Source organism: Kaistella yananensis (assembly GCF_026107505.2).
GTDB classification, from domain to species: Bacteria; Bacteroidota; Bacteroidia; order Flavobacteriales; family Weeksellaceae; genus Kaistella; species Kaistella yananensis.
Window position 1 is genome coordinate 1 of record NZ_JAPCHZ010000002.1, and the last position, 57671, is coordinate 57671.

At 38.9% G+C, this 57671-nt stretch carries 54 protein-coding genes (1 of these 54 running past the window's edge); 22 read left to right on the forward strand and 32 right to left on the reverse strand.

Annotation, left to right across the window (positions count from 1 at the left end):
• Positions 1-213: 213 nt before the first annotated feature.
• The gene (gene topA, locus OK344_RS04195; protein WP_265143613.1) at positions 214-2772 is read right to left on the reverse strand and encodes a type I DNA topoisomerase; all 2559 of its coding nucleotides are present in this window, start codon (positions 2770-2772) and stop codon (positions 214-216) included.
• A 187-nt stretch (positions 2773-2959) separates the two neighbouring features.
• Here topA and OK344_RS04200 point away from each other — a divergent pair, with 187 nt between their 5' ends.
• The 7 genes from OK344_RS04200 to trpS all read left to right on the forward strand — a co-directional run bounded on the left by OK344_RS04200 (position 2960) and on the right by trpS (position 10712).
• A complete protein-coding gene (locus tag OK344_RS04200; protein ID WP_265143614.1) occupies positions 2960-4456 on the forward strand; it encodes a sensor histidine kinase in 1497 nt (498 codons plus the stop codon).
• Positions 4457-4525: 69 nt separating this feature from the next.
• Complete coding sequence (ileS, locus tag OK344_RS04205; protein ID WP_265143615.1) at positions 4526-7996, forward strand: isoleucine--tRNA ligase; 3471 nt, start codon at positions 4526-4528, stop codon at positions 7994-7996.
• Between the two features lie 75 nt (positions 7997-8071).
• Entirely contained in the window at positions 8072-8452 is a 381-nt protein-coding gene (locus OK344_RS04210; RefSeq protein ID WP_088468685.1) for a TraR/DksA family transcriptional regulator, read from the forward strand.
• Positions 8453-8543: 91 nt separating this feature from the next.
• Positions 8544-8783: a DUF6576 domain-containing protein gene (locus tag OK344_RS04215; protein ID WP_265143616.1), complete on the forward strand. Its 240-nt coding sequence runs from the start codon at positions 8544-8546 to the stop codon at positions 8781-8783.
• Between the two features lie 8 nt (positions 8784-8791).
• Entirely contained in the window at positions 8792-8989 is a 198-nt protein-coding gene (locus tag OK344_RS04220) for a DUF2683 family protein (protein WP_088468191.1), read from the forward strand.
• On the forward strand, positions 8989-9630 hold the full coding sequence (locus OK344_RS04225; RefSeq protein ID WP_265143617.1) for a lipoprotein signal peptidase: 642 nt from the start codon (positions 8989-8991) through the stop codon (positions 9628-9630). The genes OK344_RS04220 and OK344_RS04225 overlap by 1 nt, the downstream gene beginning before the upstream one ends.
• Positions 9631-9743: 113 nt before the next feature.
• Entirely contained in the window at positions 9744-10712 is a 969-nt protein-coding gene (gene trpS, locus OK344_RS04230) for a tryptophan--tRNA ligase (protein ID WP_265143618.1), read from the forward strand.
• A 54-nt stretch (positions 10713-10766) separates the two neighbouring features.
• On the opposite strand, the gene OK344_RS04235 is transcribed toward trpS, so the two are convergent.
• The 5 genes from OK344_RS04235 to OK344_RS04255 form a co-directional block, all read right to left on the reverse strand.
• Positions 10767-11462: a YjjG family noncanonical pyrimidine nucleotidase gene (locus OK344_RS04235; protein WP_265143619.1), complete on the reverse strand. Its 696-nt coding sequence runs from the start codon at positions 11460-11462 to the stop codon at positions 10767-10769.
• A gap of 207 nt (positions 11463-11669) precedes the next feature.
• Positions 11670-12260 (reverse strand): sigma-70 family RNA polymerase sigma factor, encoded by a 591-nt coding sequence (locus OK344_RS04240; RefSeq protein ID WP_088468195.1) that lies wholly within the window; start codon positions 12258-12260, stop codon positions 11670-11672.
• A gap of 172 nt (positions 12261-12432) precedes the next feature.
• Complete coding sequence (locus OK344_RS04245; protein ID WP_265143621.1) at positions 12433-12924, reverse strand: hypothetical protein; 492 nt, start codon at positions 12922-12924, stop codon at positions 12433-12435.
• A gap of 83 nt (positions 12925-13007) precedes the next feature.
• Positions 13008-14288: a methionine adenosyltransferase gene (gene metK / locus OK344_RS04250; protein ID WP_265143622.1), complete on the reverse strand. Its 1281-nt coding sequence runs from the start codon at positions 14286-14288 to the stop codon at positions 13008-13010.
• Between the two features lie 188 nt (positions 14289-14476).
• Entirely contained in the window at positions 14477-15424 is a 948-nt protein-coding gene (locus OK344_RS04255; protein WP_265143623.1) for a LysR substrate-binding domain-containing protein, read from the reverse strand.
• A gap of 109 nt (positions 15425-15533) precedes the next feature.
• Between OK344_RS04255 and OK344_RS04260 the strand changes: the two genes are divergently transcribed.
• The 6 genes from OK344_RS04260 (at position 15534) to OK344_RS04285 (ending at position 20515) form a co-directional block, all read left to right on the forward strand.
• Entirely contained in the window at positions 15534-17030 is a 1497-nt protein-coding gene (locus tag OK344_RS04260; protein ID WP_265143624.1) for a catalase, read from the forward strand.
• Positions 17031-17112: 82 nt separating this feature from the next.
• Positions 17113-17880, forward strand: coding sequence for an enoyl-CoA hydratase-related protein (locus OK344_RS04265; protein WP_265143625.1), 768 nt, complete (start codon positions 17113-17115; stop codon positions 17878-17880).
• Positions 17881-17909: 29 nt separating this feature from the next.
• Positions 17910-18335, forward strand: coding sequence for a deoxycytidylate deaminase (locus OK344_RS04270; RefSeq protein WP_088468201.1), 426 nt, complete (start codon positions 17910-17912; stop codon positions 18333-18335).
• 13 nt (positions 18336-18348) lie between these two features.
• Positions 18349-19254 carry a site-specific tyrosine recombinase XerD gene (xerD, locus tag OK344_RS04275; protein ID WP_265143626.1) on the forward strand — a complete coding sequence of 302 codons (906 nt, stop codon included), beginning with the start codon at positions 18349-18351 and terminating at the stop codon, positions 19252-19254.
• Complete coding sequence (locus tag OK344_RS04280; protein ID WP_265143627.1) at positions 19255-19767, forward strand: NUDIX hydrolase; 513 nt, start codon at positions 19255-19257, stop codon at positions 19765-19767. It abuts the gene before it with no gap.
• Positions 19768-19816: 49 nt separating this feature from the next.
• Complete coding sequence (locus OK344_RS04285; protein ID WP_265143628.1) at positions 19817-20515, forward strand: RluA family pseudouridine synthase; 699 nt, start codon at positions 19817-19819, stop codon at positions 20513-20515.
• Positions 20516-20542: 27 nt separating this feature from the next.
• On the opposite strand, the gene OK344_RS04290 is transcribed toward OK344_RS04285, so the two are convergent.
• Entirely contained in the window at positions 20543-21334 is a 792-nt protein-coding gene (locus OK344_RS04290; RefSeq protein ID WP_265143629.1) for a class I SAM-dependent methyltransferase, read from the reverse strand.
• Between the two features lie 69 nt (positions 21335-21403).
• On the opposite strand from OK344_RS04290, the gene OK344_RS04295 reads away from it, so the two are divergent.
• The 5 genes from OK344_RS04295 to serS all read left to right on the forward strand — a co-directional run bounded on the left by OK344_RS04295 (position 21404) and on the right by serS (position 27299).
• Positions 21404-22534 carry a glycosyltransferase family 4 protein gene (locus OK344_RS04295; protein ID WP_265143630.1) on the forward strand — a complete coding sequence of 377 codons (1131 nt, stop codon included), beginning with the start codon at positions 21404-21406 and terminating at the stop codon, positions 22532-22534.
• A complete protein-coding gene (locus tag OK344_RS04300) occupies positions 22531-24177 on the forward strand; it encodes an asparagine synthase-related protein (RefSeq protein WP_265143631.1) in 1647 nt (548 codons plus the stop codon). The genes OK344_RS04295 and OK344_RS04300 overlap by 4 nt, the downstream gene beginning before the upstream one ends.
• A 2-nt stretch (positions 24178-24179) precedes the next feature.
• Positions 24180-25427: an oligosaccharide flippase family protein gene (locus OK344_RS04305; RefSeq protein WP_265143632.1), complete on the forward strand. Its 1248-nt coding sequence runs from the start codon at positions 24180-24182 to the stop codon at positions 25425-25427.
• Between the two features lie 15 nt (positions 25428-25442).
• The gene (locus OK344_RS04310; protein ID WP_265143633.1) at positions 25443-25940 is read left to right on the forward strand and encodes a hypothetical protein; all 498 of its coding nucleotides are present in this window, start codon (positions 25443-25445) and stop codon (positions 25938-25940) included.
• Positions 25941-26030: 90 nt separating this feature from the next.
• Complete coding sequence (serS, locus tag OK344_RS04315; protein ID WP_265143634.1) at positions 26031-27299, forward strand: serine--tRNA ligase; 1269 nt, start codon at positions 26031-26033, stop codon at positions 27297-27299.
• Between the two features lie 51 nt (positions 27300-27350).
• On the opposite strand, the gene OK344_RS04320 is transcribed toward serS, so the two are convergent.
• From OK344_RS04320 to OK344_RS04365, 10 genes are all read right to left on the reverse strand, one after another.
• Entirely contained in the window at positions 27351-28079 is a 729-nt protein-coding gene (locus tag OK344_RS04320; protein WP_265143635.1) for a hypothetical protein, read from the reverse strand.
• Positions 28080-28247: 168 nt separating this feature from the next.
• A complete protein-coding gene (locus OK344_RS04325) occupies positions 28248-28523 on the reverse strand; it encodes a hypothetical protein (RefSeq protein ID WP_265143636.1) in 276 nt (91 codons plus the stop codon).
• A gap of 385 nt (positions 28524-28908) precedes the next feature.
• Positions 28909-29652 (reverse strand): sulfite exporter TauE/SafE family protein, encoded by a 744-nt coding sequence (locus OK344_RS04330; RefSeq protein ID WP_265143637.1) that lies wholly within the window; start codon positions 29650-29652, stop codon positions 28909-28911.
• Entirely contained in the window at positions 29643-30098 is a 456-nt protein-coding gene (locus tag OK344_RS04335; protein WP_088468213.1) for a FixH family protein, read from the reverse strand. The genes OK344_RS04330 and OK344_RS04335 overlap by 10 nt, the downstream gene beginning before the upstream one ends.
• Positions 30099-30100: 2 nt before the next feature.
• Complete coding sequence (gene ccoG / locus OK344_RS04340; RefSeq protein ID WP_265143638.1) at positions 30101-31549, reverse strand: cytochrome c oxidase accessory protein CcoG; 1449 nt, start codon at positions 31547-31549, stop codon at positions 30101-30103.
• A gap of 100 nt (positions 31550-31649) precedes the next feature.
• Positions 31650-32528: a cbb3-type cytochrome c oxidase N-terminal domain-containing protein gene (locus tag OK344_RS04345; RefSeq protein ID WP_265143639.1), complete on the reverse strand. Its 879-nt coding sequence runs from the start codon at positions 32526-32528 to the stop codon at positions 31650-31652.
• Positions 32529-32546: 18 nt separating this feature from the next.
• A complete protein-coding gene (locus OK344_RS04350; RefSeq protein WP_265143640.1) occupies positions 32547-32738 on the reverse strand; it encodes a CcoQ/FixQ family Cbb3-type cytochrome c oxidase assembly chaperone in 192 nt (63 codons plus the stop codon).
• A 23-nt stretch (positions 32739-32761) separates the two neighbouring features.
• The gene (ccoN, locus tag OK344_RS04355; RefSeq protein WP_088468217.1) at positions 32762-35041 is read right to left on the reverse strand and encodes a cytochrome-c oxidase, cbb3-type subunit I; all 2280 of its coding nucleotides are present in this window, start codon (positions 35039-35041) and stop codon (positions 32762-32764) included.
• Between the two features lie 5 nt (positions 35042-35046).
• A complete protein-coding gene (ccoS, locus tag OK344_RS04360) occupies positions 35047-35265 on the reverse strand; it encodes a cbb3-type cytochrome oxidase assembly protein CcoS (RefSeq protein WP_265143641.1) in 219 nt (72 codons plus the stop codon).
• 171 nt (positions 35266-35436) lie between these two features.
• Complete coding sequence (locus OK344_RS04365) at positions 35437-37824, reverse strand: heavy metal translocating P-type ATPase (protein ID WP_265143642.1); 2388 nt, start codon at positions 37822-37824, stop codon at positions 35437-35439.
• A 91-nt stretch (positions 37825-37915) separates the two neighbouring features.
• On the opposite strand from OK344_RS04365, the gene OK344_RS04370 reads away from it, so the two are divergent.
• From OK344_RS04370 to OK344_RS04380, 3 genes are all read left to right on the forward strand, one after another.
• Positions 37916-38629, forward strand: a complete 714-nt coding sequence (locus tag OK344_RS04370; RefSeq protein ID WP_265143643.1) for a Crp/Fnr family transcriptional regulator — start codon at positions 37916-37918, stop codon at positions 38627-38629.
• Between the two features lie 74 nt (positions 38630-38703).
• Complete coding sequence (panB, locus tag OK344_RS04375; RefSeq protein WP_265143644.1) at positions 38704-39519, forward strand: 3-methyl-2-oxobutanoate hydroxymethyltransferase; 816 nt, start codon at positions 38704-38706, stop codon at positions 39517-39519.
• A complete protein-coding gene (locus OK344_RS04380; protein ID WP_088468222.1) occupies positions 39519-39848 on the forward strand; it encodes a hypothetical protein in 330 nt (109 codons plus the stop codon). Before panB ends, OK344_RS04380 begins: the two co-directional genes overlap by 1 nt.
• Here OK344_RS04380 and OK344_RS04385 read toward each other — a convergent pair whose 3' ends face one another.
• The 10 genes from OK344_RS04385 to OK344_RS04430 all read right to left on the reverse strand — a co-directional run bounded on the left by OK344_RS04385 (position 39849) and on the right by OK344_RS04430 (position 49802).
• Positions 39849-40307, reverse strand: a complete 459-nt coding sequence (locus OK344_RS04385; RefSeq protein WP_265143645.1) for a heme-binding domain-containing protein — start codon at positions 40305-40307, stop codon at positions 39849-39851.
• A complete protein-coding gene (locus OK344_RS04390) occupies positions 40294-41994 on the reverse strand; it encodes an Ig-like domain-containing domain (RefSeq protein WP_265143646.1) in 1701 nt (566 codons plus the stop codon). The genes OK344_RS04385 and OK344_RS04390 overlap by 14 nt, the downstream gene beginning before the upstream one ends.
• 28 nt (positions 41995-42022) lie before the next feature.
• On the reverse strand, positions 42023-43300 hold the full coding sequence (locus OK344_RS04395; RefSeq protein ID WP_265143647.1) for a serine hydrolase domain-containing protein: 1278 nt from the start codon (positions 43298-43300) through the stop codon (positions 42023-42025).
• 81 nt (positions 43301-43381) lie between these two features.
• The gene (locus OK344_RS04400) at positions 43382-44317 is read right to left on the reverse strand and encodes a 2-hydroxyacid dehydrogenase (RefSeq protein ID WP_265143648.1); all 936 of its coding nucleotides are present in this window, start codon (positions 44315-44317) and stop codon (positions 43382-43384) included.
• 3 nt (positions 44318-44320) lie between these two features.
• Positions 44321-44836, reverse strand: coding sequence for an acyl-CoA thioesterase (locus OK344_RS04405; RefSeq protein WP_088468226.1), 516 nt, complete (start codon positions 44834-44836; stop codon positions 44321-44323).
• Positions 44803-45594: an HU domain-containing protein gene (locus tag OK344_RS04410; protein WP_265143649.1), complete on the reverse strand. Its 792-nt coding sequence runs from the start codon at positions 45592-45594 to the stop codon at positions 44803-44805. The genes OK344_RS04405 and OK344_RS04410 overlap by 34 nt, the downstream gene beginning before the upstream one ends.
• A 91-nt stretch (positions 45595-45685) precedes the next feature.
• Positions 45686-46372, reverse strand: a complete 687-nt coding sequence (locus tag OK344_RS04415; protein ID WP_265143650.1) for a T9SS type A sorting domain-containing protein — start codon at positions 46370-46372, stop codon at positions 45686-45688.
• A gap of 102 nt (positions 46373-46474) precedes the next feature.
• Entirely contained in the window at positions 46475-48586 is a 2112-nt protein-coding gene (locus tag OK344_RS04420) for a TonB-dependent receptor (protein ID WP_265143651.1), read from the reverse strand.
• A 170-nt stretch (positions 48587-48756) separates the two neighbouring features.
• Positions 48757-49500, reverse strand: coding sequence for a WG repeat-containing protein (locus OK344_RS04425; protein WP_265143652.1), 744 nt, complete (start codon positions 49498-49500; stop codon positions 48757-48759).
• A gap of 38 nt (positions 49501-49538) precedes the next feature.
• Positions 49539-49802 carry a DUF2752 domain-containing protein gene (locus OK344_RS04430; protein WP_228399595.1) on the reverse strand — a complete coding sequence of 88 codons (264 nt, stop codon included), beginning with the start codon at positions 49800-49802 and terminating at the stop codon, positions 49539-49541.
• 1041 nt (positions 49803-50843) lie between these two features.
• Here OK344_RS04430 and OK344_RS04435 point away from each other — a divergent pair.
• Positions 50844-53120: an aconitate hydratase gene (locus OK344_RS04435; RefSeq protein ID WP_265143653.1), complete on the forward strand. Its 2277-nt coding sequence runs from the start codon at positions 50844-50846 to the stop codon at positions 53118-53120.
• A gap of 69 nt (positions 53121-53189) precedes the next feature.
• Here the strand turns inward: OK344_RS04435 and OK344_RS04440 are convergent, their stop codons facing one another.
• The 5 genes from OK344_RS04440 to OK344_RS04460 all read right to left on the reverse strand — a co-directional run.
• Positions 53190-53681: a hypothetical protein gene (locus OK344_RS04440; protein ID WP_265143654.1), complete on the reverse strand. Its 492-nt coding sequence runs from the start codon at positions 53679-53681 to the stop codon at positions 53190-53192.
• Positions 53682-53757: 76 nt separating this feature from the next.
• Positions 53758-54543, reverse strand: coding sequence for a (Fe-S)-binding protein (locus OK344_RS04445; protein WP_265143655.1), 786 nt, complete (start codon positions 54541-54543; stop codon positions 53758-53760).
• An 81-nt stretch (positions 54544-54624) separates the two neighbouring features.
• Entirely contained in the window at positions 54625-55953 is a 1329-nt protein-coding gene (locus OK344_RS04450; RefSeq protein ID WP_265143656.1) for a 4Fe-4S dicluster domain-containing protein, read from the reverse strand.
• A gap of 14 nt (positions 55954-55967) precedes the next feature.
• Positions 55968-56924: an MlaD family protein gene (locus OK344_RS04455; protein ID WP_265143657.1), complete on the reverse strand. Its 957-nt coding sequence runs from the start codon at positions 56922-56924 to the stop codon at positions 55968-55970.
• Between the two features lie 121 nt (positions 56925-57045).
• Positions 57046-57671, reverse strand: partial view of a peptidylprolyl isomerase gene (locus OK344_RS04460; protein WP_265143658.1) — the 3' end only. 1525 nt of this gene lie beyond the right edge of the window; the window shows 626 of its 2151 coding nt (coding positions 1526-2151); its start codon lies beyond the right edge, outside the window; it ends in the stop codon at positions 57046-57048.

The following is a 57671-nucleotide window of genomic DNA, read 5'->3' on the forward strand; positions in this document are numbered from 1 at the left end:
TGGTCAATAAAATCCACCAACATTGGGCGGAATAATTCTGGCTTCTTTTCTGGATTTTTCCCCAACATATTTGCAAGGTTTTAAAGCTCTAAGATACAAATTCTTGCAATAAAAAACAAGCTATTTTAAACCCAAAATACTAATAATCAGTAAATTATAGGCGGTTTAAGGAGCGACTAATTATCAGGCCTTTTTTATCGTACTATCTAAATACTATTTCTTTTTCGCTACGGCTTTTTTTACTGCTGGCTTTTTTACAGCCGTTTTCTTGGCAGGAGCTTTCTTAGGTTTTTCCTTAAAAGCGTTTTTATCCTGAGCGGTAATCCATTTTTTTACCTCATCCAAAGATACTGCTGCTAATTCTTCAGCGGTATATTTTTCATCTTTCTTGGTTTTCGGAATTTTAAACATATTTTTTCCGAATTTGATGAAAGGGCCCCATCTTCCGTTTTCGATGGAAATTTTTTCTTTTTCCCACTGCTGGATATATCGGTTGGCCTCTTTTTCAAGCTTAGCATCAATAAGTTCATTAATGTCGCTCTGAGAAAGATTTTCGAAGTCGTATCGTTTTGGTACATTAATGAAAAGCGACTGGTATTTAATAAAAGGTCCGAATCTGCCGGTTCCTTTTGTCACTGGTTCACCTTTATAAGTTGCGATGGGCGCATCTGCAATCTTTTTTTCTTTAATAATTTCTTCTGCGCGTTCCTGTGTAACCGAAAGCGGATCCTCACCGCGTGGGATACTGATGAAAGTTTCGCCCCATTTCACATACGGACCGAATCTTCCGACACCAACAGTTACTGTTTTACCTTCAAAATCCTTTAAATCAAAAGGAATTTTAAAAAGTTCCAATGCTTCTTCAAGCGTAATGGTTGCAATATTCTGGTTTGCCATTAAACTTGCGAAAATTGGTTTTTCTTCATCGTCCTGTTCGCCAATTTGAACCATCGGACCGAACCTTCCGATTCTGGTGATTACGTTTTTGCCGGTTTTCGGATCTACTCCTAAAATTCTTTCTCCGTTCGCACGTTCTGCGTTTTCTTCTACATCTGCAATTTTCGGATGAAATTCTTTATAGAATCCCTGAAGAACCTCCTTCCACTTTTCTGATCCGTTTGCGATCTCATCAAAATCCTGTTCTACTTTTGCAGTAAAACCATAATCTAAGATTTCGGCAAAATTCTGGGTTAAAAAGTCGTTTACAACCTCGCCGATATCGGTAGGAACAAATTTATTTTTATCGCCGCCGAATTTTTCGGTAAGAATCTCTTTTTTGAGTTCGGTTTTCGTAAGAGACATCTTCATGATTTCTCTTTCCTGCGGAAGGATCTCTCTTTTATCAACGTATTCGCGATTCTGGATCGTCTGAATAGTTGGCGCATAAGTAGATGGTCTTCCGATACCGAGTTCTTCCAGCTTTTTCACCAAACCTGCCTCGGTGAATCTTGCTGCCGGTTTTGTGAATTTCTCGGTGGCTTCAATTTTTTTATAATCCAGAATTTCGCCTACCGAAACTTTTGGCAATAACTTTTCGTTGTTTTCCTCATCATCTTCATCGGTTTTTGTAATGCCATAAACCTTCAAGAAACCATCGAAAACAACTACTTCGCCTTGTGCTTCAAAATGCTGTGGCAATGCAGGATTGCCAATTTCGATTACTGTTTTTTCTATTTTGGCATTTGCCATTTGGCTTGCCAGTGTTCTTTTATAAATTAACTGGTACAATTTGTTAAGCTGCTCATCACCAATTCGTTTTAGAGAAAAATCGGTTGGGCGTATGGCTTCGTGCGCTTCCTGTGCGGAGGCCGATTTGGTGGTAAAATTTCTTGGATTTGAATATTGCTCACCGAATTCTGAAACAATCTGGGATTTTGCGCAGTTAATGGCTTCCTGAGAAAGATTTACGGAATCGGTTCTCATATAAGTAATATAACCTTCTTCATACAGTCTTTGCGCAACTCTCATCGTGGTCGTCACACCATATCCTAGACGATTACTCGCTTCTTGTTGCAAAGTGGAAGTCGTAAAAGGTGCCGATGCCGAACGGGTTCCGGGCTTGGTTTCTACATTTAGGACTTTGAATTCGGTATTTTGTGACTGCTTCAGAAACTCTTCAGCTTCGGTTTCCTTGGCAAAATCCTTTTTAAGTTTGGCCGCAATTTCCTGCTTGTTTTTGTTCAGGAAAAGTCCGTCAACTTTAAATGCTGATTTAGGTTTAAAATTTCTAATTTCCAGCTCTCTTTCAACAACCAAACGCACAGCTACCGACTGTACACGCCCTGCGGAAAGACCGGTTTTTACTTTCTTCCAGAGCACTGGTGACATTTCAAAACCAACTATTCTGTCTAAAACTCTTCGCGCTTGCTGCGCATTAACGAGATTCTGATCTATTTTGCGCGGGTTTTCAATAGCTTTCAGAATTGCGTTTTTGGTAATTTCGTGAAAAACGATTCGTTTTGTATGGTCTTCTTTTAATTTAAGTTCTTCTGCCAAATGCCAGGCAATAGCCTCACCCTCGCGGTCTTCATCGGAGGCCAGCCAAACTGTATCGGCTTTCTTAACTGCTGCTTTCAGTTCAGCGACTAGCTTCTTCTTATCGGGAGAAACTTCGTAATCGGGAGTGAAAGTTGCCAGATCGATCCCCATTCCCTTTTTGGGTAAATCACGGATGTGACCGAAACTCGATTTCACTTCGAAATCTTTGCCCAGATACTTCTGAATGGTTTTTGCTTTTGCCGGAGACTCTACAATAACTAAATTTTTAGACATCAAGAAAATTTTTGCAAAAGTAGAAGTTTTTTTTTAATGAAAATTTTACCGCTCATTTTTTAGCCCGCAAATTCAAAATGCTTTTCTTTAATATTAATCACTATACGATAATTTGCAACGATAAAAAAGTACTTGTATGTATAAAAAACTGTACTTATTATCCTCATTATGATTTAAATACCTATTTTTGAAAAAAATCATCCGCTCCATGTATGATTCTCTAACTTCCATTGTAGAGCGCGACGCTTACAACAGTATATTGTATGTGGTATTAGGTGGGATATTGCTGCTTTCTGTATTTCATCTCGTCATGTTTTTTCAGAACAGGGATCGCGCCTACCTTTTATACAGCGCTTATACTTTTTTTTCCTTTGTTGCGTATTTGCCTATGGCAGAAAGCGGTTTCGCAAAATCGATTTCGGAAGTACTGAACCTAGACCAATTTACTAAAGATTTCTTTACCATTATTTTCAATTGTTTTTATTTTTTCTTTTTTACAGAATTTCTTAACATCAAGAAGATTAGCATAAAATGGTACCGCATCATTGTTCTGCCGGTTTTTGTGATAATTTTCATAGCGTTTCTTAGTCTTTTCCTACATTATTTCCTAGGTTATGATGGGTTTTTCAATTACTTTAAAATGGTTTTCATCTATTTAGTGACCATCCAAACGGTGATTTCTTTTTACATCCTTTCGAAGGTCGATAACGATTTGAAATATTATATCGTTTTTGGCGGTCTCATTTTATTTGCTTGTTCCGTAATAGGAGACAAAGCGGTGAGGCAGATTCCGGGGATTGACATAAGCAGAAAAATGGGCGATTTTATATTTTTCCTTGGACTTTTAATCGAAAATATGGCTTTCTCTTTCGCATTGGGACACAAACAAAGGATGAATTACCAGGACAAAGTAGCTTTTCAGCAGAATTTTATTGCGCAATTACAAAAAAATGAAATGCTAAAAGATGAAATAAACCGAGATAACGAAAAAAGACTCATCATCGAAAATGAGAAAATAAAGTATCTGCAGGAAATTTCAGACTTGAAACTGTCTGTACTTCAAAGCCAGATGAATCCTCATTTTATTTTCAATGCTTTAAATTCAATAAAATACTATATCCTGGAAAGCGACACGCAAAACGCGGTGGATTACCTGACCAAATTTTCAAAAATTATCAGAACCATTCTTTTAGCATCTAAAGAAAAGGAATTTACCCTTTCCCAAGAGCTTCAAACATTACAGCTCTATGTGGATATCGAAAACTTGCGATTTCACAATCACATTCAGTTTTCCATCAACATCGCGCCCGAAATCGATGTGGACATTGTAAAATTGCCACCAATGGTTCTGCAACCTTTCATCGAAAATGCTATTATACACGGCGTGGCGACCGTGGATGACAAAAAGATTACGATTAATGTGTCGGTAAAAGATCAAGCTGTTGAAATCTCTATTTCCGATAACGGAATTGGAAGAAAGGAGGCCGGAAAAAGAAGATCGATCATTAAAAACAAAACCAAATCGCTAGGCACAGAAATAGCAGCAGAAATGCTTAAAAATTATTTTAACAACGAAGGATATAAGCTTCAATATATTGATTTGTACGAAAACGATATCCCAACTGGAACCAAAATAATAATTTCCATACCCAAGCCCCGATATTCAGGAAATAAATACGCTTAAAATTAACTAAATTTTGCTATATTCGCAAACTTAATGAAACCAAGATCATTCTTATAGAACTGACTGAAAATGAATAAGTTTACCGAATATAAAAATCTAGACCTCACGGCTATTGCTGATGAAGTTTCAAATTTTTGGAACACGCACGAAACCTTTAAGAAATCAGTAGAAACCCGCGCCGGAAAACCGGAATATGTGTTCTACGAAGGTCCGCCTTCCGCAAACGGAATGCCGGGAATTCACCACGTGATGGCAAGAGCACTGAAAGATATTTTCTGCCGATACCAAACCCAAAACGGAAAACAAGTTTTTCGAAAAGCTGGTTGGGATACTCACGGTTTGCCAATAGAATTAGGCGTTGAGAAAGAATTGGGCATCACCAAAGAAGACATCGGAAAAAAAATTTCGGTTGAAGATTATAACCAGGCTTGTAGAAACGCGGTGATGCGCTACACCGATGTTTGGAACGATTTGACTGAAAAAATCGGTTATTGGGTAGATCTCGAAGATCCTTATATTACCTACGAACCGAAATACATGGAAACCGTTTGGTGGCTTTTGAAGCAACTTTACGACAAAAAATTACTGTACAAAGGTTACACCATACAGCCATACTCACCTGCTGCAGGAACAGGTTTGAGCTCCCACGAACTCAACCAACCGGGAACCTATCGTGATGTAAGCGACACAACTGTTGTTGCCCAGTTTAAAGTTAAAAAACTATCAGATGCTTTAAACGAAAGGCTGAACGGCGCAAGCAAAACCATTAATTTAGATAATGAAACCTGCGGTGGTGTTAATCATTGGGCTGAATTTGACAAAGAAAATCAACTGCCAATCCACATTTTAGCATGGACGACAACTCCTTGGACTTTACCTTCCAACACCGCTTTAGCAGTTGGACGGGATATTGAATATGTTTTGGTGAAAACCTATAATCAATATACTTTCGAGCCCATTAACATCATTCTTGCGAAAGTTCTTTTGGAGAAGAATTTTGGAAAAAAATACGCAGTAGGAACCGATGAAGATTTCCAAAATTACATAGCAGAATCCAAAGTTATTCCTTATCAAATCTTAGCCGAATTCACAGGAGAAGATCTTGCCGGAACCGAATATGAGCAATTGATTCCATGGTTTTTGCCGGCAGAAAATCCTGAAAATGCTTTCAGAGTAATCATTGGAGATTTCGTCACGACTGAAGACGGAACCGGAATCGTACATATCGCACCAACTTTTGGTGCAGACGATGCCCGTGTTGCAAAAGAAAACGGAATTTCACCAATGCTTACCAAAGACGAAAACGACAATCTCGTTCCTTTGGTGGATTTGCAAGGAAAATTTATTAAAGGTGGGAACACACCAGAATTATTTGCCGGGAAATATATTAAAAACGAATATTACGACGCAGGAACCGCTCCAGGAAAATCTTGGGATGTGGAACTTGCGATCCTTTTAAAAACGGAGAACAAGGCCTTTAAGGTTGAAAAATATGTTCACAGCTACCCGCATTGCTGGAGAACCGATAAACCTGTTTTGTATTATCCACTGGATTCTTGGTTTGTGAAAATGACCGCGGTGAAAAACCGATTGGTAGAACTCAACGAAACCATCAACTGGAAACCTAAATCCACCGGTGAAGGTAGATTTGCCAACTGGCTCGAAAATGTAAATGATTGGAATCTTTCGCGATCCAGATATTGGGGAATCCCACTGCCAATTTGGCGTAGCGAAGATTTAAAAGAAGAAATCATCATCGGATCGGTGGAGGAATTGATGAACGAAATCCAAAAATCAATCGCGGCAGGTTTCATGGAAAAGAATCCATTCGAAGGTTTTGAGACCGGTAACATGTCGGAGGAAAACTATGCGAAGATCGATTTGCATAAAAACATTGTGGATGAAATTATCTTGGTTTCAGATTCCGGAAAACCGATGAAACGCGAATCCGACTTGATCGATGTTTGGTTCGACTCCGGTTCGATGCCTTACGCACAACTGCATTATCCTTTTGAAAATAAAGAACTTATCGACAACAAAAAAGCATTTCCTGCCGATTTTATTGCGGAAGGAGTTGACCAAACAAGAGGTTGGTTCTACACCCTTCACGCGATTGGAACTTCTGTTTTCGATTCAGTTGCTTACAAAAATGTGATGTCGAATGGTTTGGTGTTGGACAAAAACGGACAGAAAATGTCTAAACGCCTTGGAAACGCGGTAGATCCTTTCGAAACGCTAAAAAAATACGGTCCCGATGCAACGCGTTGGTATATGATTTCGAATGCAAATCCTTGGGAAAATCTGAAATTTGATGTAGAAGGAATTGATGAAGTCCGCAGAAAATTCTTCGGAACCTTGTACAATACCTACTCGTTCTTCGCGCTTTATGCGAATGTTGACGGATTTAATTATTCCGAAAAAGATATTGAAAACCGTCCGGAAATCGACCGATGGATTCTTTCTGAACTCAATCTTTTGGTAAAAGAAGTTACCGAATTTTATAATGATTATGAACCAACAAAAGTTGCAAGAGCGATCAACAATTTCGTGAATGACAATTTAAGCAACTGGTATGTGAGGCTTTGCAGAAGGCGTTTCTGGAAAGGAGATTATACCGAAGACAAAATTTCGGCATACCAAACCTTGTACACTTGTCTGGAAACGATTGCTAAAATTTCGGCACCGATTGCTCCGTTTTTCATGGATCAACTCTTCCAGGATTTGAACAAAATTACAAGAAAAGATGAAGCTGAATCTGTGCATCTAACGAACTTCCCGGTCGCTGATGAAAGTTTAATCGATCAGGATTTGGTAGAAAAAACACATTTGGCGCAACAAATTACTTCGATGGTTTTCTCTTTAAGAAAGAAAGAAAATATCAAAGTTCGTCAACCTTTGCAAAAAGTGATGATTCCTGTTTTGGATTCGAAAACGGAAGCTCAGATTGTAGCAGTTTCGGAACTCATAAAACAGGAAGTAAACGTAAAAGAATTACTGTTAATCAATGCTGATGAAGCTTCGCACTTGATTGTAAAACAAATCAAACCGAATTTCAAAACATTAGGTTCACGACTCGGAAAGGACATGAAAACCGTGGGCGCGGCAATTACTAATTTGACCTCCGCAGAAATCGCTGATTTGGAAAAAGACGGAAAAATGACCATTCAAGGGTACGAAATCACCACAGATGATGTAGAAATCTTCACTAAAGATATTCCGGGATGGACCGTTGCCAACGAAGGAAAAATGACTGTGGCATTAGATTTGACAATAACCGATGACCTAAAAGCGGAAGGAATCGCAAGAGAATTCATCAATAGAATTCAGAACATCAGAAAAGATAAAGATTTTGAGCTAACAGACAGAATTTCAATTCAATTAGAAGCCAACTCGCCTTTCGAAAAAGAACTTATTAACAATCGTGCATATATTTCGGAAGAAGTATTGTCAGATAAAATAGAAATTGTAAATTCACTTTCAAATTTTGATGAAATTGAAATTGACGACGTGAAATTTAAATTATTGGTAAACAAAGTTTGATGTTAACAGAGAATTAATGAAGAATCCGAAATTCTTCATCATCCCAAAAAACACAAACGATTTCAAACAAAAAACATGGCAGAAGAAAGACAACGTTACAGCGATAGTGATCTGAAAGAGTTTAAAGAACTTATTCAGCAAAAAATAGAAAAAGCAGAAAAGGATTTGATGCTGATTAGAGAAAGTTTCATCAATGACCAAAATAATGGAACTGATGATACTTCCCCAACTTTCAAAGCTTTCGAAGAAGGTGCAGAAACCCTGAGCAAGGAGCAAAATGCAATTTTGGCCGGAAGGCAGGAGAAATTTGTGCGCGATTTGAAAAATGCACTCATCCGTATTGAAAACAAAACGTACGGAATCTGCAGAGTAACCGGAAAACTCATCGGTAAAGACCGTTTGAGAGCCGTTCCGCATGCAACTTTAAGTATTGAGGCAAAAAATATGCAGCGCTAATTTACGCTCTTCAACTGTTTACCCATTAGGTTTATAATGCACTGCGAAATCTTGCGTTATAAACCTATTTGAATTTAAAATTTGCTGTCTTTTGGAAGTCCTGCTGATTATTTTGGCCGTTGGTGTAATTATTTATTTTTTCAGAAATTCTGTGAAAAAACCTTTCCTTGCGAAGGAAGAAAAATACCAGAGCATCGACGACAGATACAATGAGGAAAGAAGAAACCGCGAGCTTGAAATCGACAGTCTGTTAAGCAAAATGGGCAAAAACGGCATACAGGATCTTTCGGAAAAAGACCGAAAACGCCTGGAAAAACTTTCAAAAAAATAAATCTAAGAATGGAATCATTAATTGTACATCCCAAAAACCAGATGGAACTCAATGCACTGAAAAGTGTGATGAAAGATATGGGAATCCGATATGAAAAGTTTCACACCAGAAACGCAAAAACTTCCCCAAAATTCGAAACCAAATCCGCTCCGAAAAAAGACACCAAACCGGGCAATTTCAAAAATAAACCAAAGACCGATCTATAATGAAGAAAATAGCATTAATTACCTTCATCATCCTTTTAATCGATCAGGTTTCTAAATTTTACATCAAAACCACCTTTCATCTTGGCGAGAGTGTTGATGTTTTTCCGGGATTCAAGCTCACTTTTGTAGAAAATCCGGGCATGGCGTACGGCTTTCATTTTGGCGGCCTGCTAGGTAAATATGCTTTGGTGATCCTCCGCGTTTTCCTCATTGGCGGCATGGTTTATCTTTTCAGAAAATGGCTGAAAGAAGGAATCCACAGCAATTACCTCCTCATCCCAATGGCGATGATTTTTGCCGGTGCGATTGGAAATTTAATTGACGGAATGTTCTATGGAATGATTTTCGACAGCGGCACAGTGTACGACGAAAGCGTGAACCACTGGATCGATTACGGCGGAATTTCGAAAGTGGTACCGTTTGGTGAAGGTTACTCGAATTTTATGAAAGGCTGTGTAGTCGATATGCTGCATTTCCCGCTCGTAGACTGGTGGGTACCGGAAAGCTGGCCACTTATAGGCGGCAAGCATATTGAGTTTTTCAAATACATCTTTAATGTTGCTGATTCTGCAATTACCGTTGGTGGAATTTTACTGCTGATTTTCAGAAAGAAAGCATTTCCAGACGGACTGGATTTTTAAAAGTATTAAAGAAAAACTTCTGCAATTGTCTCAAGTTTTTTATTTCCCTATTTTTGCAAAACGCTTTTGATAAAGCAGTTTATCACTTATTCTTAACCAGAATTTTACAATATATGTCACGAATACTCACCGGAATACAGGCTACAGGAACACCCCATTTGGGAAACCTTTTGGGCGCAATTATTCCTGCAATCGAATTGTCGAAAAAATCTGAAAACGAATCTTTTCTCTTCATCGCCAACATGCATTCTTTAACCCAGATAAAAAATGCTGCTGAACTGAAAAAAAACACCTATGAAATTGCTGCTGCCTGGCTTGCATGCGGTTTAGATACCGAAAAGACTTTTTTCTACAGACAAAGCGACATTCCGGAAGTATGTGAACTTTCATGGTATCTTTCGTGCTTTTTCCCTTATCAGAGGCTTACTTTGGCGCATTCTTTCAAAGATAAAGCCGACCGTTTGGAAGATGTAAACGCCGGACTTTTTACCTATCCTGTTTTAATGGCTGCAGATATTCTGCTTTATGACGCAGAAGTGGTTCCTGTCGGCAAAGACCAGCTTCAGCATCTTGAAATGGCGCGTGACATGGGCGCGAGATTCAATCACCAAATGGGCGAAGTTTTTGTTTTACCGAATGCGGAACTTCAGGAAGACACCAAATACGTTCCCGGAACCGACGGACAGAAGATGAGCAAATCCCGAGGAAACATCATCAATATTTTTCTTCCGGAAAAAGAACTGAAGAAACAGGTTATGGGAATAGAAACCGACTCTAAAACTCTGGAAGAACCAAAAGATCCTGAGACAGACAAGGTTTTTGCGATTTATAAACTTATTGCAACAGCCGATGAAACTGCAGTTCTGGAGCGAAAATATCTTGCCGGTAATTTCGGTTACGGACATGCTAAAAATGAACTTTTAAACTTAATTCTCACCAAATACGCTAAGGAAAGAGAACTTTTCTCTTATTACATGAACAATTTGCAGGAACTCGACGAGAAACTTCAGCAAGGCGCCGATAAAACCCGAAAAGTAGCTTCAGAAACGCTGAAAAGAGTTCGTGAAAGTTTAGGGATGTAAAGAAACTTCGCAATAAAAATATAAAAACCTTTCAGTGATGAAAGGTTTTTTTTGTTAGAGCAAAGTCTTAATTTCCGACAGTTTTTTAATCACAGTAACGTCCTGCGCTTTATAATTATCGTTGAATACATCGAAGAAAATTACTTTCAGTCCGAAAGATTTACCGCCTTCAACATCGGCAATCCAGTCGTCGCCAATCATCATTGATTCTTCTTTTTCTGCACCGGCTTTGTTCAATGCATATTCGTAAATTTCTGGGTGTGGCTTTCTGATATTGATTTCGTCTGCACTGGTAATGGTTTTAAAATAATTCTTAATTCCGGAAAGTTCGCATTTGCGGTACGTTACCTCCATGAAACCATTGGAAAGAATGTGGAGTTTGTAATTTTTACCGGAAAGATATTCCAACAAATCGAATGCACCTTCCACCAGGTCGTTATAATTTAGAATTTCATCAAGAAAATTGTCTTCAAAAAGTTGAGCGAGCTCGAGATCATCAATTCCGAAAAACAGGAATGAATTATAAAATCGATGTTCTCTAAGGTAATCTTTATCAATTTCACCGTCTCGAATTTGCTCCCACAGTCTTTCATTAATGGTGAAATACTCTCGGTGGAAATCTTCAAAATTTAGGTTGTATTTTTCGCTTACTTTTTCTCTAATAAAAATATCTTTCAGGGTAAGATAAGCGTTGCGGCGGTGATCCCAAAGCGTATTATCGAGATCAAAAAAAATGTGCTGAATTTTCATACAGCACAAATTTAAGGATTAAGATTAGTTCTTGGAAACAATTTGGTTTTTAGTTTTGGATTTCAAAACTGCGATGCTTTTAGAATAACTTAAGAGAAAGTCGATTGTTTGTTTCTTTGGTTTCAAAAGTTTTTCGTTTAAAGTGTCAATTTTTTTCATAGGCGAAAAAGTTGTTTCCCTAAAAACGAAAGTTTTTTTAAAATATTATTATCGGGTTAAAATAATATGGTGTTGATCCATGATTTTTCTCAGGTTGATGAGCGCATAACGCACGCGGCCCAAAGTTGTATTGATGCTGGTTTCGGTTTGATCTGCAATTTCTTTAAAACTTAACCCATCGAAAAACCTCAGCTTGATAACTTCCTGCTGATTCTCCGGCAAAAACACGAGCATCCGCGTTAAATCGTGCTGAATCTGCTCGCTGATGAGTTTTTCTTCAATGTTTTCTTCGTTACCTGAAATCAGATCAAAAATCGAAAATTCGTCGTTATCATAAGAAGTTTCAGAAACTTTAATATGTTTTGATTTTACACGGTAATGATCGATTATGAGGTTGTGGGCGATTCTTTTTGCCCAAAGAATGAATTTCCCTTCTTCGTTGTATCGGCCTTCTTTCAGCGTGACAATGATTTTCATAAAGGTATCCTGAAAGATATCGTTTGCCAAATCTTCATCCATCAACTTATAAAAAATGAAGGAGAAGAGATCTTTTTGATGCCGCTCTATAAGAATTGAAAGGGTTTTTTCGTTACCATTACGGTACTCGGAAATCAACCAGCTATCTGTATGTGTTTTCATAACCTACTTCTGTTTTGTAACCCGTACATCATCCCGATTATTGAATCAGGTTGTGTTTGACAGGCTTATTGTAAGAAGTAAAGTTTAATCGATAGCAATTGATTTATTTGGTGTGTAAAAATAATAAAAAAGTTAATACTCTGTTAAAAATTAAGGAGAATTTAAAGATAATTTATTTTTTTAACAGATCATTTAACATTACAAGAGGAAGATTGAGGGTAAAATTTATATTTAATCCTTTTAATTCTTTTCCGTTAATTCCCGATTTATCGATTGGGAATACGTACCCTCCGGTTAAGTCGATGATTCCGAATAAGGTAGCTCCAATTTTAGGCGCGATATATTTTGTTGTAGCTTCTGCTCCTGCCAGAAAATAGTAGGAATGATATAAATCGACATTTCTTTCAAAATTGATTAAAATATCACCCTGTATTTTCGGTAGTACAGCAAATTTACCATTAGCCGAACCGAGCAATGCGGCAGCTCCGACACGGTAAATTGTATCATCATTTTCTAAAAAAAGCAACCTCCCGCCCAGTTCTGCAAAACTCTGGTTCTGGTAAACATAGCCCACATGAATGAGTTTATGCATGGTAAACTGCGCCTTTGCAGATTGGTTCGCAAGCATTATCAGCAGTGCTGTAAATCCCAGAATTTTCTTCATTGTAAGATTTTAGATGGTGGTAAAGGTAAAAAAAACTGCTTTATCCTTTCGAATAAAGCAGTTTAAAATATTTATCTCTGGAATTAAATGCCGAATTCTTTTTTAATTTCGTCTACTTTGTCTAACTTTTCCCAGGTGAAAAATTCCAGATTATCGATCGTTAATTCATTCTTTTTTCCTTTATTAAAAGTTTTGCTTCCAACATAAGCATCTCTTCCCATATGCCCGTAAGAAGCTGTTTCCTGATAAATTGGGTTTCTCAGTTTCAGATTCTGCTCAATGACATAAGGTCTAAGATCGAAAATCTTCTGAACTTTTTCGGCAATTTCCCCATCGTGGAAGTTTACTTTTGAAGTTCCGTACGTATTGATATACAGTCCACAAGGCTCTGCGACACCAATCGCATAAGAAACCTGAACAAGAACTTCGTCTGCAATACCTGCGGCAACAAGATTTTTTGCAATATGTCTTACCGCATACGCAGCACTTCTGTCAACTTTAGAAGGATCTTTTCCGGAGAATGCACCACCACCGTGGGCACCTTTTCCACCGTAGGTATCAACGATGATTTTTCGTCCTGTTAATCCGGTATCTCCGTGAGGCCCACCGATGACAAATTTACCGGTAGGGTTAATGTGATATTTGATTTTATCATTGAAAAGCGCCTGAATTTCCGGTTTTTGCGCAGATCTAACTTTCGGGATCAGGATTTCGATGATATCTTTTCGGATTTTAGCAAGCATGGCATCATCACTTCCGAACTCATCGTGCTGCGTAGAAACTACGATAGAATCAATTCGGACAGGTTTGTGGTCATCAGAATATTCAATGGTTACCTGTGATTTAGCATCGGGACGAAGATATGGAATCGCATCGCCTTCTCTTCTCAAAGTTGAAAGTTCACGAAGAATGGTGTGTGCCAAATCCAAAGCCAGCGGCATGTAATTTTCGGTTTCGTTGGTAGCATACCCGAACATCATTCCCTGGTCTCCGGCTCCCTGTGCATCTGCTTTTGTCTCGAAATCTGCATTATCATCAGCACGCTCAACTCCCTGATTAATATCTGGCGACTGTTCGTGAATTGCAGAAATCACGCCACAGGAATCTCCGTTGAACATATATTCGCCTTTCGTATAGCCAATTTCGTTGATTACTTTTCGGGCAATATCCTGCACATCAAGGTAAGCCTCAGACTTCACTTCACCGGCCAAAACGACCTGTCCGGTAGTTACCAAAGTTTCGCAGGCCACTTTTGAATTAGGGTCATACGCCAAAAAATTATCGATAAGAGCGTCGGAAATTTGGTCTGCAATTTTATCAGGATGGCCTTCTGAAACAGATTCGGATGTAAATAGATAGGACATATTTCTTTTGTTTTTTTAATTAAAATTTAAGAAAAAAGGTGGAATGATTACAAAAGAAACTAAAATAGAAATTCTGTTTTAGCATTTTTTATCGAGGTTGCAATCAGTTCAAATTTTTCCTCATGAAATTATCGTCTGCAAATTTAAAGATATTTGTTGAAACACAAAACTTATTCACCTAATTAAAATCATTGTGGTTTTATGCTTACATACTCCTCCGGATTTTTATTGTAATTCAGTTTTTCTGCCAGGGAATTCTTAACCGAAAGTGCCATTTCGTCTAAAATTTTCTGCTTATAGGTAGGCTTATAATAAATTAAACTGATTTCGCGGTACGGAAACGGCTTTCTGAAGCGCGCAATTTTTTCTTTCTGTAAATCAGACAACTGCGGAATCGCAAGTTCGGGAAGAATAGTAATTCCCCCAACCTTATCCACCATCTGAATTAATGTGTTGATGTTTGAAGCAAGAAAATCGAGATTTTTAGGCTTTAAAGAGTTTTCTTTCAGAGGACAAATGTTTTCAAACTGTGTACGAAGACAGTTTCCTTCTTCCAGAAGCCAGACTTTATTGCTGTCGAGTTCTTCAGGAACAACGAATGAATCATCTTTGGTTATACTTTCTGAAGAGTAAATCATCAGTTCTTCATTAAATAGAAAATGTTGGTAAAATTCGTTAGCAGTATCATACGGTGTGGAAATAATTCCTGCATCCAGCTCACCAGATTTAAGGGCCTTGATGATACTGTCCGTCGTCATTTCCTTAACATAGAGTTCTATTTTTGGATTTTCATGTAAAAAATCAAAAATCTCGCTTGGAAGTATATAACTGGAAACCGTTGGAATAATCCCCAGATTAAGCTTACCGGCCAAAACATTATTCAGTAGACTTGCCTTGTTGCGCAATTCATTTACCGCATCGATCACCCTTTTGGCTTCTTCAATAATTTGAACTCCAACATCAGTCGTGCGGATGGGATGCGTGGTTCGGTCGAAAATTTTCACATCCAACTCATCCTCAAATTTCTGAATCATGGCGCTAAGTGTGGGCTGCGTAATAAAACACGCCTGCGCCGCTTTACCAAAATGTTTATATTTATCTACCGCGATAAGATATTCTAATTGCTGAATGTTCATTTGATCATGTTTATCTATTACAAAGATACATTGTTTTCTTCATTTTGACTGAAATTAAAGCCAGCTCACGAACTAAAATCCTTAAATTTGTTTCTTTAAAAAGTTAATAATGGACTCAAAAAAACTTACTTCCGGCTCAGGAGCACCCTACTTCGAACATCAGGATTCCCAGACTGTTGGCAGTAGAGGGCCGGTTTTACTGCAGGATTTTATGCTTCAGGAAAATTTAGCTCATTTCGTAAGAGAACGTATTCCTGAAAGAGTTGTTCATGCCAAAGGCAGCGGCGCTTACGGAAAGTTTACCGTAACACACGATATTTCAAAATACACAAAAGCAAAACTCTTCGCTAAAGTTGGAAACCAGTGCAGGATGTTTGCCAGATTCTCCACCGTAGGCGGTGAAAAAGGCAGCGCAGATACAGAACGGGACCCGAGAGGTTTTGCATTGAAATTTTATACTGAAGACGGAAACTGGGATTTGGTGGGCAATAACACGCCTGTTTTTTTCATTAAAGATGCCAAAAAATTTCCCGATTTTATTCATACCCAAAAGAGAGTTCCAAAAACAAATTTGAAGAGCGCTACCATGATGTGGGATTTTTGGAGTCTGAATCCAGAATCACTTCACCAGGTACTGATTTTAATGTCGGATCGCGGGACACCTTATGGCTACCGGCATATGCATGGTTTCGGATCACACACTTTTTCAATGATTAATCACGATAACGAAAGAGTTTGGGTGAAATTTCATTTTAAAACACAACAGGGTATTAAAAATTTCAGTCACGACGACGCGGTGAAAATGAAAGGCGAAAACCCGGATTTTGCGCAGGAAGATCTGGTTACAGCCATCGAAAACGGAAATTTCCCGAAATGGACACTTTATATTCAGGTAATGACTGAGGAACAGGCAAAAGAATTCCGCTGGAATCCGTTTGATGTAACAAAAGTTTGGCTGAAAAACGAATTCCCACTTATCGAAGTCGGTGAAATGGAACTGAACGAGATTCCTGCCAACTTCTTTGCCCATGTAGAACAGGCAACATTTTCGCCAAGCAATTTGATTAACGGAATCAGTTTTTCACCTGATAAAATGTTGCAGGGACGATTATTTTCTTATCCCGATGCACACCGCTACCGTGTGGGCGTTAATGCAAATCAACTTGAGGTAAACCGGTGTCCGTTTGCGGTTAACAATTATCAGAGAGATGGCGCAATGGCAGATTCCAGCAGATATAAAGATATGCCAAATTACTTCCCTAACAGTTTTGATGATATAAAGCCCGATCCGCAGTACAAAAATTTCGAGTACGATTTAGACAGCACCAACGTGGCACATTTCAACCGAAATGAAGACGACGACGACCATTACACCCAACCCGGCTTGCTTTACACCAAAGCAATGAATCAGGAAGACCGCGATCGTCTTATTTACAATATCATCAGTTCCATGCGAGGAATTTCGGGACCGAAGAGAGATGAAATCATTAACCGTCAGCTCTGCCATTTCTTCCGAGCAAACATTGAATTGGGGATGAAAATTGCGATGGGATTACAGATCAATATCGATGCAAATATGATGAATCACTCGAAAACTGAGTTTTAATTTCCTCATTTAAAGCATTAAAGCTTGAACAGCTCGAAAAAAAAAACTAATTTGCGAAAAACCGAATAAAAGCAACATAAAGATGAATTTCGAAAATATTATCCTTGAAAATGAGGGCAAAACCGCTCTCATCACAATCAACCGTCCGGAAAGCCTTAATGCACTGAATTATAAAACCATACAGGAATTAAGCAATGCTTTTGAAAACCTAAATAATGATTCTTCCGTTCGTGTTATAATTTTAACCGGAAGTGGCGAAAGATCTTTCGTTGCGGGTGCAGATATCAAAGAATTTGCAGACTTCGGAACAAATGAAGCAGAAAACTTAGCAAGAAACGGCCAGCAAACACTTTTCAACAAAATTGAAAATCTCGGTAAACCCGTAATTGCGGCTGTAAACGGATTTGCGCTGGGTGGCGGATTAGAACTTGCCATGGCCTGCCACATCCGTTACGCATCAGAAAATGCTAAACTCGGACTTCCGGAAGTGACTTTAGGACTTATTCCAGGTTACGGAGGCACCCAAAGACTACCTCAACTGGTAGGAAAAGGTATTGCAAACGAACTTATTTTTTCCGCAAAAATGATAAGCGCAGAACGAGCGAAAGAAATTGGCCTGGTAAACGAAGTTTTTAGTTCTGAAGAACTTTTACCAAAAACAAAGGAACTTGCTTCATTAATTGCGAGAAATTCACCTATGGGAATCTCGAAAGCAATCGCGGCAGTAAACCTTGCCGGAACCAAAGAAGGTTTCGAAAGAGAGATAAAATCCTTCGGCGAACTCTTCGAAATGGATGATAAAAAAGAAGGAGTTGCCGCATTTTTAGAAAAAAGAAAACCGGCTTTTTAAGGTAAACATTTAAATAAAATATTCTTTTTTTGGAATCTACTAAATTTGACAAAGCCTACCTGAAAATGGCGATGGAATGGGCAAAACTCTCCTACTGCAAAAGAAAACAGGTGGGCGCACTTATCGTAAAAGACCGGATGATTATTTCCGACGGTTATAACGGGACGCCATCAGGATTTGAAAACTGCTGCGAAGATGGTGCAGGAAAAACCCATTGGTATGTGCTTCATGCAGAAGCCAACGCTATTTTAAAATTAGCTGGTTCTACTCAGTCGGCAAAAGATGCCACCCTCTATCTTACTTTATCGCCTTGCAAAGAATGCAGCAAACTGGTTGTACAGGCAGGGATAAAAAAAATAGTTTACATGGATGATTATTCAGATAATGCCGGGGTCGAGTTTCTTCGGAATCATGGAATAGAAATTCTCCAAATTTCGAAAGAAAACCTTTTATAAAAACACAAATACTATGACCTGGGATGAAAAAATTAAAGATTTCGAAAATTTTCTAAGATTCGAAAGGAACTTTTCCGACAATACACTGGATGCCTATCTTCGCGACGTGAGAAAGCTACGGGATTTTGCAGAATTTGATATGAATGATACCGGTCCGCTGGTGATAACTTACGAGAACATTCAGGAATTTCTCTATCACCTTTCCAAGAAAAAATTCAGCGAACGAACCCAAGCAAGATGGATTTCTTCCATAAAAGCTTTTTTTAAATATTTAGTTGAAGACGAAGCGCGTGAGGATAACCCGGCAACCCTACTCGAAGGCCCAAAACTCGGACTCTATCTTCCTGATACATTAAGTTTTGATGATGTAAACAGAATCATTAAGGCCATTAATATTTCCACCGATTTAGGACGCAGAAACCAATGCATGATCGAAGTACTTTACGGATGCGGACTACGGGTTTCGGAACTTATTGATCTGAAGATGTCGAATATCAACTTCAAAGAATCGTACCTAAAAGTCGAAGGAAAAGGAGACAAAGCCCGTTTTGTACCTTTGGCAGCTTATACTGCAGAACTCATCAAACAATATATTAAGGAAATACGTTCGAAATATAAAATCAATAAAAAATGTGAAGACATCCTCTTCCTCAACAGCCGCGGATCTTCGATGTCGAGGGTGATTGTATTTATTATCATTAAAGAATTAACTGAAAAAGCCGGCATCAACAAGAAAATTTCACCGCATACCTTCCGCCATTCCTTTGCAACACATCTGCTGCAAAACGGCGCGGATTTAAGATATATTCAGGAAATGCTGGGACATTCGAGCATCACGACCACCGAAATTTATACCCACTTGAAAAACGAAGAACTTCGGGATGTCATTCTGAATTATCATCCGAGAAATAAAGAATAAATGGATTATCTTAAGTTTTGTCCGAAATGCGGCAATGAAAGCCTAAACTGGGACGGAGAAAAAAAATGGAACTGTAAAGTTTGCGATTTTATACTTTTTCACAATGTTGCAGGAGCGGTTGCTGTAGTGATTAAGTGTGGCGATGAAATTCTGCTGACGCGGCGTAATCAGGAACCTAAAAAAGGTAAACTCGATTTGGCCGGTGGTTTTGTAGATCCAAAAGAAAGTGCTGAAGGAACCTGTGCTCGGGAACTTCTCGAAGAAATGAAGATGAGGATTGATATTACAAAACTGAAATATCTCGCCAGCCTACCCAATATTTACGAGTACAAAAACGTCATTTACAACACTTTAGATATTTTTTACGAATACGAATCAGATGAAAAATTTGAAGTAAATCTGGAAATTTCTGAAATTTCTGAAACAGTTTGGCTGAAAATTCAAGACATTAATCCAGATGATATTGCCTTTGATTCGCAACGCATCTTTCTGGAAAAATATAAAACCCTATAATTTTTAAGCGGAGTTTTATTTGTAATTTTGAAGTCCCGAAATTTCACCCATGCAGGAATCCCCAAATAACATCGAATCACAGATTGTTTTTGAAGACAACCATCTTCTGATCATCAACAAAAAAACCGGTCAACTCGTGCAGGGTGACAAAACGGGCGATGCTTCGCTGTTGGATTTAATTAAAGATTTCATCAAAAAAAGAGACCAAAAACCAGGCAACGTCTTCCTCGGGCTGGTTCACAGAATCGACAGGCCAACTTCGGGACTTGTCATTTACGCAAAAACCTCAAAAGCACTTACCCGACTGACGCAAATGGTAAAAAACCGGGAAATAAAAAAGACGTATTGGGCGGTTGTTGCTAAAGAAATGATTCCCCAAAGCCAAAGGCTGGTTCATTATCTTCACAAAAACGAGAAAACAAACAAATCTACCGTTTTCATAAAACCTACAGAAAACGCGAAAGAATCGATACTCAGCTATCAGATAATAAAAACTTTAGATAACTTTCAGCTTCTTGAAGTTGATTTAGAAACAGGCCGGCATCACCAAATCCGCGCGCAGCTTTCAAAAATTGGTGTTCCGATAAAAGGAGATTTAAAATATGGTTCATCCAGATCCAATCCCGATGGTGGCATTCATCTTCACGCGAGGAGATTAGAGTTTATTCATCCCGTCACCAAAGAGAATCTTGTAGTTGTAGCGCCTGTTCCGCAAAATGACTCAGTTTGGGCAGCTTGTGAATTTTAAAATTAAAGACCGGGCTTATTTAGACTTTTATCGTATTTCTTTATTAAATGAAATGACTTCAGAAAGCGACACGTTATAAATTTTATCAGGCATCGCAAATTCATCAAAAGCCGTTGCTTGTAGTTTGTCTTTCATAAAAACTGCACACATCGTATTTTTTGGATGATATAAAAACTTATGATTTTCTGGGTCTACTCCATCCAATATTGCCTGAAAGACCTCATAACGTATTTTTTGCGCACTATAAGCATAATCATGCCACACGACAACTGTATTTTCGTGAACGAGATGTTTAAAGACATTCCTAGTATCACTCAAAACCATGTCGTAACTGTGGTCTCCATCGATAAAGATAAGATCATATTTTTTATTCAGCGAGCCAAAATCAAAAGTTTTTGTGTTTGCCTCGAGGTGCAGAATCTTTGGATTTTTCTTGGAAAGTATCGCATGCTGCTCTGCATAATTAATATTCCATCCCAATTTCTTCATATCCGCAACCGAAAGGTTTATCGTAGTACAATCTTCAACTTCTTTTGCGACATTGTAAACACTCTCCCCACGCCATGTCCCAATTTCCAGATAGGAATGAATTTCATTTCGTCCTGCGAGACTTACCAATAGCTGCAAATCTGTAATGAGTGAGCTCCCGTCTAAAAGAAAGCTTTCTATAGAGGAAACGGGTTTCTGTGTTAAATCCTTAATCTCAACTTGAGGTAGTGCCAAAAAATTGCCGTATTTTTGAATGAATTTGTTCTTCTGAACCGTATTTAGATTCAAAATATGATTGATCAGGCTTGGTTCGGAGGTTATTATCTTCAAAAAAGATAAAAGTTTTTTTACTTTATCAAACATTACAGAATTTTCAACAAAGATAGATTTTAATAAAAATTGAACAAAAAAAAGATTCTTTTCATTTCTTCGTGGTTTCCCAGCAAAAGTGAGCCAACGAATGGAAATTTTGTACAGAGGCATGCAGAGGCCGTTTCATTGCTTCATGACGTAGAAATACTTCATGCAATTGGAGATTTCAGCCAAAGTAGCACTTATGTCTACGATGAAAAAATCATTAATGGGCTTAAAACACTGATTGTTTACTATAAAAACACCCATAATCCTATTATTAATTTTTACCGCCGAATGACGGCCTACAAAAAAGGGTTTGAAAAAATGCAATTCCCTGAGTTGGTTCACGCAAATGTTTTACATAATTCTATGGTTTTTGCAGTATATCTGAAAAGGACGTATAAGATTCCATTTGTTGTAACAGAACACTGGACTGCACTGCGACAAATAAACAGCAGAAAAACTTCCGGTATGATAAAATTCTGGGCCAGATATATTGGTAATAAAGCAGATTTTATTCTGCCGGTTTCATTCGATCTACTGAAAGGTTTAGAGAATTTAAAGATTAATACTGCTAAGACAGTTATACCAAATGTCGTAGATACCGCTTTATTTAGGCACAGAAATGAAATTAAGAATGATTTCACTTTCATTCATGTCTCAAATCTGATTCCCAGAAAGAACTCAGATAAAATACTCGCTGCGGCGATAGCGCTTCTAAAAGAAGGTTACAGGTTTAAAATACAGATCGGAGGTGATGGCGATGCAGCAACCCTAAAAAGCCTGCAAGATCTGGTTCATCAAAATTCTCTCGCAGAACATGTTGAAATATTTGGCATGCAGAAAATAGATCAGATTGCTGAAAGAATGCAGAATTCCGATTGTTTTATCTTGTTCAGTGAAGACGAAAACCAGCCTTGTGTAATCGCTGAGTCTTTCGCCAGCGGGCTTAGAGTAATCTCTACCGATGTGGGAGGAGTAAAAGAATTTTTTCCTGCTGAAGGTGGCATTTTACTGCCAAAATCAAACATTAACCTACTAAAAGAATCCATGGTTAAAATGCTGGAAACGCCCTTTACTGATCAGGAAAAACTTGTAAATTTTGCTGAAGAAAACTTTTCGGTAAAATCTATCGCAACGCAGTTCAATAAAGTATACCAAAAAATATTACCGTGAAAAAAGGATTTTCTATTCAGATTTCTGAGCAAAATGTCGCTATAAAATCATTCATTTCAGGAGAATATGATAATTTATATCTTCAGACCGAACATTTTGATTTTCTTTTGGAAGGAGTGTTGCTCAACAAAAAAAAATTACTCACGGAATATGCCTTAAAAGATTTCGAAACATTAATCCGGGAACTTTATACACAGAAAAAACAGGGATTAATCAGGGAATTTGAAGGGGAATTCCGGGGATTCATCTGGAATAAAACCATCGGACAACTCTATGTTTTCACGAATCCAACGTCCACACAGCGGGTGTTCTACTCTAAGTTTGAAAATGCAATTTTTATTGATACAAGCTTGGTACGGCTTAATAAAACCTTAATAAGTTATGGAATCAGGACTAAACCGGATTTGGAATCTATTTATCAATTTCTGTGTTTCAGTAATTTGCCTGAAAGAAAAACCCCGATTGAAAATATAGCAAAATTGCTCGACGGACATTATCTGGAAATTAACAACACTGATGTAACCCTCACAGAAAAAGAATACTTTAATCTTGTAGGAACTCCATTATTCAAAGGAACTAAAGCAGCTGCTGTCGATCAAATTCACGAGATTTTTTCCCAATCAGTAATCATGGAATACCAGAAAGATACCGAGTTGGGAAAAAACCATCTCGCACTGCTGAGCGGCGGTTTAGACAGCCGTGTGGCGATGTTTTATGCGATTAAAAACAATGAGGCACCGGGAAACGCTCTGTGCTTCTCACAGTCCGGTTATTTCGACCATACTATTTCGGAAAAAATAGCAGAAGACTTCGGAATTCACTATGAATTTATACCGTTGGATGGCGGCAATTTTCTTAAAAAAATTGATGAAATTACTGAAATTTCGGAAGGGATGGTTTTCTACACGGGAGGCATTCATGTGAAACACACGGTAGAAAAAATGCAGTATGAAAATTTTGCCCTCTTCCACAGTGGGCAGATTGGCGATGGGGTTTTAGGAGGATTTAATACCGAACCGAAAAGGAAAAAGCCCAGCAATTTTAAGATGGTGGTTAATCACCATTTTCTTCCTGAAGTTGAGAAAAGTTTAGATGATATTTTAAAAAATTACGAAACGGAAGAGCTTTTCCTTTTAAGAAACGTAGCATACAACCGAACCGTTTTGGGAACACATGTTTTTCAGGAAAAAAGATACCAGACTTCCCCATTTATGACCAGAGATTTTCTGAAGCTGGCCATTTCTTTACCTGAAGAATGGAAGTTTAGCCACCGGTTTTACATCGACTGGATCAACACCCACTGTAAAGAAGCGACCAATTACCGTTGGGAAAGAACTTTAATGAAACCTAATGCACACTGGAAAACTGTTTTCGGAGATCAGTTCATGAAAAGAGGTTTTAAAATTCTTAATGAAAAGATTCTTAAAACCCCAAAGCATTCCAGTATGTATCCGTACCATTTTTACTTCGATAATAACACTGAAATCCAACGATATTACCAGCAATATTTTGATGAAAACCTACACCGGATCGAAAGTTATCCTGAGCTCTACAACGACGTTAAAAAACTTTTCGTCTCTGAAGATTTTCATTCGAAGTCCCAGGCAGTAAATATTTTATCTGTTTTTAAACTCTATTTTTAATTGTGAAGAGCCTTCAGGAATTTTTGCAGCATTTCCTCAGTAACAAAGGACAACATGTCTTTCTGTCGCTTCTAGTTGCGAAAGTATGCGCGTTTTTAGGCTCACTTTTTATTATCAGGATTTTACCGGAAAGCGAGTTCGGTACCGTAAGTATTGTGGCCTCTGTTTTTGCTGTTTTTGCTCCGTTCAGCGGGTTTGGCAGCCAGCAAAGCCTCTTGCGTTTCGGCTCTTTGACTGATGAAACGGCTGACAAAAAATGGCTTTCAAGCTACCTTTTACTTAAAGGATTTGGACGCCAGGTGCTGTTAACGGCAGTTTTTTTTCTGGTGAGTCTGTTTTATGTAAACCGGTACGAGGATATTCTGTATATTTTTCTGTTCTTTTCGGTACGTTTAATCGGTTTTTATTTTTTCAACCACCTCCAGTCCGAGCTCAGAATATTCGGTAAAAACGCGGAGTTCGCAAGGCTGAACAATACTGTAAATATTTCAGGAGTAATTTTATTGCTGACTTTGTCTTATTTCTGGGGACTTCTGGGATATCTCGCCGCCTTAGCAGCAACACCGTTTTTAGCTTTTTTTTGGTTTAAGTGGCATCATCTCAAAAACATCACCGAAACATTTAGTTTCAATAAAAAAGAAATATGGAATTATGGCCTGCATGCCTCCGGAACCGCTTTGCTTTCGGACACACTTTTCTCTGCTGATGTTTTATTACTGAGTTTTTTAATGAATGAAAATGCCGTAGCTGATTATAAAGTCGCCATTCTTATTCCCGCCAACATTACTTTCCTTGCGCTCACTTTCATGCAGAGTGATTTTCCTGTTTTGGCAAAAAACTATCAGAATAAAGCTTTTCTAAAGAATTATATCTTCAATTATTACAAAATATTCTTGCCTGTTACAGCATTGATATTTGGAATAGGTTTTATTTTTAAAAGCGAAGTCATTCAACTCTTTTTCACTTCCAAATATGAGGAAAGTACGCTGCCTTTTATCATTCTATTAGCCGCATTTTGTGGAAATATGTTGTTAAGAAATCTGTACGGAAATCTACTCTCAGCCGTGGGAAAAATGAAAGCCAACACTTTAATTTCGTTATTTACATTAGTCATGCTTCCGATCTTCGCTCTTTTTCTTGTTGGGCATTATGGCTTTACAGGAATGGCCGTAAGTTTAAGCTTAAGCATGCTCCTGAACGGATTTATGCTGATGATTTCGTTTTATATCTATCTCAAAAATTTAAAATAAATTATCTTTGTCTTAATGAAAAACCTGTTTTTCTTTTCCGTGATTGCTTTTTTTGCATTTCTTTCCTGTAGAAATGACGAAGCTACCGTGCAGAAAATCGATCAGATAATCCAGCTCTACATCGATTCTGCGGATCAGGACATGCTGAATACCAATATTAAAGGCGGCTATACCAATGCAAGAATGAACGATGCGTACGGCTTTACCGATACAGCTCCGGTAAATTTCAGTCTAAAAAAAGACAACGATACGGCAAGCTACATTGAATATATTGCCGGTGCCCGAAGAATCGGAATCGACTCCTCCGGAAGTTTAAAAACATACGAATCGAAGATCGCATTATCCTTTACCAAAAGCATTACCGATTCTACAAGTACTATCATTAATGATACCATGACGGTTCAATACCATTTAACACCCGAAATTTTTCAGGTTTCGAAAATCTGGTACAACAATGTTTTACAATTCACAAAGGTGTCCGATGAACATAATATTGTGAAGATTCAAAAATAAATCATTACCAAAATCCTCTTTAAAAATTGTAAATTTGCGGGAAACTTTGATTTTAGACCATCTAAAATCCCAATCTAAAATTTGATTTTAATGTTACAGGTTAATTTTTTGCGTGAAAATAAGGAGCGCGTTACGGCAGGTTTAAATAAAAGAAATTTTAAACATATAGAACTGGTTGATGAAGCCATTTCTACCGATGATGAAAGGAAAAAACTTCAGTTCGAACTCGATCAGAACCTGACTGAGATGAATAAAATCTCGAAAGAAATTGGGATTTTGATGAAAGAAGGTAAAAAAGAAGAAGCTGAAACTGCCAAATCAAAAACCGCTGAATACAAAGAAAATTCACAGATTCTTCAGCAGAAATTAAAGGATGCAGAAGCCAGACTTGCGGAAATTCTTTATCTGATTCCCAATATTCCTTACGAAAAAGTAGTTGCAGGAACTTCTGCAGACGATAACGAAATCATTTACCAGTCACACGATGTTGAAGGTTTGGGCGAAGGCGCAATTCCGCATTGGGAACTTGCAAAAAAATACAATCTTATTGATTTCGAACTTGGGGTGAAAATCGCCGGCGCAGGTTTTCCGGTGTATTTCGGGAAGGGTGCGAGACTTCAGAGAGCTCTGGTGCAGTATTTCCTTGATAAAAATACAGATGCAGGTTATGTGGAAGTAAATCCGCCACATGTGGTGAACGAGGCTTCTGGCTACGGAACCGGACAGCTACCTGATAAAGAAGGACAGATGTATTTCGTGAACGAAGATAATTTATATCTCATCCCAACCGCAGAAGTACCGGTAACGAATCTATACCGTGACGTTTTGTTGGACGAAAAGGATTTACCGATAAAAAATACGGCATTTTCGCAGTGTTACCGACGTGAAGCCGGAAGTTATGGCGCGCACGTACGTGGCTTGAACCGACTGCACCAGTTCGAAAAAGTAGAAATTGTACGTCTGGAAAAACCTGAAAATTCTTACGCTGCCCTTGAAGAAATGGTAGAGCACGTAAAATCAATTCTGGTTGATCTTGAACTGCCTTTCAGAATTTTAAGACTTTGTGGAGGTGATATGGGTTTTACTTCAGCGATGACTTATGATTTTGAAGTTTGGAGCGCTGCTCAGGAAAAATGGCTTGAAGTATCATCAGTTTCCAATTTTGAAACCTTCCAGGCTAACCGTTTGAAATGCAGATTTAAAAACGAAGGTAAAACACAGTTAGTTCACACGTTAAACGGTTCTGCAATGGCTTTGCCTCGAATTATGGCCGCTCTTCTGGAGAATAACCAAACCGAAAACGGCATTAAAATTCCGTCCAAAATTGCAGAGTACGCAAGATTCGACATAATCGATTAAGAAAAACAAAAACCATCTTTAATAAAAAACCACCGATTGCGGTGATTTTTGTTATTCTGTAGTGACAATAATTTTTTTGTCTTTAAAGGTAAGAGCTTTTCCGTTGTCCAAAAGATCGTTTGTCCTTACGTTAATCTGTATCGTTTTGTTATCAATCTGTTTTACAAAATCATGCTTGCCGACGATGGATTTTATGGGTTTCTGAAACTTCATTGTGCTGTTCAGATTCATATTAAACATTTTCATCATTCCAACCATTCCTTTTGCCATCTGCTTACCATAAACTTCAAGGGAATCACTTTTCGTTTTATGCTTGATGTTCTCTGATCCCGGTGTATTTTTAGCAATTTCATTCAGGAATTCTGTAGAATTAAACTTGTCGGTGTCGATGGTTAAAACCTTCCCGTTCCAGCTTGCCACATTCTGTAAAGGTAGATTTTTAAGTTGTTTGCTTTGCGACAGAAGACTGGCGATTTCTCCCGGCAACAGTTTATCATATTTAATTGAAAGTCCATACACCTGCCCCTGGTCTTTATTAATCTTCAAGAAAAGTTTTTGCAGGACTTTCGCGGAGTCTTTGTTCAGCGTAATTTTACCGTTTTTTTGGATATCGTACAAACTTTTCCATTCGGTGGAAAGAGCCCTTAATTCTTTGGAATTCTCGATTAGATCTTTGTTTTCGCCCATCATGCTCATCATTCCGAGCATACTTTGATCCACCAGAATATTAGATTCCATGCTCGTAGCAGAATCTTTATAATACGTAGTTTCTGTATTCACAGAACACGAATTTAAGACTGCAAAGGCAAATGCTGATACCCAAATTCTCATCTGATTAACCATTATTTTTATTTTTAAGTACTGCAATTAGATTCAAATTTTGTACCTAAGTTAAAAATACGTGAACGAGGGAGTTGGATGTTTATCTATTTAAAACTCCTTTAAAAATTACTGAGTTTGAACTAAAAGATCTTGAAGATAAGAAATATCCAGTGCTAAACCTGCTACCAGACTAGTATCCGGTTCTTTCCTCCATTCTTTGCGTTTTGTATACAGATTCGCAGTTTTTCCTGTATAGCTTGAAATGGTAGGATTATAAGGCAAGTTCGGTGTCTTTACATTACCCTTCATTTCATTTTCTTTAGAAAGCACCCATTCAAAACCGATGAAATATCCATTTTGCGGAACTTTAATATTGCGTTTTGCTAAATCAACAGTAACCAAGGCCTTACGGGTTGGAATGTAGACAAGATATTTTGATTCATCAAGTAGTTTCCCAGGTAAACCATTGTCGTTTTCATAAATGCAGAGGTAAATTTCCGATGGTTTCTTGCTGAAATTGATGCTTTTGAATTTGATCTGATGAAAATATGGCTGGCTTTTTTCAGTAATATTACTTTCAAAAAAAGTTGCGTAAGCCTGCCTGTCGTTGCTTCCGATAACTCCTACTCCAATATCCGGAGATGTTATTTTTTCATATTTAAAGGAAATATTATCATTGAAAAATTTCTCATTTTTTTTTTTGAGAAAACATGAAAGAATTTATGATGAGTAGAAAGAGAACTAATTTTGAATCCATAAAAATCGCTTTGATCCAAATATCTCAAAATTAATGACAGGTCTCGTGGTTACCTTGCTGATGTTCCGGGGATTTATTGTGAATAATGTGTAATGCCTCACCTTTTGGTGAAATATAGGGAATGCCAAGTTCCAGGCCACGGAGGATGAAAAGTCCGCCCAAAACGAGCATCATTACGGGAACGAATTTTAAAATTTTAATTCTGAATGCTGTCGTCATCAGGTTACCGAGCAAAACAACAAAAAACATAAAAGGCAAAGTTCCAAGTCCAAATAAAGCCATGAAGGTGGCTCCCTGCAAGATTCCACCGGCCGCCAAACTTGCGGTAAGTGCCATATATACCATTCCGCACGGTAAAAAACCATTAAGAATTCCAGTGCTGAAGCGGGATCTGTAATCCGCTTTCTGCATAAACTTCCCTAAATTCATTTTCACTTTGAAAAGAAACTGGGATAAAAACGGAATTTTAGAAGCGAAATCTTTTCCACCGAAAGAAAATACGGCCATTATAATGAGCAGAATTCCTGCTGCAATCGTAAGATATTTCTGAAATCCCGCCATTTCAAACCCCTGACCCAAAATTCCCAGCAAAGCGCCCAGTAACGAATAGGTCACAATGCGCCCGAACTGATAAGTAAGATTCTGAAGATAATAATTCGCCGCCTGCTTTTTAGTTAAACCCAATGACAGTGCGATAGGTCCACACATTCCGATGCAATGAAACCCTGACGCAAATCCCAACGCGAGTGCCGAAAAGATAAGTGCTATTTCCATTGGATGTCGTAATCGACCTGATAAGGTTTTTTATTGTTTTCCCACTTCACTTTTAACGTATATGAGCCCGGAAAAATTACTTTTGCGGGAATCTGGAACTGATTTTTACCATCGAGCGGGATGTCTTTCTTCACATCAAGATTCGAGTCATCGGTTCTAAAAAGTTCAAAGTGTATATTGGCATTTTCGGGCTTTACACTTTGCGGAAAAGTAATTGTAATTCCTTCCTTGTTTTGATGATAAACGGGCTTTTCGGTCAGCAGATCAGCATTGTTTTTTGCATTAATGATTTCCTGATAAGCCAGCTCATCTTCATAATAACTGTCTGAAATAAGTTCAGAATTCTGCATTCCGCTGGAGAATACAAAAATCAGAAAAAGTATAAAGGACATAAATAAGCCGAGTGCTACAGCAACACCGTGTCCCCAGCTGAAATTTTTGAACATAATTAAAATTGTAATTTAAAAGGTCCTTCAAAATAAGTTTCGAAGGTGTCGAGCAGTTCGCCCTTCTGGTCGTAAACTCCGATCTTCACATTCTGTTTAGAGAGTTTTACTTCTTTCTCAGGGAAACTGATATTCACGGTGCCTTTGGTCATTTGATCTTTCTTCACAAGAATCTTGTCGGAAGCACTTACGGTAATTTCTCCATGCTGCGGTTCGATAACCTTAATAGTAACGACCTGATCCTGATTCGATTTGTTAAGGAAAGTATAGTTATAGGTATTATTAATTTTTCCATCTCTCACGAAGAAGGATGAGCCGGCAGGTTTGATGAATTTAGCTTCCATGGCACCCCGGTTATTCAGGAGAAATCCTAAGAAACCTATCAAAAGAAGCAATATGGCGGTATATGCCTTCATTCTTCCGGTGAATTTGAATTTCGTTTCTTTTTCGATTTCGTCTTCTGTTGCGTATCTGATAAGGCCTTTCGGAAGTCCCACTTTTACCATCACTTCATCACAGGCATCGATACACGCCGTACAGTTTACACATTCGAGCTGTTGGCCGTCTCTGATATCGATTCCGGTGGGACACACTACAACACATTGGTTACAGTCGATACAGTCACCTTTGCCGGCCGCTTTGCGGTCTTCACCCTTTCTCCATTTCGCTCGGTTCTCGCCTCTCTTAAAATCGTAGTAAACGTTAATGGTCTGCTTATCGATGAGTACGCCCTGTAATCTTCCGTATGGGCAAACAAGCGTACAAACCTGCTCACGGAACCATGCGAAAGTAAAATAAAACGCAGCGGTAAAGATAATCATCACCAGAAAACTTGTAAAGTTGGTGAACGGGCCTTCCTGAATCATATCAAAAACTTCCTGATAACCTACGATATACATAAACATCCAGTGGGTAATGATCAGGGAGATAATGATGAATATTGCCCATTTTAAAGACCGTTTCCAGATTTTCTCTGAATTCCATTCCTGACGGTCGAGTTTCATCTGCTTGTTCCGGTCACCTTCAATAAGATAATCAATTTTACGGAAAATCATTTCAAGGAAAATGGTTTGGGGACAAATCCATCCACAGAAAATTCTTCCGAAAACAACAGTAAATAAAATAATGAAAACAATGGAAGTAATTGCACCTAACGCCAGAATGAAAAAATCCTGCAGATAAAATGGCTGGCCTGCTATAAAGAACTGCCTGTCGATTACATTAATTAAAAGGAAAGGATTCCCGTTAATTTTAACAAATGGTAGTGCAAAAAAAACTGCGAGAAGAAACCAGGCTACAAGTGTGCGGTAATTGGTATATCTGCCACTGGGTTTTCTAGGGAATACCCACTTTCGCTTCCCAGCCTGATCCATGGTGCCAACAGAATCCCTGAAAGTTTCTGCTTCTACTACTTGTCCTTGTCCACCTTTGAAATTCTGATCATCCGACATTTTTTCTTAACTTTTTTTAAATCAAAAAACATAATCCGTTATCTGATTTTACAAAGATAACGAATTATGTTTTTTCAAATTATACAGTTTATGTTAAACTTTATTTCTCCCAGTTTGCTGGTGTTCCTTGTGGAGCAGCACCGCCTTTATCTGGAGTTATTGGGGTCTGTTCCTGGTTTATATGATAAATATATGCCGATACATTCTGGATATCAAAACCTGTAAGAACACCGTTTTTCCCAAATGCCTGCATGGTAGGGTTGTTCGGACTTCCGTTTTCAACCATGTGGAATACGTTTTTGAATAAAGTTTTTTCAGGCTGGTTGATCCAGGTATTATCTGTTAAGTTAGGTCCAATTCCACCTTTACCTCCGTCGCCGTGACAAGAAACACAGTTGGTTTTAAATACCTCCTCACCTGCAGCAATATTGTCTGGTGAATAAACCGCGTCTTCAATGGTTGGTGGCGGGGTCTCTTCCATCCATTTAGCAATGCTTGCCGTTTGTGCCTTGTATTCCTCGTCGTATTCAATACCCTGATCAGCAAAATCTGACACGAAATAAGATACCATATAAACCGCGCAGTATGCAACACCGAACCAGAATAAGCCAAGCCACCATTTCGGCAACTGGTTATCAAGCTCCATAATTCCGTCGAAACCGTGGTCTATAAGAATATCCTTTTCTTCTGTAGCCGACTGTTTTTTGAATGCACTGTTATAAAGACTTTTAAAGTAAGGGACTTTTTTAGACTCGAGATACAATTTCTTTTCTTCCTCAGAGAGTGCTTTAAATTTAGCATTTTCTACCAAATCACCTATTGAGTGCTGTATCATCGCAATAATGGAAGCAATAATTACAGTTCCCCAAAAATACGGCGACGCAAGGAAAGAAGTATTCTGAACAAACATATAGAGCACGATAAATAATAGGCACACTATAATGAGAATGGTTATGTAAACCGGCGTTCTTTGTTTCATTGTAGTTAATTTAAAAAATTATAAGTTTTTATCTTCAATATCATCATCTAAAGTTGCATTTGCTTCTTCATCATAGTGTTTTTTCGGACGGGAAAAAACATAATATACAATCCCCAGAAAAAAGAAAAGAAAGAGCAACATTGCCAATGTCTGGTAAAAACCCACATTTTCGCCGTTGGAAAGAATATCTTTTACATTTTGCGGTATCATGGATGCACTTTATTTATTAGTGATTAATTTGAACTTGCAGTTTTGATTTCGGTAGTTTTAATATCTGTACCTAATCTCTGCAGGTAAGCGATTAAAGCAACGATTTCTTTCTTTTCCAGCGGAGTAAAGTTAGCGCCTTCTGCTGCTTTTCTTTGCTCGTAGGCCAGTTTTACGTCTGCTGCTTCAGAATAAATCTGCTTCACAATGAATGCCGCCTGGTTATCTGCCCACTGGTCTGCCGAATCAATCTGTGCCTGGGTATAAGGAACATCAAAAGTATTCTTCATCAGTTTTACCTTATCTACCATTTTACTTCTGTCGAGGTCATTAGCAATTAACCATGGATAACGGGGCATAATGGATCCCGCCGATGTAACCCGTGGATTCAGCATGTGTTTGTAATGCCATGAACTTGGGTTTTTACCACCCTGACGGTGCAAATCCGGACCGGTTCTCTTGGAACCCCAAAGGAACGGTCTGTCATAAACAAATTCACCTGCTTTAGAGTACTGTCCGTTTTTCCCGTTAAATCTTACCACCTCATCTCTGAAGGGTCTGATCATTTGGGAGTGACATGAATTACAGCCTTCTCTGATGTATAAATCTCTACCTTCCAATTCAAGTGGTGAATAAGGTTTCACTGCCGCAATGGTAGGAACGTTATCTTTAATTGCAAGCGTAGGTACAATTTCTACAAATCCCCCGATGGCTACAGCAACAAAAGAAAGTATTGTTAGTAACACAGGTGTTCTTTCTAACCAAAGGTGAAGACCTTCTCCTTCTTTTCTTTGCTTGGTAACATTAGCAAGTGCTGGTGCTTCAGCAGGAACTTCTTTCTGGAATGATCCCTGTCTTACCGTAGCAACGACATTCACCACCATTAAAATAGCTCCGGCGATATAAAGCAAACCACCAACAAATCTCATTTGATAGTAAGGAATAATGGCAGTTACAGTATCCAACCAGTTTTTATACACTAATGTTCCGTCTGGATTGAACTGTTTCCACATTAACCCTTGAGTAAATCCTGAGATATATAAAGGAACTGCATAGAAAATAATTCCTAAAGTTCCTAACCAGAAATGCCAGTTAGCTAATTTTACAGACCATAGTTTTGTCCTCCAAAGGATTGGTAAGAGGAAGTAAACCATACCGAATGTCATAAATCCGTTCCAGCCAAGTGCTCCTACGTGAACGTGACCAATAACCCAGTCTGTATAGTGACCAATTTTATTTAAAGTTTTAGTTGCTAAAAGCGGTCCTTCGAAAGTTGCCATACCATAACAAGTTACTGCAACGACAAAGAATTTAAGAACAGGATCTTCACGGACTTTATCCCACGCTCCTCTTAAAGTAAGAAGCCCGTTCAGCATACCTCCCCAAGACGGTGCGATTAGCATAATAGAGAAACCTGTAGCCAAAGCTTGCGCCCATCCCGGTACAGCAGTGTACTGTAAGTGGTGTGGCCCCGCCCAGATATAAACAAATATAAGTGACCAGAAGTGAATGATTGATAATTTATAGGAGAACACAGGTCTGTTGGCAGCTTTAGGCAAGAAGTAATACATCAAACCAAGAACCGGTGTTGTAAGTACAAACGCTACCGCATTATGCCCGTACCACCACTGAACCAATGCATCTTTCACCCCTGCGTATGCAGAATAAGATTTCCAGCCGGTAAAGGAAAGTGGAACTTCTAAGTTATTGAAAATGTGAAGCATCGCAATCGCAACCCATGTTCCCAAATAGAACCAAATTGCAACGTACAGGTGACGCACTCTTCTTCTTGCAATGGTACCGAACATATTGATACCGAAGATCACCCAAATAATGGTAATCAAAATATCAATCGGCCATTCGTGTTCTGCATATTCTTTGGAAGTATTGATTCCCATTAAGAAGGTAATAACAACAGCAACAATCATCAGCTGCCATCCCCAGAAGTGAATCCAGGAAAGGGTATCACTGAACATTCTTGTTTTAAGCAAGCGCTGCATGGAGTAATAGGCACCCGCGAAGAAACCATTACATACGAATGCAAAAATTACTGCGCTGGTGTGCAGCATCCTGATCCGTCCAAAACCAAAGGCCCCCTGGGAATTGATTAATCCCTGCAGATCACCGCTTCGTAAACTTACGATGGTTGGGTCGTCCGTCCCGAGAAAATACTCAGGAAGTTCCGGATAGAATAGCATCCATGCGGCGGTAAGTCCTAATAAAAAACCGACAAGCCCGAAGACTACGGTTGCATAAAGAAACGCACGCACAATACTGTTGTCATAACTAAACTTTTGTGTTTCCATATTAACTAATCACTTTTTGCTTCTGTTATTTTTTTTTTTAATTCTGGTTTATTTTCTTCTTCAGATCCCGGCTCGTCTTTGATAATTTCTGAGTCGAGAAGTATCCGGACCGCGGGAGATTCATCATCCTCGAACTGCCCTTTTTTTACGTTTACAATAAAAACGATTAAAAAGACCACAGCCAGCGACACGCTGCAAAGAATCATTAAATATAATATATCCATGTGCGGTGCAAATTTAGGGATAAACCGGTTCAAATTTACTTAAAAAATATGATATTCCTCAACAAACGTTAAAGTTTGTTAATTTAAAATCTCTCTAAATAATCAAATTTCTCGGTTTAAGTTTTTGATTCTGAATCATGTAGAGAAATTCACACGGTAAATCCTTCTTTTTTATTTGATTTTAAAATATTTTGTACTGCGCCACCAAGTGGAAATTGACGTAAACGCCACCACACTTATCGAACTTATCGGCATTAAGATCGCCGCAAACAATGGCGACATGTGTCCCGTAACCGCAAAACTCAAACCGATAATATTGTAGAAAAAACTGATCGCAAAAGTAATCTTTACAATCACCATTGCGTCTTTGGAAAAACTAAAATAATCATTCAGTTTCTCCAGTTTTTCGCCAGACATAATCACATCGGAGGACGGGGTGAAAGAATTGGTATCATCTGCAACCGCAATTCCGACGTTACTTTGCTTTAGTGCGCCTGCATCATTAAGCCCATCACCCAACATAGCCACTTTTTCGCCGCGGTCCTGCAGTTTCTTAATGTAATTCAGTTTATCTTCAGGATTTTGGTTAAATGCCATTCCATCAAAATCAGGAATAATTTTCTTAAGCTGCTTTTCCTCAGATGCATTGTCGCCGCTCAACACATGAATACGGTAACCTGCAAGATTTTTAAATAAAGTACTTAGATTTTTCCGGTATTCATTCTTGAAGACAAACTTCCCAATAAAGACATTGTTTTTACTGATATAAACCGCGGTTTCAAGATTTTTAGCTTCTTCACCAATCAGTTTTGCAGAACCTATCTTATAAAGTGTCCTGCGGATTTCTGCTTCGTAGCCCTTTCCGGGAGTTTCCGCAAACTTTTCAACAGGAAAGTATTCGTCCTCAACTTTCAGAAAATCATATAGCGCTTTTGATAATGGATGGTTTGAATTTTTGACGAGCGACTTTATATTTTTCAGATCGAAATCTTCAATCTCATTCCCTTCAAAATGAATATTTGCTTCCTTATTGTGAGTGATTGTACCGGTTTTATCGAACACCAAAGTGCTGATTTTCGAAATTTTTTCGATGGTTAAAGTGTCTTTTACATAGAATTTATTCCTTCCCAAAATCCGCATCACGTGCCCAAAAGTAAACGGTGCCGAAAGGGCCAGCGCGCACGGGCAGGCAATAATAAGAATCGCAGCAACCACCTGAAACATTTTTTCAAAATCAATTCTTCCCCAATAAATTCCGGCAATCAGGGTAATTCCCAAAATTATAAAAGTGAAATATTTGGAAATATGGTTGGTTAATGTATCTAAACCTATTTCGTACTTTCTGAACGCTTCCTTATTCCATAACTGAGTTAAGTAACTCTGGTTCACAGTCTTAATCACTTCAAGTTCCAGCGCTGATCCCACCTGTTTCCCGCCGGCAAAAATCTTGTCACCAGGTTTTTTTGGCACTGAAGCACTTTCACCCGTAATAAAACTATTGTCGATATTGCCTTCACCGTTAATCAAAATAGCATCCACCGGTATAATCTCCTGATTACGGACCATAATCCGGTGCCCCACTTTCAGATCCGAAAGCAAAATATTTTCCTGTTTTCCGTTGAAATCAACTTTGGTAACGGCAATCGGATAAAAAGATTTGTAATCTCTGTCGTAGGAAAGCGCGCTGTAAGTTCTTTTCTGAAAAAGTTTCCCTAAAAGCATGAAAAAAAGCAGTCCGCAAAGCGTATCGAAATATCCTGGGCCGTAATCCGTCAACACCTCATAAATACTTCTGCCATAAAGCATGATAATTCCAAGCACAATCGGGACATCAATATTTACGATCTTGTTCTTCAGCCCAAACCATGCGGATTTAAAATAATCTGAAGCGGAATAAAAAACCACCGGGGTAGCCAGCAAGAACATGATAAACCGGAAAAGATGCTTGTACTTCTCCATCCAGAAATCGGTTGTTCCCATTACGTGTTCAGCATATTCCGGATAGCTGAAAAACATGCCGTTCCCGAAAGCAAAACCTGCAACTGCAAGTTTAATCACCAGGGATTTGTCTAAAGATTCTTCTTTTTTCTCTGCAGTTTCAAGGTTCACCACAGGTTTGTAACCTAAACTTGTAAGGAATTTGGCCAGTTCGCTTAGTTTCAGTTCATTATGATTGAATGAAATCTGTACTGTTTTGCGGGTAAAATTGACCTGAGAATAATTGATATTGGGATTTAGCGACTGCAGGCTTTCTAAAAGCCAGATACATGATGAACAGTGAATAACAGGTATCTTAAAATTCACAAGACTGGTATTTCCCTCAGAAAAATCGGTTACTTTCTCGAAGATTTCCGGCGTGTCGAGATAATCGAACTGGGACGTATTGTCGTCATTTGGCCGAATTCCTGATTTTTTATTGAGTTCATAAAAATCGCTCAGATTATTCAGATTCAGGATTTCGTAAACAGATTTGCATCCATTGCAGCAAAAGATCTTTTCATCGAATGAAATTCGCTCTTTCTCTATGTTTTGTCCGCAATGAAAACAGTTTTCAGGCATTTTATATAAAAAATTTCATGCAAAATTATAATAAATAAATTTGTGGCTGGCTTATAAATACCCTATTTTTGCTGATAAATGTCATAAAAAAATGTCGTTAGAAAAACAAACCCTAATTGAGGAAAACCTCTTGAAAGTGTTCAGCGATGAGTCCTTCCAGGAAATGCTTTCACCCGAAGATTATAAAAATTATCTTTCTGTAAAACAGAATCTTAAATTTCATAAAGGTGAAACCATCTTCGAGGATGGTGGAACTCCTAACGGAGTTTATTTCCTTAAAAAAGGAACAGCAAAACTTTCTAAACAGGGCGTTTACGGAAAAGAACAGATTCTGCGTTTCATCAAAGAAGGCGATTTAATCGGTTACCGTTCATTGCTTTGCGGTGAGCAGTTTCAGGCAAAAGCTGAAGCAATGACTGATGTGGAAGCCACGTTTCTGCCTTCCGATATTTTTCTTCACCTTTTGGAAGTAGGCCCGAAGCTTTCTTTTGTAATGTTACAGAAAATCGCTTTCGAACTGGGCGAATCTTCAAATACAGTCACTTTTTTAGCACAAAAAACCGTCCGCGAAAGACTTGCCGAAATTTTGCTTCTGCTGGAACAAAAATTAGGAACCGATCCCGAAGGTTTCATTAAAATCTCCTTAACCCGCGAAGAAATTGCCAATATCATCGGAACGGCAACCGAAAGTGCAATCCGCTTAATTTCTGAATTCAAACAGGATGAACTCATCGAAGTTGAAGGCAGAACCATTAAGATTTTAAATCACGAAAAACTCATAAAACTGGGTCACGTTACTATGTAATAATTATTGAAGATCGCAGGTGAATTAATATTCTTTCGCCTGTGATTGTCAGTAACCAAAAACAACCATCGATCATGTCTGTACATTCTGAAATTAAAAAAATCACCACCGAGACTTTGCGAAAAATGAAATTCGACAAAGAAAAAATCACCATGCTTACCGCATATGATTTCACAACTGCTAAAATGGTGGATGCAGGCGGTGTAGACTCTATCCTGATCGGCGATTCCGCAGCCAACGTTATGGCGGGCTTCGAAACTACGCTTCCCATTACGCTGGATCAGATGATTTACCATACCCAGTGTGTGGTGCGCGGTGTTGAAAGAGCTTTGGTTGTGGCAGATTTACCTTTCGGAACTTACCAAAGCAACCCGGAAAAAGCACTGGAATCAGCCGTAAGAATGATGAAAGAAGGCGGTGCACATTCCATTAAAATTGAAGGCGGAATTGAAATTGAAGATTCCATAAGAAAAATCGTAAACGCCGGAATTCCGGTGATGGGACATTTGGGATTAACGCCTCAATCAATTTACAAATTCGGAACGTATAAAGTCCGTGCGAAAGAAGATGCAGAAGCTGAAAAGCTAATCAGTGACGCGAAACTTCTGGAAGAACTGGGCTGTTTTGCTTTAGTTCTCGAGAAAATTCCTGCAGATTTGGCGAAGAAGGTTTCAGAAAGTATTTCCATTCCTACCATTGGAATCGGTGCGGGACCGGATTGCGACGGACAGGTTCTTGTTTACCACGATATGGTGGGCATGAATCAGGGATTTTCACCAAAATTTTTAAGAAGATATTTAGACTTATATACCGAAATCACCGGAGCAATTTCTCACTATGTAAAAGATGTGAAATCCGCAGATTTCCCTAACAAATCAGAAAGTTATTAATGAATACCAATACACAGACCATCCAGGGAATTTTATCAATTGCAGCACTTTTGTGCTTAATTGTAGGATTTTTTAACCTTTTTTCTCCGGAAATCAATGATTTCCTTTACCACAGAGTTTTCTACGTTTTAATCGGAGCAAGTTTCTTTTTCCAGGCGCCTACTTTAACGAATAAAAACTTTCTGTATCCGATGTATGCCGCAGCTGCGCTTTGTATTATCGGTGCTTTTTTACCGCCGGATTCCAAGTTTACTTCCATTAAGACCATTGGTCTTTTTGCAGGCGTTATTCTTTCCATCTTCAACAGACCGAGACCTGTAAGAAGATAATCAGTAGCGCTCTGATTTCAGAATATCTTCAAAATAATTTACAAGTAAAGTTCTTTCTGCCATGGTAAGATTGGCTTCAGGATGTTGCGCAATGTAGCCTGGCGAAGGCATGGTATAGTCCTTTATTGAACGTGCCGAATTCTGCAGCATGCTTTTCTTCAGATCACGGTTAAAATTCCCCCATTCGGAGAAATTAAGATGTTCTCTCCCTTCACTGACATGGTTTTTTATCGACCACGAAATCGGGGCTACATAAGCATAATCCGGATACACCGTTTCGTTGGAGTGGCAATCGTAACAGGCATTTTTCAGAATACTTTTTACATTCGGCGGCGTATTGAAAACCGCAACGAAATTTACTTTCTGATCCACCGGTTTATTCGTTCTATCTACCGGAATAAACTGAATTAAAGCGATCACAATAAGCGACCAGTAAATAATATTTTTAAAAGTTTTCATCTGACGGTTTAGGCTGTTCCACAGGAATTGTAGGTTTTATTTCACTGGCTGGATCTGCAGATATTGTTGTTTCAGCACCCGGCTGAAGGTTCCACTTTTCACGGATCTCCCAAAGCGGCCTTATTTCCACATTTTTTTCGAAGATATAGACGTCTTCAGCAAATTCTCCGCCAAGGAAATCGGCAGAATCCCAGATTCCGTTATCATTATTATCAACCAGAATTCTTATCTGATATTTGCCCGGTTTCACCGATCTGAAGGTTAGATTGGCTTCTTTTCCGTATTTTGAATAGGAAACATTTCCGTTTTCGCTCAACAACTGCAGCCAGAATATTTGCTCAGGTGCATTTTCTAATGTTAGGACCAGCGTTCCGTAATTTTCTGTTTTATCAGACTCAAAATCAAATCGGTAAGACTTCTGAATGGTTTCATAGAAAGACGAAACTGTTTCTTTCGGGACGGTTAAAGAATACTTTTTACCTTCTTTAAACTGCGACTGAATACGAACTTCAAATGGATTTTTTTCAGAAATCTGTGCCGTGAAATCCTGCTGAATACTGTCGGAAACCAAAGTCCATTTTTCCGGCTGAATGTTGTCGATAAAATAATTGGAGGTGATCACAAAATCCTGGTTTGGAGGCAAAATATTACCCTTTGAATTGGAAAGTGCCATTTCGTTCTTCGTATTCAGACGGTAAAAAACCGATACAGTATCCTGCTTCACGCCATCATCATAACTGAATTTCAGGTTTTCGCTGGTCGCAATTCCTACGTTTTGTTTTTTAGTATCAAACCAAACAGTTACAGAATCCGATTTTGGCGCATGCGTCACTTTATAATCCTGCAGTTTTTCATTCAAGGAAAAAACCTTTACATTCTGGGGATTCCCTTCAAACGTCATTAAAATACCTCCCGGAATTTCCTTCATTTCTACATATTTCTGGGCTTTTCGGGAAGGATATAAATTGAGTTTAAGTCCTGATATATTTTTATCTAAAACAATTTTGTCTTTCAGGAAACCAACTTTTTCTTTTCCAGGGTCGTAAACTGAATTCGAATTACTGTCTTCAAAAGCCAGAATCCTGTATGTTCCGGGTGAAAGATAATTCAGTTCAAAATAACCGTCTGGATCAGCTTTGGCGATATAATAAGGTTTCTGGCGGTAATCCACGGAATCTTTATCCTGATAAAGCCCGACCACCAAATTCGGTTCGGATGATTTCTGATCTTTATCGCTGATCAGACTTTTCAGGTCTCCGCTGATGTAGAGATCATCGATTTTATCACCGGTAGAAAACGCGAAATTATAATACTGAAGCGCATTTCCCTCGTTATTGTCTACAATCGCATTCCCGAAATTGAAATTATAAGTAGTGTTGGCCTGCAAAGTGTCTTCCCATTTAATCAGCAGGTATTTATTGGCCATTCCTGAGGGAAGAATTTTGGTCATTTTGCGGAGCGGCGGCGAAATAATCAGGTGTTTATTGATCTCTTTCAGCGTAATATATTCATCAAAATCGATGCGCAGCTCCTTGATATCTCTCGGAACATTCACCCGCGACGAATCGATATTCGTACCCACCACTCTGGGCGGAATTGAATCTTTGGCGCCGCCTACAGGCGAACCCACCCTTGCACAGGAAAGTAAAATGAGACTAAGCAGGAAAAGAAAACACAGTTTCTTCATGAAAAAGTTTTACGCAAAATTACTAAAATTATTCGCTGTAGGAATCGTTACCATTCAGAGAATCTGCTCCGGAACTATTTTTTATCGTATCGTTCTGGTTTAATGTCTTCACTAATTTCTCGGTTTCGTACGGGAAATTTTCAAATAAACCTGAAAGCGCCAACGAGGTATAAACCCTGCTCGAATATTTATTGCCTATTGCGATAATGGTGACATTCGATTTCAATAAATGGCCGAAAACCGAGTTGGTACCATGCCACCAACCGTTGTGGTACGTGAGTTTTTCATTTTCATTGAAGACCTTCATCCGGAAACCAAGTCCGTAATTATTAATTCCCGGCCGTTCGTTGCTGTAAGGCTCGAAAACCATTTTGTGCAGATCTTCACGCAGAAAGTTTTTGGCAAACATGGCTTTCGAAAAATTAAGAAGATCCCTTGGTGTAGTGTAAACATTTTTGTCACCATAAATCAGATCCAGCCTGTCATACGGATAAACGCGTGGGCCGCGCTGGTAAAAAGATTTTGCTGCGCTTTCCATATCTTTTTCCTGAAGAATATAGGTATGTTTCATCTTCAGTGGGCGAAAGACAATCTGCTGCATCGCTTCCGGAAAAGGGATTTTGGTAGCATGCTCTACCAACAGGGCCAGTAACGCATAATTCGTATTGCAGTACATAAATCCGGTGTTGGTTTCCCTCGCCAGATCTGGTTTATAACGGATCAACAGATTGAGGATATCCTGATTGGAAATATATTCTTTGGAAAGTTCGGCAGGTTCAGGCTCTATTTTCTCAATAAAATATTCGTACTTCGGCAAACCGCTCCGTTGGGAAAGGAGTGTGAACACAGTAACCTTAGGATAAGGAAATTTGGGAAAATACTGGGTTAAGGGAGCATGCAGCTCCAGTTTTCCGGCTTCAATCAGTTTCATGACAGCCATTGCCGTAATCGATTTTGAAATGGAAGCTACGTGCAGCGCAACCGTATCGTTCACCGGGTCCTGTTTATTGTCCTGGGTAAAACCTCGGTAACCCTCATAGAGAATTTCATCGCCTTTCGCTACTAAAAAACCGCCCCAGAGATCACCTTTTTCCCAGACATTTTTGTAGTAACTGTCGATGACAGAAACAATAGAATCCCTGTTCTTAAGTTTGCTGTTGTTTTCTTTAAAAACTTCGTCGAGTTCTACATTTCCGAAATTCGGTAAAGTTGTTTTGGTTTCTTCGCTGTCTGTATTTTCCTTTTTGCACGAAAACAAGACCTGACTAAAAATGGCAAGAAAAAAAATAATTCGGAATAATTTCATTGAAGAGTTTTTAACCTGAAAAATTCCCGCAAGATAAGGGATTTCGCATCAGTTTTATAAGACTCAAATCATAAAAATTTGTTAATCCTGAGCAAACCCGGTCAGGATTTTATCTACAATAACCTGCGCAAGTTTTTCTTTACTCTGTACAGTCCATCCCGCAATATGAGGCGTTACAATCACTTTTTCTGACTGCAGCAGAAATGCAGAATCATTGTTTTCTATTTCCAGATTTTCAAATGAAGCCTTTTCATATTCCAAAACATCGAGGCAGGCACCTTTTACTTTTGCGGAACGTATTGCTTCAACTAAATCACTCGTTTTCACATTTTTCCCTCTGGCAGTATTGATGAAATAAAAATCTTTTTTCATCCCGGAAATAAACTGCGCATCAATTAACTGATAGGTTTCGTCGGTAATCGGGATGTGAAGACTTAAAATATCAGCTTCATTCTTTAAAGTTTCCAGTGAAACCTGCGTTGCGAATTCATCGGAAAGATTGGGCAGGATATCATGAAAAATCACTTTAACGCCGAAGCCTGAAAGTCTTCTGGCAACGGCTTTTCCCATGTTTCCGTAGCCGATGATTCCGAAAGTTTTTCCCAGAAGCTCGTCCCCGCGGTTTTCTTCACGCTTCCAGATTCCGTTCTTTACCTCAGTTGATGAAATAAAGAGCCGGTGCATTAATATCAGCAGCATCCCCACGACATGCTCCGCCACAGAATCGCGGTTTCCTTCGGGTGAACTGATGAGTTTTATTCCCCGTTCTTCCGCAAAACGCACATCGATATTTTCCATTCCGGCGCCTACTCTTGCAATAAACTTCAGGTTTTTGGCGTGCTCGAGAAAATTTTGATCAACAGGAATTCTGCTTCGTATAATAATGCCTTCATAATCTGCAATCTTTTCCAGCACTTCATCATAAGTGGACGTGGTGTCTTCATCCAGCATAAAACCTTTTGCAGAAAGCTGTTCTGTAATTAAAGGATGGTTGGTATCGAGCTGAAGGATTTTCATTATTTACACCGAGAACAGTTTTTTCAGTTCGGTGGAATCTGCCGCCTTCATTCTTCCGGAAAGAATAAGCGAAAGTTCTTTTCTTCGTAAAGCGGCATCAAATCTGAGTTTTTCCATATCAGTTTCGGGCTCCATTTTGGGGATCGGAATTGGACGGTTAAATTCATCTACCGCAACAAAGGTATAAATTCCTTCGTTGGTATGAATTTTTTTCTGATTGATCGGATCATCGAGCCAAACATCCACATAAATTTCCATTGAGGTTGAAAATGCGCGCGACACTTTGGATTCAAGCACTACAATTCCGCCTTCCGGAATCGGATGATTGAATGACACGTGATTTACAGAAGCCGTTACCACACGCCTTTCACAATGACGCGCTGCAGATATTGATGCGCAACGGTCCATTTTTGCGAGCAGTTCGCCACCGAAAAGATTTCTAAGAGAATTGGTTTCGTTGGGCAAAACGATATTCGTCATCACCGTTAAGGATTCTGACGCTTTTTTGATTTTTTCCATTTTGATTTTGAGTATTTCTGGGAACTCCATTTTTTTCCCGGAACGGGTGCAATGGCTTTAGATTTTAAAGAATCTGTTTTTGCAGAATCCATCACCGGATTCATCAGCGTGGCAGAATCCTGTTTAACGGAATCTTTTTTAATGGAAGCCTTTACAATTTTAGTTGCAGGTGCAGGTTCCAGACCGTTTCCGAAAGATTTTTTTCCTAAAATAATTTCCGGCTGGGTAATTCCAAAATAAGCCAGTCCTGAAACCCCTAAAAGCAACGGAACGAGCCAGTAAAGCGTTTTACTGAAACGGTAAGAAGTCTGATGATCCTCAGGTTTACTTAACGCTACGGAATTTTTTATTTCAGAAAGGTGAATTTCTTCCAAACCGTAAAAATCCGGTGAAAGGTTTTCAGTTCGGTTTCCGGTAAAGTGAATCTGGCTGTCGTCCAGAATAAAAGTCCCAATATTTTCGAGAACAAACTTCCCTTCTTTCTGTAGAATCGAATACCAGAAATTGGTTTGCTTTTTCACCTCAATTTCAGCATCGATCAGCGGAATATTCTTTTGCTGCGCGACAAAACGTACAAACGAATCATCTGCCGCTGAATTCCCAATCTGAAAGGCGACTTCTTTTCCGGGAGGCAAAATACTTTTCCCGCCTTCATCCACCAAAGCATTGGTGTTTTTCAGATAAAAAGTCCCAAAACCCGGCACCAAAACCTGGCCCTGTTGCTTCAGAAATTCGAGAATGAGAAAAGAGAAATTCATATGGCCGCAAATTTATGTTTTTTGTACCATTTAATCAAAAATAAAAAAGACCGCTCCTAAAAAGCGATCTCTGAATTAGTTGATAAATCAATTATTTGGCAAATTTCACTACTTCGCTTTCAGAACCGTTTGTGATTTTCACCAAATACAATCCGTTTCGTGACACGTTCAGTTCAATTGGAGTTCCGTTAGCCACTGCTTTGAATGATCTTACAAGTTTCCCCGACATTTCGTAAACAGAAATTTCAAGATTTCCTTTACTGGAGGTATAAAGTTTACCTCCGATAACATTGGATTTTTTACCCGTCACAGGATTAGAAACCGCCAAAGTAGCATCTGTAGTTGTACTGGTAAACCCATATGTGGTTGCTGCAAGGTCTCCAGACTGTTTCGTTGCGCCATTCTGCTGGTCTTTAAAAACAAAACCTAAATTATTAACCGTAGTTCCGGAAGGGAAAGTTTTGTTTCCATTGGTAAAAACTTTGGTGTTCAGGTTAATTGTTCCTACATAGGCACCGGCACTGCTGTCCCAATTCATCGACACTGTAGAATTGGTCCACGCATCATCATACACAGTTCCCGTACTGTTGTCTGCGGCATTACTCCACACATGAACCCAAAAAGTTGGAACTTCGAAACCCGGCTCATAAATCGAATAATCGTTGGTAGCACCGTAAGTCAGTTTTACAACACCCTGGGAAACTGTTTGCACTGTTAGCTGTGCAGAATATGCAGCCGCAGCGCATACTGCTAAAAATAAAGAGGAAAGTTTTTTCATATTTCTTGCTTTTAAAATTGTAGAATCTAAATTACTGCAATTTTTGAAAAACAGGAACATTTTCCTCATTTATTTATTAACACAACTTTAAATTTACGGAACCTATTGAAATTTCAAACTCATCCCAAACATAAAATTAACCCCTGCCTGAGAAAAATAAACCGGTCCGTCGTACACATAGCCGTTGTTTACGTATTTTTTATTGAAGATATTGTTGAGCAAAAATTTAAAATCAACATCGGTTTTCTTTAGATTTAAAGTATATTTTGCATTGAAATCGCTAAGGAAATAATCGTCGAGTTTCAGGCTTTCATTGTGTGTGTTATCTAAAAACTGACTTCCAACATATTGATTCTGAATTCCTAAGCTGAATTTTTCAGTCGGATTAAACTGAAGTAACACGTTCGCAATTACCTCCGGAGAAAATGAGATTGGCGTATTTCCAAGCATTTCAATGCCGGAAGAAGTCTCGTTTTTAAAATCCTTGTTTTGGTTTTTGCTCAATGTTAAATTTCCTGAGGCGTTCAACTTTTCCGAAATTTTTGCAATCGCGCCAAGTTCAATTCCCATTCGGTAACTTTGGCCTGAATTTACGCGGATGAATTCTCCCACATTGTTAATCTGTCCGTTCAGTACCAACTGATTCACATAATTCATGTAATAAAGGTTTCCTGTGAACGAAACATTTCCCAGCGTCTTTTCAATTCCGGCTTCGAAATCATAAAGTTTTTCTGCTTCGGTTTCAGGATTCGCGAAAAGATCATCCCGGTTGGGTTCCCGGTGCGCAACGGCCGCGGAAAGGAAAATTTTTCCTGCCGGGATTTTATAATTGATTCCTGCTTTTGGGTTAAAGAAGGTCCATTTCTTATCGAGATTCACTCCTTCATCATCTCCTTGTTGTACAATTTTGGTATCGTAGGTGATGTTTCTCAGCTGTAGATCTCCGAAAAATTCGAATCTGTTTTTAGAAACAATAAACTTGGCAAAACCTGCGATTTCATTTTTTAGCGAGTTGTTTCTGTAATATTCGTGTTCAAAAATCTGTGGGCGGAACACATCAGAAACATTCCCAAAATGCCTGCCGTAATATTGGTTTCCAACGATTCCGAAATTCAGATCCAAATTTTCAAACTTTCCGTAAAGCGTAGAAACGGCTCCGTAAAAATCGTTGTCGAGCCATTTTTTACGGATGAAATCGCTGCGTTTGATTTCAGCACCGTTTTCTAAAATATTGGGAAGGTTGTATTTTGAAAATTTCGCATCCTGTTTGTAATTTTCGTAATACCCCTTGCCAATGGTATAATGGAAAGTAGTTTCCAGATTCCAGCGGTCACTAAGGTTCTGCTCCCACAAGAGCTGATAATGATTTTGGCGGTAATTGTCGGTTTCGTTATCGTAAAATCCTACGATATTCTCCCAGTTTTGGTCATAAATTGCTCCGGAATAATTGAATTTGGGATTGGTTTCCCAGGTTGTTTTGTCAACGCCGTTCCAGGCCTGATAGGTTTTTTCCTTTCCTCCGAAAGCCATCAAACGGATTTTGGTTTTGTTCTCCTCAAAAAGCGCGGTGAAGTTATACGAATGCAGATCAGAAAAAGCCCTGTCGATATACCCATCCGAATGAATATTGGTGTAACGCCCCATCAGAGAAAGTCTGTCATTCCAGAATTTACCGGAACCTACTTCTGCAGAATATTTGTAGGTATTGAAAGAGCCGTAACTGTTATCCGATTTCACATAAAATTTTTCATCCGGATTTTTAGAAATCACGTTGACACTTGCTCCAAATGCCGAAACTCCGTTGGAAGATGTTCCCACGCCTCGTTGGATCACAATTTGCGATGCAGAACTTGTTAAGTCCGGAACATTCACAAAAAAGGTTCCCTGAGATTCGGAATCGTTATAAGGCACGCCGTTCAGCATAACATTAATTCCGTTGCCGCCGACCCCACGGATTCTGAAACCGGTGTAGCCTACGCCGTTTCCGGCATCTGAAGTTGAAATGACTGAAGTCTGGTTTTTCAGCAAAATCGGTAAATCCTGACCGAGATTTTTAATCCCCAAATCCTTTTCAACGTTGATGATTTCTTTGGAAACCGGTAATCTTTTTGTGAAATTTACACTTTCGATGTTGTGAATTTTCAAGGTATCCTGCGATGTTTGTGCAAGATAAAACGGGCCTGCGAACAGCCCTAAAATAACAAATCCTTTCATTCTTTTAATTTTTAAGATTAATTGAATAAAAGGGGTCGAAAAAAATTATACAATAAATAGGTCCGCAGACCGCTCCCTAAACAGCATTACCTGTTCCAGGTTCATTGGGTATAATCTCAGCTTTTTATAGCACCCCTTTAATTTCAGCGGCGAAAGTACAAAATTTTTAATTAATAACGAATATTATTGGAATCTACGTAATAATAATTTTTCCCGTCTTTGGTCACTTCAAAAAGCCGCGCAAGCTTCCAGCTGAAATTTCTTTTGATGTCGCTGTATTCGAAAGGGATCACCACTTTATTATTGATGTCGATTACCCCAAATTTATTTTTGTACGACGCAATAATCATTGGATTTTTGAGATCATCACCTTCCAGAATATGCAGATAATCGTATTGAGGATAGATTGTAAACTGTCGGTAATCCACGGGATTTTCAAATTTAGAATCTTCGATAATTCCATAGGCGTGATTCATAACGTAGGCATGAAAAAGCTGTGCTTTAAATTCAGGCGTACATTGTCCGAGATCAGTTTTTTTGAACTGATAGACACGGATTCCGGCCTGATTGATACGGAAATCCTGACCGTTTAAACGAACAGAGGCATATTTGGAAGAGCCGAATTTCTTCACCTTTGGATTGGGAGAATTCAGCAGATTGCAGTCTTCTGTAAAAAATCCGACATTGCTGTACTCAGGTTTAATAATGGTTTTGCCTTTTTGATTAACAAATCCGAATTTCCCGTTGATCTTATGTGGAATCAGGGCAGGAATGGAATCATTTACCTTCACCAAATCGGGATTGGTTCTCGCTGAAACTGTTTTTGTAACCGTTTTCTTTTTAGCGACATTGTGTTTCTGACCAGATAAGATCAGGGCGAAGCTGATTAAAATCAAACTTAAAACGTTCTTCATGACTTTCTTTTTGCAAACTTAGGTCCAAAAATAACGTTTTAAATGTTTCTGAAAATAAAGAACAAAACCAATATGGCCATAATAACATACAATGCGTTTTGCCCATACAGGAATTTTCTCGTTTTTGGATAGCGGGTTTTTAAACTTTCAGTACTAAAAGCAATGCCTAAAGTGATATAGGGAATGGAGGCGACCAATAAAGGATTGTATGCGAAAGCTTCTTTGAAATTGAGATGAAGAAGTTCATGAATGGCGCGTTGAGAGCCACAGCCGGGGCAGCTGTATCCGGAAAGGTATTTCACCGGACACTGCGGAAAAAAACCACTGTTCGCCGGGCTGTAGGAAAAGTAAATAATTCCCAGTATAAGAATGCCGGAACCTGCTAGCAGTAAATTAAATTGTTTTTTGATGGTGATTATATGTTTTTATAAATATAATTAAAAGAACAACCTGTGAAAATCTTAACGATGTAAACTTCAACCCCACTATTTTTTTCCAGTCAATTAGTAAAAAAATATTATACTTCCTATTAACGAGGCAATTGATGTCGATATAAATGATATAAGAAATAGTTTAAATAATTTAAATCCACTGTCGTTTAAAATTTTGTTTAGTAAAATATTAATTAGCAATATTAACACGGATAGAATCAGACCCAATATAATTCCAGCTAAAAATCTTCGAATAAAATAATTTGGTAGATCTTCCAACTGCCTTTCATAAGTTAGTTGACTTCCTAAAAAGAAAAAAGAAATTAAAAATCCTATTAGAAGTATACTAACTAAGATTAAAGTAAAATTAATTGCATTTCTTAGCATTTTCGTTGTTTTAGAATTACACCTAACTCCCAAATATATGCATCTTATCGAAAATGCACAAAAGACTAATTACTGTGCATAGTTATTTCGGGTCAGGTCACGCTAAGGTTTAAGTGTGGTTTCCTTGCACACAGGTCCAATAGACTATTGGATCAACAATGGCTTTACAATTTTTCATTAAGAATCATGAGCGAAGGAAACCCCACGATGAGCAGACGAAAACTGAACTTCAGCAAATGATTTTCAATAAGAGGTTAAGACACCCGAAGGGATATGGCAAATATAACTAAAATTGTGGTTCTGGAAGCTCTGCTGTCATTACTCTTCCTGAAAAACAACCGCAAAGGCTGCCCATACTTATATAAGAGAAGTATTGCTTTAAAACTTCACCTCAGTTTTTTTTAAGAATCACCGAAAATAGATTCTCAGCATAGTATTTATATTTAATCTAAATGATATTCGTCAGTTTTAAGGTTAAAATTTTGTATTTTTGAGCTTCTTTAATTTTAACAAAAAAAAACAGATATGACTTTCGACATTGACATGATCAAAAAAGTGTATGAGCGTTATCCTGAAAAGGTTGCTGCAGCAAGAGCAGTCGTGGGAAAACCGTTGACACTTTCTGAAAAAATCCTTTATACACACCTTTGGGAAGGCAATGCAACCCAGGCTTATGAAAGAGGGAATTCTTATGTAGATTTCGCTCCGGACCGTGTTGCGATGCAGGATGCTACCGCGCAGATGGCACTTTTACAGTTCATGCAGGCAGGGAAATCCAAAGTTGCAGTTCCATCGACAGCGCATGCCGATCACCTTATTCAGGCAAGAGTGGGTGCTGAAGCAGATTTGCAGGAAGGAATCAATAAAAACTCAGAAGTTTTCAATTTCTTAAGTTCAGTTTGTGATAAATACGGCATTGGTTTCTGGAAACCGGGTGCAGGAATTATTCACCAAGTGGTGCTTGAAAATTACGCATTTCCAGGCGGAATGATGATCGGTACCGATTCGCACACTGTAAACGCAGGGGGATTAGGAATGGTAGCAATTGGTGTTGGTGGTGCCGATGCAGTAGATGTAATGGCCGGGATGGCCTGGGAACTGAAAATGCCTAAATTAATTGGTGTGAAATTAACCGGTAAACTCAACGGATGGACTTCTGCAAAAGATGTTATCCTGAAAGTAGCTGGAATTTTAACCGTAAAAGGTGGAACAGGCTGCATCGTTGAATATTTCGGGGAAGGTGCACAAAACCTTTCTGCAACAGGAAAAGGAACCATCTGTAACATGGGTGCCGAGATTGGCGCGACGACTTCAACGTTCGGGTACGATGATTCCATGAGAAGATATTTAGCTGCAACCGGAAGACAGGATGTGGTAGATGCTGCTGATGCTATTGCAGAACACTTGACAGGTGATGCTGAAGTTTATGCAAACCCTGAGCAGTATTTCGATCAGGTGATTGAAATTAATCTTGATGAATTGGCACCACACTTAAACGGACCGTTCACACCGGATTTGGCAACTCCTGTTTCAGAATTCCGAGCAAAAGCTGAAGCTAACGGCTGGCCGCTTGATGTGGAATGGGCACTGATCGGTTCATGCACCAACTCATCTTACGAAGATTTATCAAGAGCCGCTTCAATTGTTGAAGACGCAGTGGCTAAAGGAGTGAAGCCAAAAGCGATTCTCGGGATTAACCCAGGTTCTGAACAGGTGAAATTCACCGCAGAAAGAGATGGTTTCCTTAACTCATTTAGAAAGTTTGATTCAGCAAGAATCTTTACCAATGCCTGCGGACCGTGTATCGGGCAGTGGGATCGTGAAGGTGCTGAAAAAGGCGAGAAAAACTCAATCATTCACTCTTTCAACAGAAACTTTGCAAAAAGAGCCGATGGTAACCCAAATACCCACGCGTTCGTAGCGTCACCGGAAATGGTAGCTGCGGTAGCAATTTCAGGTAGACTGGATTTCAACCCGATTACCGATACTTTAACCAACCAAAATGGCGAGCAGATTAAGCTTGATGAGCCTAAAGGCTTCGAACTTCCTGCAAAAGGTTTTGCAGTAGACGATAACGGTTATCAGGCGCCTTCAGAAGACGGTTCTTCGGTAAAGGTTGTAGTGAACCCAGATTCCGACAGACTTCAGTTGCTGGAGCCTTTCCAGCCTTGGGACGGACAAAATATTACAGGAGCTAAAGTCTTGATTAAAGCATTTGGAAAGTGTACCACCGACCACATTTCTATGGCAGGTCCATGGTTGAAATACAGAGGTCATTTGGATAATATCTCGAACAACATGTTAATTGGTGCAGTGAACGCTTATAACATGGAAACCAATAAAGTTAAAAACGCGCTGACCGGAGAATACGGCGAAGTTCCTGCTGTGGCAAGAGCTTACAAAGCTGCCGGAGTTCCTACCATCGTTGTGGGTGACCAAAACTATGGTGAAGGTTCTTCCAGAGAGCATGCAGCGATGGAACCAAGACATTTGGGCGTTCGCGCAGTTTTGGTAAAATCTTTTGCGAGAATTCACGAAACGAATCTTAAAAAGCAGGGAATGCTAGGTCTTACATTTGTGGATCCTGAAGAATACGACAAAATCCGTGAAGATGACACCGTAAACTTCTTAGATTTGGATCAGTTTGCACCAAACCGTCCGCTTCAACTGGAGTTTGTACATTCCGACGGAACGAAGGATATTATTTTGGCAAACCACACGTATAATGAACAACAGATCGGCTGGTTTAAAGCAGGTTCTGCATTGAATCTAATCGCGGAGGAAGCGCGAAACAACGCATAATCCTTCATCTGTAAATAAAAAAACCGTTCAAATTAACTGAACGGTTTTTTTTTTCAATTTTTTAAGATTTTAATCTACATAAATTCCTGCCCAGCTTTTTTTCAATGGTAAAAGAAAATCGCTCAGAAAAGCAACATATGTATTCTTTGAAAAGTCGAAAACTTCAATATCATGGGAGATTTCGCCTTCCTTTAAACCTTTCCGGAAGTCCTGCAGCTTCATGGTTTTAAGCTCGCCGTTTTCTATGAAACTGGCTTTCATTCTGTCAAATAAACCCAGCTGAAATTCACCATCAATTTCTCTCATCGCCTGTCCTAAAGCATCAATAGAACATCCTGAAGCGGCTTCTTTCTCCTCATCAACACAAATCACGATAAACTGATTCTTCTCGATCTTGAATGAAGATGAAAGTGGTTTTCCGTGTGCTGCCCAGGTGGCCAGAAAGTCGTATAATTTTTCAGTAATTATTTTACTTTCTTTAGGCGCAAAAGGTCGCGAAGCAGGGTAAATAATCACTCTGTAATCACTGGTTTCTACAATATTAGATTCTTCTATTTTCATTTTTAAAAAGAGTTTAAATACTCGACTTAATAAGATTCAAGACAAGAACAGTAAAGTCCTGAAATCTGTTGTCATTTTATAAATCCTCCGCTTCTGCTAAAAGTTCCACAATATCCTTAACGGCAACTTCTTCATTTTTATTGAAATGTTTCACCCCGTCGGTCATCATCGTATTGCAGAACGGGCATCCGGTAGCGATGATATTCGGAGTTTCAGAGAGCGCTTCTTCTGTACGCTCCACATTGATGTCTTTGTCGCCTTTTTCAGGCTCTTTGAACATCTGTGCACCTCCCGCTCCACAACATAAACCATTGGATTTGCATCGCTTCATTTCTACCAATTCCGCATCGAGTTTCTCAAGAAGCATTCTCGGTGCTTCGTATTCGCCGTTAGCTCTGCCAAGATAACAAGGATCATGGAAAGTGATTTTCTTTCCTTTAAAACTTCCGCCTTCTACCTTCAAACGGCCTTCTTCCATCAGTTTTCTGAGGAACTGGGTGTGATGCATAACTTCATAGTTTCCGCCCAATCCAGGATACTCGTTTTTAATGATATTGAAACAATGTGGACATGCCGTTACGATTTTTTTTACTTCGTAAGCATTCATGATTTCGATGTTCGTAAGGGCCATCATCTGGAAGATGAATTCGTTTCCGGCACGTTTTGCAGGATCGCCGTTGCAGCTTTCTTCCTGGCCCAGCACTGCAAATTCAACGCCTACTTTGTGCAGAATCTTACAGAACGCTTTGGTGATTTTCTTCGCTCTGTCGTCGAAACTTCCGGCGCAGCCAACAAAAAATAAAACTTCAGGTGCCTTTCCTTCGGCAGCATATTCTGCCATTGTTTTTATTGTGAAATCCATTTTTTCAATATGAAATGTGAGAATTTGAAATTTGAAAATGTAATTAAATAACTTCCAAATTTTGAAATTGATTTTATCTAATTATTCTTTTGCCCAGTTTAAGCGATCGGCCTGATTATAAGCCCATGGAGCTGCGTTGTTCTCCACATTGGTCATCATAACGTTCAATTCGCTTGGCGCGGAAGACTGTTCCATGACCAAAAATCTACGCATTTCGAAAATAATCGACAGTGGGTCAATCAATACAGGACAGGCTTCTACGCAGGCGTTACACGTGGTACACGCCCAAAGTTCTTCTCTCTGGATATGATCATCGAGCAGTTTCTTGCCGTCGTCGACAAATTTGCCGTTTTTGTTGATGTTTTTTGCCACTTCTTCGATGCGGTCTCTTGTATCCATCATGATCTTACGCGGCGAAAGTTTCTTGCCTGTAAGATTGGCAGGACAAACGGCAGTACAACGGCCACATTCAGTACATGAATAAGCATTGAGTAACTGAACCTGATTAAGATCAAAGATATCATTCGCCCCAAATTTATCAGGAACAGCATTAGGATCTGCATCGGGTGCTGCGGCGTAAGGATCTGCATTTGGATCCATCATCAGCTTTATCTCTTTGGTAACAGAATCTAAATTATTGAATTTCCCTTTCGGCTGCAGATTGGCAAACCAAGTGTTCGGGAATGCGAGAATAATATGCAGATGCTTTGAATAATAAAGGTAATTCATGAAGAACAGAATTCCAACAAAATGAAACCACCAGGCTCCTCTTTCAAGAAAGACCAAAGTGCTGTCGCCTAAATTGCTGAAAAGAGGTGCAATCAACCCAGATGAAACAGGGAAACTGCCATGTTCAGCCAGAACACCTCTCTGCTGAAGAACCCAGTCTGCGGTATTCATGGTGAAAAACGCTATCATTAAAGCAAATTCAATAATCAGAATCCAGTTGGCATCCTGTTTTGGCCAGCCGAAAAGTTCTTTCATGGTTAGTCTTCGCACCCCGTAGAAATTTCTTCTGATAAAGAATATTACGACTGCGATTACGACTAAAAGTGCTAAAATTTCAAGTGTCGCTGTAAAGGCTGCATAAAAAGAATCACCAAGAATCCCGGCTAAGAAACGGTGAGTCCCGAAAATACCGTCGACAATAATCTCAATCAATTCAATATTGATAATTACAAATCCTACATACACGAACATATGCAGAATCCCGGCAATTGGTCTTTTGCCCATTTTGCTTTGCCCTAAAGCGACTCTTGCCATTGTTTTCCAGCGTAGATCCGGATGATCGGTGCGGTCGATTTTCTTTCCGAGCTGTATGTTTCGGTAAATTTCCTTTAAGCTTTTAAAGAAGAGTCCAAAGCCCGCAATAAGGGCAATGATGAAAATAATATTGTCAATATATTGCATATTGAAGGGGGTTTTTAGTCTTTAGGCGTGCTGTTCTTTCCGAATACAGAGAAGTTAAGATATCTTTTCGGATTGGCCTTCAGGTCCAGGATAAGATTATTTAAGTTCGCCGACGATTCATTAAGATTATTGTAAAGTTGCTCATCTTTTGTGAGTTTACCAAGCGATCCTTCACCATTTTGTATGCCGGAAATAATACCGTTGAGTTTATCTGCCGTTAAACTTAATTTATCAATGGTGTTGTTGAGTTTCTGCACATCAACTTCATCGGCAACCCGTCCATATTTATCGATGGTGGTTTTTGCGCTTACCGTAGCAAGATTTGCATTATCGAGCATTTTTTGAATGCGCGGATCATTATTGGCAAGCAGCGCATTGGTTTGTTGTGAGGTAGATTCAAATGAAGTTACTGTACGGTTAAGACTCGAAAGCAGTGCACGTATTGCCTGCTGATTCTGCGCATCGGTCATTGCGTTAGCATTCATCATCAAGCTGTCAACTCTTTTCAATACGATTTGCAGCTGGTCTTTCACCGGCCCCACCTGCGATGAGATATTATTCATCATCGAAAGCTTGAAAGCGCCCTTCAATGTATCACCGTCCTTAGCCATAGGACTTCCGTAGGCGAGGTTTACCCGCATTTCTTTTCCTGACATTAATCCAGGTTCGAAAATCTCTAAAGTAGAACGTTTGGAGAACTCGAAATTATCGTCTACCGTAACTTTTACTACGAAATGAATCTTCCCGTCGGGTTCTGTGATCGGAATGATCTGATCAACTTGCCCCACCTTTAATCCATTGATTGACACCGGATTAGAAGCCTCTAAACCTTCTACATTATCAAATTTTGCGTAAAAAATATTGTCGGTTGTGAAAAGGCTTTTGCCTTTCATGAATTGGAACAGAATTATAAATCCTACAATTGCTAAAATTGCGATTAACCCTGCTTTTATTTCTTTTGTGAACTTCACTTTTTCTTAATTTTTAATGGACAAATATAATACATTTTCAACGAAATTTTTAAATCTCCGGTCAGCAATGCAAAAAGCGACCCATAAGGATCGCTTTGATATTATTAAATTACTTTTCGACTTATTGCTGTGCAGCCTGGTTATAAACCTCAATCCTGTAATCTTCGATTTTAGCATTGTCCTGAAGGCTCTTCAGCAATGCCTGACCGAACTGCTGCGAGTTCTGGCTGGCTAATGCCTGGGTTACCTGCTTGATGTCTCCCGGTTGTTTGTTAAGTGTTTCAGATTTTTTTACTAAAACATAAACTCCCGTCATTCCTTCTACCGGATTTGAAACTTTACCCTTTGCAACACCAAATGCTGCACCGGCTACTTTAGGCTCCATAGCTCCGGCAATCTGAGGGCTCAACATATTCACCTGTGCAGTTTGCTTCGCAGACCCGAACATTTTAGCGATCTGATCTAAGCTTGTTGCTTTGGCAGCGGTAATTTTATCTGAGATCTGTTTTGCTAAAATTCTGTTTTTAACAATTGGTTCAATCTGATCACGAACTGCTTCCGGATCAGCAGTTCCCGGATCCTGAATTCCATTAAGGTAAGCTACGATTCTGTCTCCTGTACCATCAACCGTGAAGATATCAGCATCGCCTTTTTCACGTTTCTTATTAAATGCCCATGCGATAATTTCTTCGTCTTTATCCGTACCCAATCCTGGTAACTGACCCTGAAAACGGCCAACTTCTTTAG

Bases quoted from the DNA above. Each gene is read 5' to 3' on its own strand.
- topA (WP_265143613.1), bottom strand. From the start codon at position 2,772: ATGTCTAAAAATTTAGTTATTGTAGAGTCTCCGGCAAAAGCAAAAACC.
- ileS (WP_265143615.1), top strand. From the start codon at position 4,526: ATGAATAAGTTTACCGAATATAAAAATCTAGACCTCACGGCTATTGCT.
- OK344_RS04210 (WP_088468685.1), top strand. From the start codon at position 8,072: ATGGCAGAAGAAAGACAACGTTACAGCGATAGTGATCTGAAAGAGTTT.
- OK344_RS04220 (WP_088468191.1), top strand. From the start codon at position 8,792: ATGGAATCATTAATTGTACATCCCAAAAACCAGATGGAACTCAATGCA.
- OK344_RS04225 (WP_265143617.1), top strand. From the start codon at position 8,989: ATGAAGAAAATAGCATTAATTACCTTCATCATCCTTTTAATCGATCAG.
- trpS (WP_265143618.1), top strand. From the start codon at position 9,744: ATGTCACGAATACTCACCGGAATACAGGCTACAGGAACACCCCATTTG.
- OK344_RS04235 (WP_265143619.1), bottom strand. From the start codon at position 11,462: ATGAAAATTCAGCACATTTTTTTTGATCTCGATAATACGCTTTGGGAT.
- OK344_RS04240 (WP_088468195.1), bottom strand. From the start codon at position 12,260: ATGAAAACACATACAGATAGCTGGTTGATTTCCGAGTACCGTAATGGT.
- OK344_RS04245 (WP_265143621.1), bottom strand. From the start codon at position 12,924: ATGAAGAAAATTCTGGGATTTACAGCACTGCTGATAATGCTTGCGAAC.
- metK (WP_265143622.1), bottom strand. From the start codon at position 14,288: ATGTCCTATCTATTTACATCCGAATCTGTTTCAGAAGGCCATCCTGAT.
- OK344_RS04255 (WP_265143623.1), bottom strand. From the start codon at position 15,424: ATGAACATTCAGCAATTAGAATATCTTATCGCGGTAGATAAATATAAA.
- OK344_RS04260 (WP_265143624.1), top strand. From the start codon at position 15,534: ATGGACTCAAAAAAACTTACTTCCGGCTCAGGAGCACCCTACTTCGAA.
- OK344_RS04265 (WP_265143625.1), top strand. From the start codon at position 17,113: ATGAATTTCGAAAATATTATCCTTGAAAATGAGGGCAAAACCGCTCTC.
- xerD (WP_265143626.1), top strand. From the start codon at position 18,349: ATGACCTGGGATGAAAAAATTAAAGATTTCGAAAATTTTCTAAGATTC.
- OK344_RS04280 (WP_265143627.1), top strand. From the start codon at position 19,255: ATGGATTATCTTAAGTTTTGTCCGAAATGCGGCAATGAAAGCCTAAAC.
- OK344_RS04285 (WP_265143628.1), top strand. From the start codon at position 19,817: ATGCAGGAATCCCCAAATAACATCGAATCACAGATTGTTTTTGAAGAC.
- OK344_RS04310 (WP_265143633.1), top strand. From the start codon at position 25,443: ATGAAAAACCTGTTTTTCTTTTCCGTGATTGCTTTTTTTGCATTTCTT.
- serS (WP_265143634.1), top strand. From the start codon at position 26,031: ATGTTACAGGTTAATTTTTTGCGTGAAAATAAGGAGCGCGTTACGGCA.
- OK344_RS04330 (WP_265143637.1), bottom strand. From the start codon at position 29,652: ATGGAAATAGCACTTATCTTTTCGGCACTCGCGTTGGGATTTGCGTCA.
- OK344_RS04335 (WP_088468213.1), bottom strand. From the start codon at position 30,098: ATGTTCAAAAATTTCAGCTGGGGACACGGTGTTGCTGTAGCACTCGGC.
- ccoG (WP_265143638.1), bottom strand. From the start codon at position 31,549: ATGTCGGATGATCAGAATTTCAAAGGTGGACAAGGACAAGTAGTAGAA.
- OK344_RS04345 (WP_265143639.1), bottom strand. From the start codon at position 32,528: ATGAAACAAAGAACGCCGGTTTACATAACCATTCTCATTATAGTGTGC.
- OK344_RS04350 (WP_265143640.1), bottom strand. From the start codon at position 32,738: ATGATACCGCAAAATGTAAAAGATATTCTTTCCAACGGCGAAAATGTG.
- ccoN (WP_088468217.1), bottom strand. From the start codon at position 35,041: ATGGAAACACAAAAGTTTAGTTATGACAACAGTATTGTGCGTGCGTTT.
- ccoS (WP_265143641.1), bottom strand. From the start codon at position 35,265: ATGGATATATTATATTTAATGATTCTTTGCAGCGTGTCGCTGGCTGTG.
- OK344_RS04365 (WP_265143642.1), bottom strand. From the start codon at position 37,824: ATGCCTGAAAACTGTTTTCATTGCGGACAAAACATAGAGAAAGAGCGA.
- OK344_RS04370 (WP_265143643.1), top strand. From the start codon at position 37,916: ATGTCGTTAGAAAAACAAACCCTAATTGAGGAAAACCTCTTGAAAGTG.
- panB (WP_265143644.1), top strand. From the start codon at position 38,704: ATGTCTGTACATTCTGAAATTAAAAAAATCACCACCGAGACTTTGCGA.
- OK344_RS04380 (WP_088468222.1), top strand. From the start codon at position 39,519: ATGAATACCAATACACAGACCATCCAGGGAATTTTATCAATTGCAGCA.
- OK344_RS04385 (WP_265143645.1), bottom strand. From the start codon at position 40,307: ATGAAAACTTTTAAAAATATTATTTACTGGTCGCTTATTGTGATCGCT.
- OK344_RS04390 (WP_265143646.1), bottom strand. From the start codon at position 41,994: ATGAAGAAACTGTGTTTTCTTTTCCTGCTTAGTCTCATTTTACTTTCC.
- OK344_RS04395 (WP_265143647.1), bottom strand. From the start codon at position 43,300: ATGAAATTATTCCGAATTATTTTTTTTCTTGCCATTTTTAGTCAGGTC.
- OK344_RS04400 (WP_265143648.1), bottom strand. From the start codon at position 44,317: ATGAAAATCCTTCAGCTCGATACCAACCATCCTTTAATTACAGAACAG.
- OK344_RS04405 (WP_088468226.1), bottom strand. From the start codon at position 44,836: ATGGAAAAAATCAAAAAAGCGTCAGAATCCTTAACGGTGATGACGAAT.
- OK344_RS04410 (WP_265143649.1), bottom strand. From the start codon at position 45,594: ATGAATTTCTCTTTTCTCATTCTCGAATTTCTGAAGCAACAGGGCCAG.
- OK344_RS04415 (WP_265143650.1), bottom strand. From the start codon at position 46,372: ATGAAAAAACTTTCCTCTTTATTTTTAGCAGTATGCGCTGCGGCTGCA.
- OK344_RS04420 (WP_265143651.1), bottom strand. From the start codon at position 48,586: ATGAAAGGATTTGTTATTTTAGGGCTGTTCGCAGGCCCGTTTTATCTT.
- OK344_RS04425 (WP_265143652.1), bottom strand. From the start codon at position 49,500: ATGAAGAACGTTTTAAGTTTGATTTTAATCAGCTTCGCCCTGATCTTA.
- OK344_RS04435 (WP_265143653.1), top strand. From the start codon at position 50,844: ATGACTTTCGACATTGACATGATCAAAAAAGTGTATGAGCGTTATCCT.
- OK344_RS04440 (WP_265143654.1), bottom strand. From the start codon at position 53,681: ATGAAAATAGAAGAATCTAATATTGTAGAAACCAGTGATTACAGAGTG.
- OK344_RS04445 (WP_265143655.1), bottom strand. From the start codon at position 54,543: ATGGATTTCACAATAAAAACAATGGCAGAATATGCTGCCGAAGGAAAG.
- OK344_RS04450 (WP_265143656.1), bottom strand. From the start codon at position 55,953: ATGCAATATATTGACAATATTATTTTCATCATTGCCCTTATTGCGGGC.